This is a genomic window from Amycolatopsis sp. H20-H5 (assembly GCF_035828755.1).
GTDB lineage: Bacteria > Actinomycetota > Actinomycetes > Mycobacteriales > Pseudonocardiaceae > Amycolatopsis.
On record NZ_JAYMZS010000070.1, the window covers coordinates 1 to 47,149 of the forward strand.

Here is a 47,149-nt window from a genome sequence, read left to right on the forward strand (position 1 = left end):
TTTGCTTGTAGGGGGGCGACCTACCGTCGCGAGTTGGGGCGGCCTGGCGGCCGCGAAAGAGGGCGCGCGGCGGTGAAGTCTCCCCTCGCAGGGCTCGGGGAGACGCTGTGGTTGGGGCGGGCTGCTGGGGTTGGGTTTTGTTGTTGGTGTTGTGGTGGGGCGGGCTGCTGGGGTTGGGTTGGGTTTTGTTGTTGTTGTTGGTGGTGTTGTTGTTGGGGTGGACGCTGGGTTGGGTGGTGGTTTTTAGTGCCAGCCGGTGGGGTGTACGCCGCCGGGGATGGGGGCTTGGGGGTCGTAGGGGGTTCGGGTGAAGATGAATGTTGCCAGGTCCAGGTGGTTGGGCTTGCCGTCTGGTGTTCGGCCTACCGTCAGGGTTTCGCCGTGGTAGTAGGCGTCCAGGCCTGTCCAGGTGTCTTCGCCTGTGGGCTTGAAGCGGGATGCTCGGCCGGGGCCTTCGGCGGGGGCCAGGGAGAACAGGCCGTCTGGTAGCAGGCGCAGGTGGTAGGGGGTTGGGCCCCAGTGCCAGATTCCGGTCAGGTCCAGGTGGGTGGTGTCCACTGTGGACGGTTGCCACTCGGTGGGTAGTGACGGCTCGTGTTCTTCGGTGAGAGTGATGAGGTCTATGCAGAGTTGCAGGATTCCGACGCCTGAGGTCGAGTTCGCCAGTGTCAGCGCGCCGGTTCCGGTGGCCGGGTCGATCAGGGAACAGGCCAGGAAGCCCGGCATCGAGCCGGTGTGCCCGGCGAGCCTGCGTCCCTGGTGGCGCACCAGTTGCAGGCCGAGGCCGTAGCCGACGGTCCAGGTGTCCGCGTCGTCCACGGTGATCATGTCGCGCATCTCGGCGATCGTCTCGGAGCTGAGCACGTCCCCGCCGTCACCGCCGACGAACGTCGTCCAGCGGGCGAGGTCGGTGATCGTCGACCACAGCTGACCGGCCGGGGCCATCGCACCGGCGTCGGGTGAGGGCTCGGGCAGGAGCAGGTCCGCGAATGGGTGCACCGCGAAGCCGTCCGCGTGCTCGCCCTCGGGGGCCGGGCTGGTGCGGGACATCCCGAGCGGGCCGAGCACCTCGGTGCGGACGACGTCGAGCCAGCTCGTGCCCCGGTGACGGGCCAGTACCTCGCCGAGCACGCCGAAACCGACGTTGGAGTAGTGGAAACGGCTGCCGGGGCGGTTCTTGAGCGCGCCGGTGGCGAGGCTGCCGTCGAGGGCGGCCCAGTCCGCGCCGGGGGTGCGCTCCCACCAGAGGCCGGGGGATTCGGCGGTGAGCCCCGCCGTGTGCGAGAGCAGCTGCCCGATCGTCGACGAACCGAACGACGTGCCCTGGACGTGCTTTTCGAGCGGGTCGTTCAGGTCGAGCAGGCCCTCGTCGCGCAGCCGCAGCACCCCGGCCGCGACGATCGACTTGGTGATCGACCCGAGCCGATACTGGGTGTCGGCGCCGGGTGTCTCGCCCGCCACCCGCCCCCGGCCGCCGGACCAGGCGATTTCGCCGTCACGGACAACGGCGGCGACGATGGACGGCACCCGGCACTTGGTCTGCTCGTGCGCCAGCCGGCGGAGCAGGGTCAGCTCGGTCGAAGGAAGCATGCCGGTCATTCTGCCTGGCCCCTCCAGACGTGCCATGAACGGTCTGTTCATCTCACGTGAAGAGGTTGAGGGACATCGCTGTGGTGACCGCGGCGGTCCGGTCGGACACGCCGAGTTTGGTGAACACCCGCAACAGGTGCGTTTTGACCGTCGCCTCGCTGATGTGCAGCGCCCGCCCGATGTCGGCGTTGGTGCTGCCCGTGCCCACCAGCCGCAGCACCTCGATCTCCCGCGCGGACAACGGCTGTGGCGCCGGATTGCGCACCCGATCCACCAGCCGCCCGGCCACCGACGGTGCCAGCACGGTCTCCCCGCGTGACGCCGCCCTGATCGCCCCGGCCAGCTCCGCGCGCGAAGCGTCCTTCAGCAGGTACCCCGACGCGCCCGCTTCGACGGCGCGCAGGATGTCGGCGTCCGTTTCGTATGTCGTCAGGACGACCACGCGCTGCTCCGGCGTCTCGCCGAGGATCTTCCTGGTCGCGCCGACGCCGTCCAGGCCGGGCATCCGCAGGTCCATCAGGATCACGTCCGGCTTCCTGGCCCGGCTCAGCGCGACGGCCTCGTCGCCGGATCCGGCCTCGCCGATCACCGTGAGGTCCGCCTCCGCCTCCAGCATGCCGCGCAGTCCCTCGCGCACCACCGGATGGTCGTCCACCAGCAGGATGGTGATCACGCGGGTACCTCCAGTTCGATCGTGGTGCCCACCGCGGGATCGCTGAGGACCTTCACCCTGCCACCCACCTGTTTCGCCCGCGCCCGCATCCCGGACAACCCGTACCCGCTCGAAGGCGACTCCGGGTCGAACCCCGCGCCGTCGTCGCTCACGCTGAGCCGGACCCCAGTGTCCACAACGGACAGACGGACGTTCACCGCCGACGCGGCCGCGTGCTTGCGGACGTTGGTCAGCGCTTCCTGCGCCCCGCGCAGCAGGACGACCTCGGTCGGTGTCCCCAGCGCGGGCAGCGGGCCCTCGATCTCGCAGCTCACCACGATCGCGGTCTCCTCGCCCAGCCGCTCGGCCTGGCGGCGCAAGGCGTCGACCAGCGAACCGGCGGCCAGCGCGGACGGCGACATCGCGGCGACCATCGCCCGCGCCTCGGCCAGGTTCTCGCGGGCGGTGCGCCGGGCGAGGTCCAGATGCCGCCGGGCCGCGTCGGGCGCGGTGTCCATTTCGGACTCGATGGCCTGGGTGAGCGCGACGATGCTGGTGAACCCCTGGGCGAGGGTGTCGTGGATCTCCCTGGCGAGCCGCTCCCGCTCAGCGGCCGTGCCCGCTTCCCTTGACAGCCTGGAAACCTCCGCCTGACTCGCTTCCAGCTGCTCGATCAGTTCCGCGCGTTCCTTGCTCTGCTCGATGATCTGCGAAGACCAGCGGCCCATGAGCAGGCTGAAGACGATCAGCAGCACGGTCATCGGCAGCAGCACGAGGAACACGCCGCTGTCGGCACCGTCGTGGATCAGCGAGGAGAGCGGACTCACCAGGATCGCGCAGGTGACGAGGACCGACGCCGGTTTCAGCTCCAGCGTCATGAACATCAGCGGGCAGACGGCGAACAGGATGAAGCTGGCCGTGCCGTCGGCCAGCGTGGCGATCAGGAACAGCGCCAGGATGACGAAGACGAACGACTGCCTCGGGTTTTCGGCTCTGGTGGCGAAACGACGGCCCAGCGCCAGGTAGGCGATCGGGAGCCCGACCACCGCGGCCAGGCTGATCCACTTCGCCGGTCCGCTCCCGTCGTCGGCGAGGATCAGCCCGGCGGTCGAGAGGAAGGCGATCGCGAACAAGACCTCCCAGAGCCAGAACCAGCGCTCCCAGGCGTTCACTTGCCCGTGTTCGTCCACCTGAAGGACAGCTTCGCGAGCACGAGCCCGGCGACGCACCAGGCGCCGAGCACCAGTGCCACCCTCGGAAGTTCCCATGTCCCCGCCATCTCCATCGCGCTCGCCCCGTCCGGCAGGAACACCGAGCGGAAGCCCTGGCAGATCCATTTCACCGGGAAGAACGAGGCGATGTCGACCATAACCTTCGGCAGCGCGGTGATGGGCGTGACGAACACGCCGGAGATGAACTGCAGCGAGATGTAGATCAGGTTCATCACCGCGACCGCGGCGCTGACCGACTTCGTCGCCGAGCTCAGTGCGATGCCGAGGAACGTGCAGGAGATGATGCCGAGCGCGAACACCCACAGCGCGGTCAGCCACTTCATCGGGTCCGTCGGCAGGGTGAGGCCGAACAGCAGGGCGCCGACGGCGACCATCAGCACGACCTGCGCCAGGCTCGACACCGCGACCATGACGATCTTCCCGATGAAGTACGACGCCGCGGGCATCGGCGTGCCCCGCAGGCGTTTCAGCGTGCCGTCCTCGCGGTCGCCCGCCAGGCCGATCCCCATGCTGTTGAACGACGTCGAGACGATGCCGGAGCCGATCATCCCGGCGGCCAGCACCTGCCCCGAGGTGACCGCGATGCCCGGGATCGGGTTGTTGAGCATCGAGCCGAGCAGGATCATCAGCAACGCGGGCAGCGCGAAGGTGAAGACCACCTGCTGCCGGTTGCGGAAGAACAGCCGCAGCTCCGCCCCTCCCCGCATGAGGCCAACCGAAAGCGTGCTGGGCAGGGTGAGGGTGGCAGTCACAGCTGCTCTCCGATCAGGTCGAGGTAGACGTCTTCGAGGCTCGGCCGGGTGACGGTCAGTTCCGCGAGTTCCCGGCCCCCGGCGGAGAGTTCGTGGATGAGCTTCGTGGGGAAGTTGGTGCGTTCGCTGTGCGGCCCGCGCTCGTCGGCCCAGGTCACGGTGGCCTCGGCGTGGGCACGGCCGCCCAGGGTCTGCGGCGAGCCCTCGGCGACGATGCGGCCCCGCGCGATCACCGCGACCCGGTCGGCGAGCGCCTCGGCCTCGTCGAGGTAGTGGGTGGTGAGCAGGATGGTGGTGCCCTCTTCGGCGAGGTCGGAGAGGAGCGTCCAGAACTGGCGCCTGGCCTCGGGGTCGAAGCCGGTGGTCGGCTCGTCGAGGAACACCAGCTCGGGGCGGCCGATGATGCCCAGCGCGACGTCCACGCGCCGCCGCTGCCCGCCCGAGAGCGTCTTGACCCTGGCGTTCGCTTTCTCGGCGAGGCCGACCTTGTCGATCACCTCGGCCGGGTCGCGCGGGTCGGCGTAGTACCGGGCGAAGTGCCGGAGGGTCTCGGCGACGGTCAGCTCGGCGGCGTCGTTGGCGGTCTGCAGCACGATGCCGAGGCGTGAACGCCATTGCCGCCCGGCGCGGCCGGGGTCCTCCCCGAGCACGCTGGCCTCACCGGCGGTCCGGTCGCGGTGACCTTCGAGGATTTCGACGGTGGTGGTCTTCCCGGCGCCGTTGGGCCCCAGCAACGCGAAGACCTCGCCCTGGGCGATGTCGAGGTCGATCCCGGCCACGGCCGTGTGGCCGGGGTACTCCTTGCGCAGTCCGCGCGCTGTCACTGCTGAGGTCATGTCCTGATCGTGCTGCTCGCGAGCGGCCCGCGGGACGCCCGGCAAGTGGAACCGGCTGTCCACCGATCGATGGACACGGGCGGTGCGCCGTTTCCCGTGGAACAAGCAAAAACGCTGTCATAGAAGGCAAAACGGGTGTTCTGACCGTGCTGGGCGGGGCCGCAAGCGGCCAACACGGTGACGCGGGTGGGAACACACGGGTGAACACTTGCTCTTATTGACAAAGTGTCTAACATGACAGAATGCCTCATACTTGGGTGACGGCCAGCGACGGTGTCCGCCTCTCGGTCCGGGTGACCGGCCGGCAGGACGCGCCCACCGTGGTGCTCGTGCACGGCTATCCGGACAACGGCTCGATGTGGGACGGCGTCGCCGCCGAGCTCGAGGACCGCTACCGGGTCGTCGTCTACGACGTGCGCGGAGCGGGTCAGTCGGACAAGCCATCAGGACGCACGTCCTACAAGCTGGACCAGTTGTCCCGAGACCTGGCCGCGGTGATCGGGGAGGTCCGGCCAGAGGGCAAGGTGCACCTGCTCGCCCACGACTGGGGCTCCATCCAGACCTGGCATGCGGTGACCGGGGACGACCTGCGCGGCCGCGTCGCCTCGTTCACCTCGATCTCCGGGCCGAGCCTCGACCACGCGGGCGCCTGGTTCCGGGCGAACCTGCGGCCGAGCCCGCGTCGGCTGAAGAACGCGCTCACCCAGTTCCTGCACTCCGGCTACATCCTGTTCTTCCAGCTCCCGCTGCTGCCGCAGCTGATGTGGCGCACCGGGGCGATGCGCGCGATCATGGCGAAGGTCGACCCCGCCGAAACCCCACCGTCTACTCTGGACGGCGTCAAGGGCCTCGCGCTCTACCGCGCCAACATGATGACGCGGCTCAGCCGCCCGGCGCCGCGCCCCGCCGACGTCCCGATCCAGGTGCTCGCGCCGACCGGCGACTCGTTCGTCACCACGCCGCTGCAGACCGAGGTCGAACGCTGGGCGCCCGATCTGCGGGTCCGGCGGCTCACCGGCTCGCACTGGATCACCCGTGCGAAGCCCGCGGTGATCGCGAACGCCGCCGCCGAGCTGATCGACCACGTCGAGGGCGGTGAGGAGAGCCGCGCGCTCAAACGGTCCCGTGTGGACGGTGCGCGTCGCGGCCGGTTCGCGCACAAACTGGTGGTGATCACCGGCGCGGGCAGCGGCATCGGCCGGGCGACCGCGCTCGCGTTCGCAGGCGAAGGGGCCGACCTCGTCATCACCGACATCAACCCCAGCGCCGCCGCGGACACCGCGAAGCTCTTGCGGGACAAGGGCGCCGGTGTCGGGGAGTACACAGTGGACTCCTCGGACGCGGCGGCGGTGAACGCCTTCGCCGAGCAGGTCAAGGCCGAACACGGCGTGCCGGACATCGTGATCAACAACGCCGGGATCGGCATGTCCGGGCCGTTCCTCGACACTTCCGTCGAGGACTGGGAACGCGTCATCGACATCAACCTGTGGGGCGTGATCCACGGCTGCCGCGCGTTCGCCCCGATGATGGCCGAACGTTCCGAGGGCGGCCAGATCGTCAACCTCGCTTCGGCGGCCGCGTACCTGCCCTCGAAGATCCTGTCCGCCTACGCCACGACCAAGGCCGCGGTGCTGACGCTGAGCGTGTGCCTGCGCGCCGAGCTCGCCGCCGACCGGATCGGCGTGACGGCGATCTGCCCCGGCATCGTGAACACGAACATCACCAGCACCACCAAGTTCGTCGGCGTCGACGAGATCGAGCAGAAACGCCGTCAGAAATCGAGCAGCGGCCTGTACGCCAAGCGCGGGTTCGGGCCGGAGAAGGTGGCGAAGGACATTCTGCGCGCTGTGGAGAAGGACAAGGCGATCGCGCCGTCGACGCCGGAGGCCAAGGTCGCGCTGGTGCTTTCGCGCCTGACGCCGGGCCTGCTGCGCGCGGTGGCCAAGCTGGACCCGACGCCTTGACCCCAGCTTTGACCCCGCCCAGGCGTCCTCGCCGGATGTCGCCGCAGGCGCGCCGCGAGGACCTGATCCGCGCCGCACTCGACCTCTTCGGCAGCCGGGCGCCCGAGCTGGTCACCGTCGACGACATCGTGGCCAACGCGGACGTGTCGCGGCCGCTGTTCTACCGGTACTTCTCGAGCCTGCGGGAGCTGCAGGTCGAGGCGTTGCGAACGGTCACCGACGGGCTGATCGACCGGCTCGCGACGCTGGAAGAGGGGTCACCGGCCGAGCGCCTGCGGGCCGCCGTGCGTGGGCTGGTCGCGGTGGCCGACGAGTACCAGGCCGGGTACATCGCGCTGCTGCGCGGCGGTTCGGTGATCGCGACCTCGGAGACCGACGCGATGGTCGACCGGGTCCGCGACCGGTCCGTCGCGCTGATCCTGGAGGCCGTCGGCATCGCCGAACCGTCCCCGATGCTGCGGCTGACGCTGCGCTGCTGGACGGCCGTGGTCGAAGGCACGCTGCTCAGCTGGCTCCAGGAGCGCACGGTGCCCCGCGAGCAGCTCGACGGCTGGCTCGTCGACCAGCTCGGCGCGATGCTCTCGGCCACCGCCGCGCACGACCCGACCTTCACCCTGGACGACGTGACCACCCGCTGACCCCCCGCAACTCGTCGACGACTCGTGGTCGTTGCACACGCCGACTACCGGCGTCCGGCCCTAAGTCAACGTGCCGCTGAAGGTCGCCCTTGGTGCGTTAGACCTGCTGAAGGTCGCCTTTGGTGCGTTCAACGCACTGAAGGCGACCTTCAGCTGCGCTCGGCTCAGACCCAGCCTTCGACCTCTTCGGGCTTGCGCGGGCCGGGGCCGACGTACTTGGCCGACGGACGCACCAGGCGTCCGGTCCGCTTCTGCTCCAGGATGTGCGCGGCCCAGCCCGCGGTGCGCGCCGAGCTGAACATCGCGGGCATCATGTGCGGCGGGACCTCGGCGAAGTCGAGGATGACGGCGGCCCAGAACTCGACGTTGGTCTCGATGGGGTGGTCCGGGCGGCGCTCACGCAGTTCGGCCAGCGCGGCCTGCTCCAGCTCGGCGGCGACCTCGTAACGCTGGGCGTTGAGCTCGCGGCAGGTCCGGCGCAGCACCCTGGCCCGCGGGTCCTCCGCGCGGTACACGCGGTGCCCGAAGCCCATCATCCGCTCCTTGCGGTCGAGGATGCCCTTGACCAGCCCGCGCGCGTCGCCGTTGCGCTCGACGGCCTCGATCATCGGGAGCACGCGAGCCGGGGCGCCGCCGTGCAGCGGGCCGGACATCGCGCCGATCGCGCCGGACATCGCCGCCGCCACGTCCGCCCCGGTGGAGGCGATGACGCGGGCGGTGAAGGTGGAGGCGTTGAGACCGTGCTCGGCGGCCGACACCCAGTAGGCGTCGATGGCCTTGACGTGAGCCGGGTCCGGCTCGCCACGCCAGCGGACCATGAAACGCTCGGTGATCGAGGCCGCTTCGTCGACCCGCGCCTGCGGGACGGCGGGCTGCCCGATGCCGCGGGCGGACTGCGCCACGTAGGAAAGCGCCATCACCGAGGCGCGGGCGAGCTGGTCGCGAGCCTCCTCGTCGGTGATGTCGAGCAGCGGACGGTAACCCCAGATCGGGGCGAGCATGGCGAGCGCGGCCTGGACGTCGACCCGCACGTCACCGGTGTGCACCGGGAGCGGGAACGGCTCGGCCGGGGGCAGGCCCTGACCGAAGCGGCCATCGACCAGCAGGCCCCATACGTCACCGAAAGTCACCTTTCCGGCAAGGTCCTCGATGTCCACACCGCGGTAGCGGAGTGCGCCGCCGTCACGGTCTGGTTCGGCTATCTCGGTGCGGAAGGCGATCACGCCCTCCAGCCCCGGTCGGAAGCCGTCGTCCGGTTGTTCGGACGGCTGCGTCTGGCTGATCGTGGAGGTAGTCACTATCGCGAGACCTTTCGATGCGCGTTCCCCGGCTTGTGTGCACGCGCGGAAACACGCCAGGTAGAGCGCGCCTCATCGCACGGATGGATAGACCTTGCTCCTTTCGCCCCGCTCGGGCAATCGAAAGATGTGGTGCTTTCGGTCACGATTCCGAGAACGATTCAGGCCAACCGGCATTTGACCGCGAAGCGTTACAGCGGATTAACCCTGGGGCCACCACGACCGGGTGGTCTCCCGGAGGTAAAACCTAGGTTTCCAGAAGCGGCGTGAGCGCCTTCGCGGTGATAGACCTTGCTCATGCACCTCAGCCCTCAGGAGCGGGACAAACTGCTCATCCACGTGGCGGCCGACGTGGCCCGCAAGCGGCTGGAGCGCGGCGTCCTCTTGAACTACCCGGAGTCCGTCGCGCTGATCACCGACTTCGTGCTCGAAGGCGCGCGGGACGGCCGCACGGTCAGCGAGCTGGTGTCGAGCGGCCGGAGCGTGCTGAGTCGTGCGCAGGTGCTCGACGGCATCCCCGAGATGGTCGACTCCGTCCAGGTGGAAGCCACTTTCCCGGACGGCACCAAGCTGGTCACCGTGCACGACCCGATCGTTTAGGAGCCGCCGTGCACCCCGGCGAGATCATCCCCGGACCCGACCCCGTCGAGCTGAACCCCGGCCGGGCCCGCGTCCGGCTGCTCGTGCGCAACCTCGGCGACCGGCCCGTGCAGGTCGGCTCCCACTACCACTTCGCCGCGGTCAACCCCGGCCTAGACTTCGACCGCGACGCCGCGCGCGGCCACCGGCTCGACATCCCGGCGGGCACGTCCGTGCGGTTCGAGCCGGGCATCGAGCGCGAGGTCGACCTCGTCCCGCTCACCGGAAACCGGCGCGTACCCGGCCTGCGACCCGAACACGCTGGAGAGTTCTGATGCCCCAGATCGACCGCGCGCGGTACGCGGAACTGTTCGGCCCGACGACCGGCGACCGCGTCCGCCTCGCCGACACCGACCTGCTCATTGAGGTCACCGAGGACCGCAGCATGGGCCCCGGCGGCAGCGGCGACGAAGTCCTGTTCGGCGGCGGCAAGGTGATCCGCGAGTCCATGGGCCAGGGCATGGCGACCCGCGCCGAGGGCGCGCCCGACCTGGTCATCACCGGCGCGGTGATCCTCGACCACTGGGGCGTCATCAAGGCCGACGTCGGCGTGCGCGACGGCCGGATCGTCGGGATCGGCAAGGCGGGCAACCCGGACACCATGGACGGCGTCGACCCCGCGCTGGTGATCGGCCCGTCCACCGAGGTGCTGTCCGGCAACGGCAAGATCCTCACCGCGGGCGGCATCGACTGCCACGTCCACTTCATCTGCCCGCAGCTGGTCGACACCGCGCTGGCCGCCGGGATGACGACGCTGGTCGGCGGCGGCACCGGGCCGAACGAGGGCAGCAAGGCCACCACGGTCACCCCCGGCGCTTGGAACCTCGGCCGGATGCTGTCCGCAATGGACGGCTACCCGGTCAACGTCCTGTTGCTGGGCAAGGGAAACACCGTCCGCCTCGAAGCGCTGCGGGAGCAGCTCACCGCCGGGGCGGGTGGGTTCAAACTGCACGAGGACTGGGGCACGACACCCGCCGCGATCGACGCCTGCCTGACCGTCGCCGACGAATCCGGCGTCCAGGTCGCCATCCACACCGACACGCTCAACGAGGCTGGGTTCCTGGAGTCCACTGTGGACGCCATCCGGGGCCGTTCGATCAACGCGTACCACACCGAGGGCGCCGGTGGCGGGCACGCGCCGGACATCATCGAAGTCGTCGGGCTGCCGAACATCCTGCCGTCCTCGACCAACCCGACCCGCCCGCACACCGCCAACACCCTCGACGAGCATCTCGACATGCTGATGGTGTGCCACCACCTCAACCCGTCGGTGCCGGAGGACCTCGCGTTCGCCGAGAGCCGCATCCGGCCGACGACGATCGCCGCCGAGGACGTGCTGCACGATCTCGGCGCGATCTCGATGATGAGCTCGGACTCGCAGGCGATGGGCCGGATCGGCGAGGTCATCATCCGGACGTGGCAGACCGCGCACGTGATGAAACGCCGTCGCGGCGCGCTGCCCGGCGACGGCGCGGCCGACAACCTGCGCGCGCGTCGCTATGTCGCCAAATACACGATCAACCCGGCCATCGCGCACGGGATGGAACGCGAGATCGGCTCGGTCGAGGTCGGCAAGCTCGCCGACCTCGTGCTGTGGGAGCCCAAGTTCTTCGGCGTCCGGCCGCATGTCGTGCTCAAGGGCGGGTTCGCCGCGTGGGCCGCGATGGGTGACGCGAACGCGTCCATCCCGACCCCGCAGCCGGTGCTCGCGCGGCCGATGTTCGGTGCGGCGCCGTCGGTCGCCGCGGCCAGCAGCCTGCACTTCGTCGCGCCGGAAGCGATGGACAACGGCATCGCGGAGAAGTTCGGGATCCAGCGTCAACTGGTGGCGGTGTCGAACGTGCGCTCGCGCACGAAGGCGGACATGGTGCTCAACGACGCGTTGCCGGACGTCCGGGTGGACCCGGACAGCTTCGCGGTGCACGTCGACGGCGACCTGATCGAGCCGCGGCCGGTGTCGGAACTGCCGATGGCACAACGGTACTTCTTATTTTAAGGCAGAGGCTGTTCTGATGGACCTTTCCGCGCTCATCCTCGCCGACTCCCGTTTCCCCGGGGGCGGCCACGTGCACTCCGGCGGCCTCGAAGAGGTCATCGCGCGCAAGCTCATCAAGCACGAGCGTGACCTGCCCGGATTCCTTTCCGGACGGTTGCGCACCGCGGGCTCCCTGGCCGCCGTGTTCGCGGCCGCCTCGGCGCACGCCGCTGCCCGAGGTGTCCTTAGTGGACATTGGAAGCTGCTGGACGCGGAGCTCGACGCGCGGACGCCCTCGCCCGCCCAACGGGAAGCCTCGCGTGCGCAGGGCCGTGGCACCGCGCGGGCGGGTCGTGCGGCCTGGCCTTCGCCGGTGCTGGAAACGCTGCTCGAAGTTACCCCGCGGCCGCACCATCCGGTGCTGCTCGGCGCGCTCGTCGGCATCGCCGGGGGATCGCCGCACGACGCGGCCGTCTCGGTCGCCTACCTCGCGGTGAGCGGTCCCGCCAGTGCAGCCGTGCGGCTGCTGGGCCTCGATCCGTTCGCCGTCAACGCCGTCGTCGCGCGACTCGCCGCCGAGTTGCGGGAGGTCGCTTCGGCGGCGGCGGACGTCGCCGGGCACGATCCGGCCGATCTCCCGGCGCCGGGTTCTCCGGCGCTGGATCTTTTCGCCGAGGCACACGCCCGGCAGCACAAGGAAGAGGTGCGTCTCTTTGCCTCCTGAGCACGGCCACGGGCATGTCCACGAGGTTAACTTCGACCCGACGGTCCCCGATCCCGACCATTACGACCCCGCGCCGACGGCCGGGCGCGCGTACCGGATCGGCATCGGCGGCCCGGTCGGCAGCGGCAAGACCGCGCTGACCGCCGCGCTGTGCCGCGCGCTCGGTGACGAGATCGACCTCGCCGTCGTCACCAACGACATCTACACCACCGAGGACGCCGACTTCCTGCGCAAGGCCGGAGTCCTGGACGTCGAGCGCATCGAGGCCGTGCAGACCGGCGCGTGCCCGCACACCGCTATCCGCGACGACATCACCGCGAACCTCGACGCCGTCGAGCGGCTCGAGGAGAAGTTCCCCGGGCTGGAACTGGTGATCATCGAGAGCGGCGGCGACAACCTGACCGCCGTGTTCAGCCGCGGGCTCGCCGACAGCCAGGTGTTCGTGGTCGACGTCGCCGGTGGCGACAAGGTGCCGCGCAAGGGCGGTCCCGGGGTGACCACCGCGGACCTGCTGGTGATCAACAAGGTCGACCTCGCGCACCTGGTCGGCGCGGACATGAACGTGATGACCTCGGACGCCCATCGGATGCGCGGCGAGCTGCCGGTCATCACCCAGTCCCTTGTGGATACTCCGGACGCACCGGCCGTGGCCGCCTGGGTCCGGTCGCTGATGCCGGTCCGCGCGGGGTGAAGGCGCACGCGCTGGTCGTCGCCGAGCTCGGTGGCGGCGGCCGCACGATCCTGCGTGAGCTGCGCTCGATGGCGCCGCTCACGCTGTTCCCCCAGCGGCGCACCGGCCGGGTCGCCGTGGTGCACCTGGTCAACTCGGCGACCGCGCCGCTGGGCGGCGACGAACTCGAGCTGACCGTGCGCGTCGGGCCGGGTGCGTCGCTGCGTCTTTCCGGCGTCGCCGCGACGCTGGCGTTGCCCGGCCTGCACGGCGAGGGCAGCTTTTCGACGGTCGACATCGACGTCGCCGAGGGCGGCTCCCTGGAATACCTGCCCGAGCCGACCGTCGTCACCGGGCGCGCCCGGCACACCGCCGTCCTGCGCGCGACCTTGACGGCCGATGCGTCACTGCACACGCGTGAAGTCCTGGTGCTCGGCCGAACGGGGGAAAGTCCCGGGCTGTTGTCGACCACTCAGCACCTCACCCGGGACAGGCTGCCCCTGCTGCGGCAGACCCTCACCATCGGTGACTCCACTTTGGACTCGAGTCTGGCGCAGCTGGCCGGACGCCGGGTGCTGGCCACGGATCTCGTCGTCGACGGCGAGGACCGGCCCGCGGCGAGCGGCGATTGGTGGTCGCGGACTCCGCTGGCCGCCGGTGGCACGTTGGTGACGGCTCTGGCGTTCGACGCCGTCACCGCCCTGCGTCAGCTGGAACTGCTCGAACTGCACTGCTCGAACTGCACTGCTCGAACTGCACTGCTCGAACTGCACTGCTCGAACTGCACTGCTCGAACTGCACTGCTCGAACTGCACTGCTCGAACTGCACTGCTCGAACTGAAAGCCGCTCGAACTGAAAGCCGCGCGAACGGGAACTCGCCCTTCATAAGGGTTGACGTCCGAAGATCACCAAGGTTGCTTTCCTGTCGCCAGCAACACTTTTGGTTTCCACCTGAACGAGTGATGGGCAGGCTTCTTTGTGACAACAGGTTTCGAAAATCCCTCACCAAGGGGTGATTGAAACACTTTCGGATGAGGAGTCACAGTATGAAGAGCGCCATCGTTCGCAGGGGTATCGCCACCGCCGCCGTTCTCGGCGCCGCCACGGTCGGCGTGGTCGTCGCGGCCGGTTCGGCGTCGGCGATGCCCGCCGAGGGCTGCAACGCGGACCAGGTGACCACCACGCTCGTGGCCGGGTCGCCGGGCGCGGGACAGCGCTACGCCGAGGTGGTGTTCACCGCCAAGGCGCACCAGTACTGCCAGCTCAAGGGCAGCATCCCGGTGTCGCTGAACGGCGCGCCCGCGATCACCGTCAGCCTCGACAACGCCTCCGAGGCCAAGGTCGTGCACCTGCGCCCTGGCACCTCGGCGCACGAGCTGCTGCACTGGACCGGGATCGAGGCGCGCGCCGACCAGGCCACCCCCGAAAGCATCACCGTGCGCACCCCGGGTGACCGCGGCCAGTCGGTCACGCTGCCGTGGAACCAGGGCCCGCTCGACGCCTCCGCCGACGCGCACACCCTTCGTGTCGGCGTCGTCGAAGCAGGTACCGGCCCCGCAGCCTGAGCCGCGCCGTCAGCCGCGCCGCCCGCGGGCGAGCTCGTCAGCCACGGTCGGGCACTGGACCGCGCACAGAGGTTATGATGTGCGGTCCAGCACCCGGCTTGGGAGGGCGAGTGACCCGCAGTTATGGCGGCGTCGCACCGGAGCAGCGTCGCGCCGAGCGGCGCGAACGGCTCCTGGTGGCCGCGCTCGACCTGTTCACCACCACCGGTTACCAGCAGGCGAAGATCGCCGACCTCTGCACCCGCGCCGGGGTGTCCACCCGAAACTTCTACCAGGAGTTCGCGAGCAAGGAGCAGGTGCTGCTCACGCTCCACGAGCAGATCAACAACCGGGCGATGGACCGCGTCGCCGAGACCCTCGCCGCCGTGCAGGGCTCCGACGCGGTCACCCGGATCGGCAAACTGCTGGACACCTTCGTCGCGACGATCACCGCCGACCCGCGGATACCCCGCCTCAACTACGTCGAGGCCGTCGGCGTCAGTGTCGAACTCGAGGCCCAGCACCAGAAGTGGGTCGCCAGGTGGGCGACGTTCATCGAGACCGAGGCCTGCCACGCCGCCAAAGCGGGCCTTTCACCGGAGCGGGACTACCGGCTCACCGCGATCGCGCTGGTCGGCGCGTCCACCGGCCTCATGCGCGAGTGGCAGGCGCACGTCCCGTCGCTGCCGGTCAAGGTCGTCGCCGCCGAACTCCGCGCGCTGATGCTCGCCGGAATCACCAGACCTGCGGTTCCCTGAGTTCCTCCTGGCTAGGGGCCATGCCGGGCGTAAGCCCGTAGCGGTTGATGCCCGCTTCGCCGCGCAGGCAGTAGAACACGATCAGCACGATCGCCCCCAGCGTCGGAATCAGGCCGAGCCAGAGCCACCAGCCACTCCGGCCGGTGTCGTGCAGCCGCCGGACGGACACCCCGATCTGCGCGGGAAGCACCGTGACGTAGAGGACGATCAGCTGGGTGACGCCGATGCTCACCGCCACCGCTATCAGCGCGATGTAGGCGACGATCACGAAGAGGAAGAAGTACCAGTATTCGCTTCGGGACGAGCGTCCCTGCCACTCGAATGACTGCTTGAAGCCCTGCGAGATCGCCGTGAAGAAACCCATGTCCGCCTCTCGAATCCCGGAGGACCAAGCTAAGGCGAGGCGCTGGTTTGGCGAGTTGCTTGGCCGCAACAGGCCAGCCAGGGCACGTTTCCGGTGGGCCGCCGCCATGCTGGGCGGGACGTGGAACCAGCCGAAGGGACCGACGATGCCGGCCGTCAGCGTCGCAGGACAATCCTTCCTGTACCTGGCCGGATGACACCGCGCACGAGTCCGTCGCCGTCTGGTGGCAACCGAAGGCCAGCATCGACGTCACCTACGCCGATCGTGCCCAGTACGAGTACTTCGAGCCGTTCGACATCGACGGCTACCCCGCCGTCGCGGGCTCTGTGCACGACGACCGTCCCGGCGGCATGAGGTGACGGTCGGCGTCGCGGACGGCGCGACCGTCTTGATCTTCTTCGCTGCGTTGAGGAATCCGGCGAAGGCGTGTGAACGGGCCAGTCAAGCCGGGCGGTAGACGGCGCTCGGTCAGGGCTCGGTCAGGCGCGGACTGTCGGCATCGGCAGGGCGACCGGGCCGGTGGTCTGGCACACGTCGTGACACGTCGAGTCGAGCGTGCAGCACAGTGAGCAGATCGGCCCCGACTGCTTCGCGCAGTCCGCGACGTCCGGGAGCTCGTAGTCGTCCCCGCACACCGAGCACTCGTGCGTGGCCTGCAGGTCCTCGGCGCCCGAATCCGGCCCGGAGACCGTGTTCGGCCGCGCGAGGTAGTACTTGCCCTTGGTGAGTTTCGCGAGCGTCGGCACCAGCACCAGCGCGATCACCAAGGCGAGCAGCGGGCTGAACGCGGCGAGGAGCTGCCCGAACGCGCCGAAGTACGCCGCGATCGAGACCGCCGACGCGACGAGCATCGAGCCGAACCCGACCGGGTTAATCTTGTGCAGGTACGCCCGCTTGAACTCGATGTAGCGCGGCGAGAGGCCCAGTGGCTTCGCGATCACCAGGTCCGCGCAGACCGCGCCGATCCACGCGATCGCGACGTTGGAGTAGAAACCGAGGATCTTGTTCAGGAAGGCGAACGCGCCGAACTCCATCAGCGCCAGCGCGATCCCGCAGTTGACCAGCACATACCAGACCCGGCCGGGGTGGCGGTGCAGCACGCGGGAGAAGAAGTTGGCGAACGACAGCGAGCCGGAGTACGCGTTGGTAGTGTTGATCTTGATCTGCGAGACGACCACGAACAGCGCCGCGAAGGTCAGCGCGGCCGGGCCCAGTGCCGGTTTGACGGCCTCCAGGTAGGGCGCGATCGGCTCCAGTGCGTGCGTCTTCCCGACGACGCCGAGCGCGAGGAACGCCAGCAGTGCCCCGCCGATCTGCTTGGCCGCGCCGAGGATCACCCAGCCGGGCCCGGCCGCGAGCACCGCCGCCCACCAGGACCGCTTGTTTTCGGCCGTTTTCTCCGGCATGAACCGCAGGTAGTCGGCTTGTTCGCCGATCTGCCCGATCAGCGACAGCGCGATGCCCATGCCGAAGCCGAACCCGACCGCCGAGAAGCCCGTGCCGGCGCCCTCGGTCCCGCCGAACGACGCGAATTCGGCGAACTTGCCCGGCTCGCGGATCGCGACGACCACGAACGGCAGCACCAGCCCAGCGATCCACAGCGGCTGCGTCCAGGTCTGCATCTTCGCGACCGCACCCATCCCGTACAGCGCGAACGGCAGCACGATCAGCGTCGCGAGCAGGTACCCGATGGGCAGCGGGATGCCGAGGGCCAGCTGGAAGGCCTGGCCCATGATCGAGCCCTCGAGCGAGAAGAAGATGACCGTGAAGCTCGCGTAGACGAGCGAAGTCAGCGTCGACCCGAAGTAGCCGAAGCCCGCTCCGCGCGTCAAGAGGTCCATGTCGACGCCGTACTTCGCGCAAGCCTGCGCGATCGGCACGCCCGTCACGAAGATGACGAAAGCCGCCGCGAGGATCGCGAGGACGCCCGAGGTGAAGCCGTACGACAGGACGATGCTGGCGCCGATCGCGAAGTCCGCGAGGTAGGCGATGCCGCCCAGCGCCGTGGTCGCCACCACGAAGGGCGACCACCGGCGGAACGAGTGGGCGGCGAACCGGAGGGAGTAGTCCTCGCGGTTCTCGTTCGCCGCGAGCGGCGCGTAAGTGCGTTTCGGCGGGGCCGGGGTTTCGGTGGTGGGGAGCGTTTCGGTCAAGGCCTGCCTCCGTGGCGGTGGGGGACGGCTCGGGAGCAGTCCGACGGTAGGTCTCGCCTTTATCGATCGAGGTCCGGCCGGTAACCGGGGCGTTACGGCTTGCGGCCCCGCGGTTACGGGCAGATGGCCACGCGGGGGTGGCACGAGTCACCGTTCAGTGGGTTTCGCCACAGCTCGCGAGGCAATACCGTCGGCGGATAGCCGAAGTCACAGATGCCCTACCGGGTGCGGAGGTTTGGCGATGATGCCGGAGATCGAGGACAGGGACGTCGTAACGGACGCCGTGGTGAGGCTGCCCGGGATGCGGGTGGCCTACGACGGTGGTTCGTTCGACGAGACCGCGCTGGCGGCGACCTGGACCGAGCAGCTACAGGCTTGGCTGAACCAGGCCGACGCGGCGGGGATCGCCGAGCCCAACGCGATGGTCCTCGCCACAGCGGACAGCGAGGGCCGTCCGTCGTCCCGCACGGTCCTCTGCAAGGGCCTGGACGAGCGGGGTGTCGTGTTCTACACGAACTACACCTCGACCAAGAGTCACGACCTCACCGCGACGCGGTACGCCTCCGTCACGTTCCCCTGGTACTCGCTGCAGCGCCAGGTGCATGTCCGCGGCGAGGTCGAGAAGGTCGACGTCAAGGAGACCGCCGCGTACTGGCACTCCCGCCCGCGCGGCTCGCAGCTCGGCGCCTGGGCCTCGCCCCAGTCCCGCCGCGTCGACGGCCGCCGCGCCCTCGACAACGCGCTTCACTCGATCGAGCGACGTTTTCGCGACGTCGAGCAGATCCCCTTCCCGCCTCACTGGGGTGGCTGGCGCATCCGCCCCGACACGGTCGAGTTCTGGCAGGGCCGCGAGGACCGCATGCACGACCGCCTCCAGTACGTCCGCACCCACGACGGCTGGCACAACGAGCGCATCGCTCCCTAGCCCTCAAGTGTCATGAAAGGGTCTTTCAGGACAAAAATTGCCCTGAAAGACCCTTTCATGACACTGGCGGCGAGGTAAATCACGCGACGAGGTTAGTTAGCGCCGCTAAAGTAATGTCACGTGAGTACTGAGCCGGAGACGGCGCCGCGCACGGGGGCACGCAAGATACTCGGCAAGATCGTCGTCGACACCCGGCCGCTCAAGATCCCGGCCTACCGGCGGCTCTGGATGTCCACCGCGGTCACCGCGGTCGGGACCCAGCTGACTGCTGTCGCCGTGCCCAAGCAGGTCTTCGACATCACCGGCTCGTCCGCGTACGTCGGCCTGACCGGCGCGGTCGCCCTTGTCCCGTTGCTCGTCTTCGGCCTCTGGGGCGGTGCGATCGCGGACGCGGTCGATCGTCGCAAGCTGCTGCTGTACACCAACATCGGCGTGGCGATCACCTCGGCGATGCTGTGGCTCCAGGCCTTCGTCGGCGCGAACTCGGTCTGGCTCGTGCTCGGCCTGCTCGCGGTCAACCAGGCGCTGTTCGCGATCAACATGCCGACCCGCGGCGCGGTCGTCGCGCGGCTGGTGCCGGGTGAGCTGCTGCCCTCGGCCAACGCGCTGAGCACCACGATGTCCACCTTCGGCGCGGTCTTCGGCCCGCTGTTCGCCGGTGCGCTGATCCCGGTCATCGGGCTTTCGACGTTGTACCTCGTCGACGTCATCGCGCTGACCGTCACCCTCATCGCGGTCTGGAAACTGCCCCCGCTGCCGCCGCTGAACGGTCCGTCCCGGCGTGCCGGGATCTCGGACATCGTCGACGGTTTCCGTTATCTGGCAACGCAGAAGGTGTTGCTGGCCTCGTTCCTCGTCGACATCATCGCGATGGTCGCGGGCATGCCGCGGGCGCTGATCCCGGAGATGGCCGAGCGCACCTTCGGCGACCCTCCCGGCGGCGGCCCCGCGCTCGGCTGGCTCTACGCCGCCCTCCCGGCGGGCGCGATGCTCATCGGCGTGTTCTCCGGCTGGTTCACGCGCGTTCGGCGTCAGGGCTTCGCCGTCGTTGTCGCGGTCTGCGCCTGGGGCGCCGCGATCGCCGCCTTCGGTCTCGCTCACTCGCTGTGGCTGGCCGTGGTCTTCATGGCGCTCGCGGGCGCCGCCGACATGGTGAGCGCGATCTACCGGATGTCGATCCTGCAGGTCGCGACCACCGACGAGATGCGCGGACGGCTCCAGGGCGTGTTCACCGTCGTGGTCGCGGGCGGGCCGCGCATCGCCGACGTCACCCACGGCTGGGCCGCGGCGGGCGTCGGCACCGCGGCGGCCGCGACCGGCGGCGGGCTGCTGGTGATCGTGCTGGCGCTGGCCTCGATGCTGCTGCTCCCGCAGTTCTGGCGTTACCGGTCGCCCAAGGATCCCGGCTGAGGGCAAGTACTGTGGGGGCATGCGTACTTCTAGGGCTTTTGTCCTGATTGCCGCCCTCGTGGCCGCCACCGCGGCCTGCTCCTCCAACGAACCGCAGGCCGCGGCCCCGTCGTCGAGCAAGGCCCCGGCACCCGCGCCGTCCAGCTCGAAGGCGCCCGTCGCCCCCGCGAAGGCGCCCTGCGAGCTGCTCCCCGCGGACGCCGTCGCCAAGGCGATCGCCGTTTCGCCGGTGACCTCGGCGCCGGGCCCAGTCCAGGAGAACGCGGCCAACAAGGGCAAGTCGAAGACCTGTGTGTACTCCGCCAACGGCAAGCAGGCCGGCGCGCTCGCGGTGACCCGTTACGAGGGACTCGCGACCAAGCCCGCCAAGATGATCCAGGACATCAAGGCGAAGAAGCCGGGCTCGCAGGACGTCGGCGGCATCGGCGAAGGCGCGGTCTACTACCTCGACGAGCAGAAGACCGCGACCCTGGTCGCCGCGAAGCTCGTCGGCGGAGTGCCGACGCTGGTCAGCTACGACGGCCCGGCGAAGATGACCGCCCAGATGATGACCCCGCTGGTCAAGGCCGCCATCGACGCGAGCTAGCTAGCGGCTCAGCGCGACGAGTTCGACGGGGCTGTGGGAGCTGAACACCGTCACGTCGTCGGTGTGCGAGCGCACCAGTTCCTGCAGCCGGGCGACGTTTTCCAGCCGTGCCTTGCGTTTCGTCTGGTTCAGGTTCTGGAACACGGTCATTCCGGGTGGGCAGTGCGGTTTCACGGGATCCAGCTGGCCGTGGAAGAAGTACGAGTCCCCGGCGTGCAGGAGCCAGCCTTCGCCGGTGTCGACAGCGACGCCGGAATGGCCGAGTGTGTGCCCGATGAGCGGCACGAGCAGGAGCTCCGGCGGCAGCCCCTTCAGCTCACGGACGGCCTCGAAGCCGAACCAGCTTTCGCCCGCCTCGTCGTAAGTGCTCCACAATGGACGGTGCTCGAACTGGATGGGCCGGTACCGGTTCTTCGCCGTCAAGCCGGACGGGTTCGTCGCGGTGCGGTGTTCCTCGGCGTGGACGTGCACCACGGCGTTCGGGAAGTCCGCGAGCCCGCCCGCGTGGTCGACGTCGAGATGTGTCATCACGATGTGCCGCACGTCCTCCGGTGCGAACCCGAGCGCCTTGACCTGCACGGCGGCGGCCTCCGCCATCGAAGGCCTCGCGCCGACCATGGCCACGAACCCCTTGCCGAGCCACTCACCCGGCCGCGCGGCGGCCTGGGTGCCGAGCCCGGTGTCGACCAGGACCAGCCCGTCGCCGCTCTCGATCAGCAGGCAGTGACACACCATCGAGGTGCGGCGCAGCAACCCGGGCTGCCCGTCGAGCAGCGAACCTCCCGCCGGGCTCATGCTGCCGCAGTTCAGGTGGTGCACCTTCATGCTTGCTCCTCTGTCCGGCCGCCGTTGTCCCCAAGCTGTCCCAAGCCGCCCGGCTTGTCCAGCCCGACGGTCCCTGAAGGCCACCTTGACGGCGTTAGACGCTGTGAAGGTGGCCTTCAGGGACTTGGGACTTGCGGGATGGGAAGGCTGGTCTTCGACCGGTTGCGTTCAGAAGCGTTGTCATCGGGCCGTCGCGCCCGATGCCGTCGGTATCCGGGACTCGAAGGCGCCCGCCGGGGAACTCGCCGTGGGCTCGGGTGCCTGGGCCGCTTTCCTCGCCCGCGTCCGCCGGTAATCTCGTCCGCATGGGCACCCCCACCGGAGAGCAGTTCGAGATCACCCGCGGCAGCGCGCGGGCCGTCATCACCGAGATCGGCGCAGGTCTGCGGGTCTTCGAGGTCGGCGGCGTGCCGTACGTCGAGGAGTTCGCGGCCGACGAGCCGTCGCCGAAGGGCCTCGGCCAGGTCCTCCTGCCGTGGCCGAACCGGACCAAGGCGGGCCAGTGGGTCCATGAGGGCGAGAAGCAGCAGCTGGAGATCACCGAGGAGGCGCGTGGCAACGCGATCCACGGGCTGACCCGGCACGAGGAGTGGGAGCTGCTGGAGCACGCGGAGTCGTCGATCACCCTCGCCGTCGACGTCCCGGCGCAGGCGGGCTGGCCGGTGCCGCTGCGCGCGACGATCACCTATGAACTCGCGCCGCGCGAGCTGACCATCACCCACGAGATCCGCAACGAGGGCGAGAGTCCCATCGGCGTCGGGGTCGGCACGCACCCGTACTTCCGCATCGGCGACACCCTCACCGACGAGCTGACGCTGACGATGTCCGCGACCCGCGTCCGGCCGTATCTCGCCGACGCGCAGCTGCCGTACGCCGAGGAGCAGGACGTCGACGGGACCGAGTACGACTTCCGCGGCGGGCAGCTGCTCGGCGGCGTCGACCTCGACACCGCGTTCGGCGGGCTCTCGCCGGCCGAGGACGGCACGCACCACCACGTTCTTTCGCATGGTGACCAGGAGCTGACGGTCTGGACCGGGCCGGACTTCAAGTGGGCGCAGGTGTTCACGCCCTCGGACCTGGTCGGGCGCGGGCGCGCGGTGGCGATCGAGCCGATGACCTGCCCGGCCGACGCGCTCAACACCGGCACCGACCTGATCGAGCTGGAGCCCGCCGCCTCGTGGACGGGCAGCTGGGGCATCCGGGTCCGTTAGTGGAGCTGTTGCGCCTTGGCCCTGGCGACGCGGGCGAGCTGTTCACCCTGCAGCGGGCTTCCTACATTTCCGAGGCCCGGCTTCACCAGGATTTCGACCTGCCGCCGCTGGTGGAGCCCCTCGAAGGAGTCCAGGCCGCGCTGATCGACCCGGCGTGCCTCGTCTGGGGCGTGCGCGAGTCCGGGCGGCTGCTGGCGAGCGTCCGGTTCGTGATCAGGGGCGAGGTCGCCGAGATCGGCAGGCTGGTCGTCGCGCCCGACCAGCAGGGGCGCGGGCTGGGGAGCTCGCTGCTGCTCGCCGCCGAGGACGCCGTACCGCCGTCGGTCTCGGTGTTCAGGCTGTTCACCGGTTCACTCAGCGTGGTGCCGCTGAAGCTGTACCCCCGGCTGGGTTACCGCGAGACGCATCGTTCGCCCGAGGCCGACCACGAGCTGGTGCACTTCGAGAAGGAGCGTTCGCCGAGATAGTGATCGGTTGTCAAAAAGGGTCCGTGCTCGCACGGCGGACGTAGTTCGTTAGCGTGTCAAACTATGTCAGTGCAAACAGGGTCATTGCGAACGAAGGCGATTGTTGGCGGCTACGTGGTCCCGATCGACGGTGACCCGATCGACGGCGGCACGGTCCTCATCGAAGACGGCAAGATCGTCGCGGTCGGCACGGACGCGGACGTCGACATCCCGGAGGACGCCGAGCTGATCGACGCCTCCGGTTCCTGGGTGCTGCCCGGGTTCATCGACGCCCACGCGCACCTCGGCGTGCACGAGGAGGGCGAAGGCTGGGCGGGCAACGACACCAACGAGATGACCGACCCGAACGGCGCCCGGTTCCGCGCGCTCGACGGTATCGACCCGTACGAGAGCGGTTTCGACGACGCGCTCTCCGGCGGTGTCACCAGCGTGGTCATCAAGCCCGGTTCGGGTAACCCGATCGGTGGACAGACGATCGGCGTGAAGACCTGGGGCCGGTCGATGTTCGACATGGTCTTCGCCGAGCACGTCAGCGTGAAGAGCGCGCTGGGCGAAAACCCCAAGCGGGTGTACGGCGACAAGGGCAAGACCCCGTCGACCCGGCTGGGCGTCGCGGCGATCCTGCGCGAGGCGTTCACGAAGGCGCGCAACTACGCGGCGCAGCGCGATCACGCGCAGAACGAGGGCAAGCCGTTCGACGTCGACCTGACGCACGAGGTGCTCGCCAAGGTGCTGGCCGGCGAGCTGTACTGGGACCAGCACGTCCACCGCGCCGACGACATCGCGACCGCGATCCGGCTCTCGGAGGAGTTCGGCTACAAGCTGGTCATCAACCACGGCACTGAGGGCCACCTCATCGCCGACCTGCTCGCCGACCGCGACGTGCCGGTGATCCTCGGCCCGCTGTTCACCACGAAGTCCAAGGTCGAGGTCCGCAACCGCACCCTGCGCTCGGCGGGCATCCTGGCGCGCGCCGGGGTGAAGATCGCGATCACCACCGACCACCCGGTCATCCCGATCAACTTCCTGGTCTACCAGGCGGCCCTGTCGGTCAAGGACGGCCTCGACCCGGAGACGGCGCTCAGGTCGCTGACCATCAACCCGGCCGAGATGCTGGGCCTCGACGACCACGTCGGCTCCCTCAAACCCGGCCTCGACGCCGACGTCGTCCTCTGGTCGGGCGACCCCCTCGACGTGATGAACCGCGCGACCCGCGTCTTCATCCGCGGCGTCGACGTCTACCACTTCGACGAGGCCAAGGGCGTCGGCGTCTCCGCCCAGCGCCAGTACCGCGAGGCCTGAGTTCTAGGCGCGGAGCCGTTCCAGGTCCAGTTCGATCGGGAACGGCTCCGTGGTGCTGAACTTGCCGGTCGCCGCCGGGGCGTTCTGGTAGCCGAGTTCGCCGGCCTGATGGCACGAAACCAGGGAAATGGGATCGGCGAGATCGATGATCCAGTAGTGCGGAATGCCCGCGTCGGCGTACTCGCCGTGCTTGGTCACGTAGTCGGTGCGTTTCGACCCCGGCGACACGATTTCGACGACGATGAGCACCTCGTCGGCGCGGAACAGGTTGTTCTCTTCGTCCACGCGTTCGATCGCGTCGCGTCGGACGACGATCAGGTCAGGACGCCGCGACCAGCCTGGCTCTGGCACCGGTGCGAGACTCAGGTCGACATCGATGTCCTGGATGGCTTTGAGCTCGGGCGGCAGTTGCTGCCCGAGCTGGAGGAACAGATTGCCGGAGGCGATGTTATGTCTCGCCTTGGGGCTGGGTGACATCAAGAGGCGACCCTCCACGAGTTCGGTGAAGCCGGATTCGGTTTCACCGAGCGCCGCGTACTCCGCGATCGACAGCAGGTGATCCGGGAACGAGATGTCCCATAGCAGACCTGACTGCGTTTCGAGGTTCGGCTCAGGAAGGGCTGTCACAGCGTCTCCTCACGTCACCGGCCATTGTCGCACGATCCGAATGTGACCTTAAGTGATATTACGCTACCTTAAGTCACGTTAAGTGGCGGGTCGAATCCGCGGGTCGCTGAGGCTCAGGCGTTGCGGAGCTCCCGTGCGATGACCAGGCGCTGGATCTGGTTGGTGCCCTCGAAGATCTGGGGCACCTTCGCCTCGCGCATGTACCGCTCCACCGGGAAGTCCTTGGTGTAGCCCGCGCCGCCGAGCACCTGGACGGCGTCGGTGGTCACCCGCATCGCGCCGTCGGTCGCGACGAGTTTCGCGATCGACGCCTGGCGCTGGAACGGCATCCCGCGGTCGCGGCGGCGGGCCGCGTCGAGGTAGGTCGCGCGGGACGACTCGACTGTCGCGGCCATGTCGGCGAGCAGGAACTCCAGCCCCTGGAACTCGATGATCGGCCGCCCGAACTGGGTGCGGCCCTTGGCATACGCGACCGCCTCGTCCAGCGCGGCCTGCGCGAGCCCGACGGCGCACGCGGCGATGCCGAGCCGTCCCGAACTCAGTGACGACAGCGCGATCTTGAGGCCTTCGCCCTCGGCGCCGATCCGGCGGTCGACGTCGACGCGCGCGCCCTCGAACAGCAGCTGCGCGGTGGTCGAGCCGGTGAGGCCCATCTTGCGTTCGGGGGTGGCCGCGGACAGGCCCGGCGTCTCGGCGTCGACGAGCAGGCAGGAGATGCCGTGGCCGCCTTCGTCACTCGTCCGGACCATTGTCGTGTAGAAATCGGCTTCACCCGCATGGGTGATCCACGCCTTCGTGCCGTCGACCACGTACTGGTCGCCGTCGGCTCGTGCCCTGGTGGACAGGGCGGCCGCGTCGGAGCCCGCCTGCGTCTCCGACAGGGCGTACGCGCCGAGCAGGTCGCCCTCGAGCATCCCCGGCAGCCAGCGGTCCTGCTGCGCCTCCGTGCCGTGATGCGCGAGCGCATAACAGGACATCGTGTGCACCGAAAGGCCTACGCCGACCGACATCCACGCGGTCGCGATCTCCTCCAGCACCTGCAGATAGACCTCGTACGGCACCTCGCCGCCGCCCCAGTGCTCGCCGTAGGGCAGGCCGAGCAGGCCGGACTTGCCCAGCAGCCGGAACTGCTCACGGGGGAACTGCGCCGCCTCTTCGTACTTGCTCGCGAGCGGCGCCAGCTCGTCGCGGGCGATCTCGGCGGCCAGTGCGACCAGGTCGTGGGCTTCCGTGGTGGGGAGCAGTCGTTCCGCCGGCATGGTTCCTCCGTGGACGGTACTGAAAACAGTACTGTGGGCTCATTGAGAGTACAGTAAAGCTGTGTGGAGGCATAGCTGCGCCGGTAGGGGATAGTTGTGTGATGGCCGAAAGCGACGCACGGGGTCTTCGGCGCCCCCGGGAGACCAGACGCCAGCTCGCCCTGCTGGCCGAGCTGGAGGAACTTTTCCTCGCCGAGGGCTTCGCCGGGTTCACTCTGGACGACCTCGCGGCCCGCCTGCGCTGTTCGAAGTCGACGCTCTACGCCCTCGCGCCGAGTAAGGAGCAGCTCGCGGTCAAGGTCGTCGGCCGCTACTTCAAAGGCGCCGCCGAGCTGCTGGACGAGCGCATCGAGGGCATCGACGACGCGCGCAAGATCATCGGCGAGTACCTCGCCGGGATCTCGGAGTACCTCGATCGGGCGTCCGCCGCCTTCATGACCGACATCGCCGAATTCGGCCCGGCTCGCGACACCTATCAGCTCAACAGCCGGGTCGCCGCCGGACGGATCCGCTCGTTCATCGCGAAGGGCGTCGCCGACGGCGTGTTCCGTGACGTGCACGCGAGGCTCATCGCCGAGATGGCAGGGCTGATCATCGAGGGCATCCAGACCGGCGTCATCGGGCACAGGACCCGGGTTTCCGACGCCGAGGCGTTCACGGCGCTATCGGAGCTGCTCCTGGGTGGGCTAGCATCGCGCCCGTGATCGTGGTGGGTGGAGAGGCGCTGGTCGACCTCGTTCCTGGTGAACCGTTGGATTCCACTGTGGACGGTGGGCTGCGCGCGTTGCTGCCCCGGCTCGGCGGTGGCCCGTACAACGTGGCCCTCGCGGCCGGGCGGCTCGGCGTGCCGTCGGCGTTCCTGTCGAGGCTGTCGACCGACCGCTTCGGCGGGGCGATGATCGACCGCCTGCACGCGTCCGCTGTGGACACCTCGCTGGTGCAGCGCGGCGACGAGCCGACCACGTTGGCCGTCGTGGCGCTCGACGAAAAGGGCTCCGCGCACTACACGTTCTACACGGACGGCACCGCCGACAGGCTGGTCGAAGACCCCGGCCCACTGCCCGAAAACGTGACCGCGCTCTCACTGGGCACCCTCGGCATGGTCCTCGAGCCCGGCGTCAGCGCGTACGAAGCGGTGCTGCGGCGCGAGTCCGCGCGCGGCGTGCTGACCGTGCTGGACCCCAACATCCGCGAGGCCCTGATCGCCGATCCCGCCGCCTATCGTGCGCGGTTCGCGTCCTGGCTTCCGCACGTCCGGCTGCTGAAGATCTCCGACGATGACACGGAATGGCTTGCCGAGGGCACCGACCCGGTGGCGGCGGCCAAGGGCTGGGTCGAGTCCGGTGTGGACGCCGTCGTGCTGACCCGCGGCGCGGCCGGACTGGCCGTGATCACCGCTGCCGGGGAGCTCGCACAGGCGCCTTCGCGGCGGGTCGAGGTCGTCGACACGATCGGCGCCGGGGACACCGTCCAGGGCGCGCTGCTCGCGTGGCTGCACCTGCACGACGTGACGGACCTGACGTCGCTGGACGCGCCCGGCTGGCAGGACGCGCTGGAGTTCGCGGCGAAAGCGGCTTCGATCACGGTGTCCCGCAGCGGCGCCGAGCCGCCCACCGCGGCCGAGATGGCATCCACCGTGTGAACCTTGTCCCAAAGCAGTGGTCAGGAACAACCCCGACGCTGCGCGATGGCCCCTTTTTCGACTAGCGTGGTGGAGAATTCATACCCCAGCGGGGCGGTGTGCAGCGGGGCCATGGCCTCTCGCGTGAACACACATGGCTACCTGTGGAAACTTACAGGCGCCGCCGGCCCGTGCAATGTGAGAGGGACTTGCATGTCCGACGCGACGACTGCGGGGCAGTCCGGCGGCGAAACCGCGAAGCTCAGCCTCCCGAACGGCGAGCACGAGTTCAAGGTGATCCGGCCGGTCGAGGGGGCGCCGGGGATCGAGCTGGGGAAGCTGCTGGCGTCGACGGGGTACATCACCTACGACCCCGGGTTCGTGAACACCGGCGCGGCCTCGTCGGCCATCACCTACATCGACGGTGACGCCGGCATCCTGCGCTACCGCGGGTACCCGATCGAGCAGCTGGCCGGGAAGTCGACCTTCATCGAGGTCTCCTACCTGCTGATCTACGGCGAGTTGCCGACCACCGCGCAGCTCGAGGACTTCACCCAGAAGATTCAGCGCCACACGCTGCTGCACGAGGACCTGAAGGCCTTCTTCAGCGGCTTCCCGCGTGACGCGCACCCCATGCCGGTGCTGTCCAGCGCGGTTTCCGCGCTGTCGACCTTCTACCAGGATTCGCTCAACCCGTTCGACGAACCGAACGTCGAGCTGTCGACCATCCGCCTGCTGGCGAAGGTCCCGACGCTGGCGGCGTACGCGTACAAGAAGTCCGTCGGGCAGCCGCTGCTGTACCCGGACAACTCGCTCGGCCTGGTCGAGAACTTCCTGCGGATGACGTTCGGCTTCCCGGCCGAGCCCTACGAGGTCGACCCCGAGGTCGCCAAGGCCCTCGACCTGCTGTTCATCCTGCACGCCGACCACGAGCAGAACTGCTCGACCTCGACGGTGCGGCTCGTCGGCTCGTCCGAGGCGAACCTGTTCGCCAGCATCTCGGCGGGCATCAACGCGCTGTTCGGCCCGCTGCACGGCGGCGCGAACGCGGCGGTGCTCGACATGCTCGAGGGCATCCGCGACGACGGCGGCGACGTCGCCAAGTTCGTCGAGCGGGTGAAGAACAAGGAAAAGGGCGTGAAGCTGATGGGCTTCGGGCACCGGGTCTACAAGAACTACGACCCGCGCGCGAAGATCATCAAGGGCACCGCCGACGAGATCCTGTCGAAGCTCAAGGGCGGCGACGAGCTGCTCGACATCGCCAAGAAGCTCGAAGAGACGGCGCTTTCGGACGACTACTTCGTCTCCCGCAAGCTGTACCCGAACGTCGACTTCTACACCGGCCTCATCTACCGGGCGCTGGGCTTCCCGACCAAGTACTTCACCGTGCTGTTCGCGCTCGGCCGTCTCCCCGGCTGGATCGCGCACTGGCGCGAGATGATCCAGGACCCGGCCACCAAGATCGGCCGCCCGCGCCAGATCTACACCGGCGACGCGGAGCGCGACTACCGCCCGATCTCGGAGCGCTGAGCCTCTCGAGTGTCATGAAAGGGTCTTTCAGGGCAAAAATTGCCCTGAAAGACCCTTTCATGACACCTGGGGACCCTCGCTCTGCGCGACGCTCGGGTACCGCATAGTCTCGGTCGCCGTGACCAAAGAAGCCCCGGTGGTGTTGTGGTTCCGTCGTGACCTGCGGCTCGGTGATCACGCCGCGCTGCTGGCCGCGTCGAAGCGCAGCAAGCACGTCCTCGCGCTGTACGTCCTCGACGACGCGCTCCTCGCGCCCGCGGGTAACCCGCGGATCGCCTTCCTGCACGGCTGCCTGCGCGCGCTTGACGAGCAGCTCGGCGGCAGGCTGAAGCTCGTCAAGGGCGAGCCCGCCGAGGAGGTCGTCAAGGCCGCGCGCGCGGTCGGGGCCGCTGCCGTGTACGTCACCGCCGACACCGGGCCGTACGGCCGCCGCCGGGATGGCGAGGTGGCGAAAGTGCTGGCCGAGCATGACATCGCCTGGGAAGAGGCCGGGTCGCCCTACGCGATCACGCCCGGCCGGATCACCAAGCCCGACGGCGATCCGTACCGGGTGTTCACCCCGTTTTTCCGGGCGTGGACCCGGCACGGCTGGCCGCGGCCCGCCGACACTGGTGCGTCCATTGTGGACTGGGTGGAGCCGGGGAAGTCTTTGAAGATCCCGAAATCCCCGTCGCTTGGTGAGATGGAGTTGCCGGAGCCGGGTGAGCAGGCCGCGCTGGACGTCTGGCGTGAGTTCCACGAGAGTGCCGTCGCCGGGTATTCGGCGGGCCGGGACCGGCCGGACAAGCCTGCCACGACGAAGATTTCGCCCTATCTGCGCTGGGGTTGTATCCACCCGCGCACCCTCCTCGCCGACCTCGCGGGTGACGAAAGTGAAGGCGCGGCGGCACTTCGCGGCGAGTTCGCCTGGCGCGAGTTCCACGCCGACGTGCTGTGGAACCGGCCGGAGACCGCGCGGCAGAACTACGACGAGCGGTTCGACGCCATGCAGCACGAGACCGGGGCGGCCGCGCGGGCGGCGTTCGGGCAGTGGTGCGAGGGGCGGACGGGGTATCCGATCGTCGACGCCGGGATGCGGCAGCTGCTCGCCGAGGGCTGGATGCACAACCGGGTGCGGATGGTCGTGGCGAGTTTCCTGGTCAAGGATCTGCACATCCCGTGGTGGTGGGGCGCGCGGCACTTCATGCAGTACCTCGTCGACGGCGATCTCGCGTCGAACCAGCTGAACTGGCAGTGGGTGGCCGGGTCGGGGACCGACGCCGCGCCGTACTTCCGGGTGTTCAACCCGACGACCCAGGGCGAGAAGTTCGACCCGAACGGCGACTACGTCCGCAAGTACGTCCCGGAACTGCGTGAAGTGCCGGGCAAAGCCGTGCACCAGCCGTGGAAGCTCAACGCGGGACAGCCCGAGGGGTACCCGGAGCCGATGGTGGACCATGCGCACGAGCGGCAGGTCGCGTTGCGGCGGTACGAGGACATCAAGGGCCAGTGAGTGCCTGCGCGGTGCTGAGGTCGGGCTGGTCCCTGAGCTGCCGCCGGGAGGTGATGCCGAGTTTGCGGAAGATGTTGCGCAGGTGGGCGTCGACCGTGCGGGGGCTGATGAACAGCCGGGCGGCGACCTCGTTGGAGGTCGCGCCGGTGGCGACCAGCCGGGCGATGTGGACCTCCTGCATGGTGAGCTCGTCGTAGGGGTGCCCGGACCGGCCGCGAGCCGTTTCGCCGGTGGCGCCCAGTTCGATGGCGGCTCGCCGGGCGAACGCCTCGAACCCCGCCCCGGACAGCAGTTCGTGGGCGGTGCGCAGGTGCACGCGGCAGTCCTTCCGGCGGCCTTCACGGCGCAGCCATTCCCCGTAGAGGAGATGCGCCCTGGCCCGGTAATACAGGGGCGAGCTTTTCTCGAGGTGGTCGACGGCTTCCCGGTAGTGGTCCTCGACCCCGGTCACCAGCCCTCGCGCGTACGCCGCGATCCCCAGGCCCATGGCCGATCCGCTGGCGTCGGTGCGCTCGGTCAACGATTCCAGCGCGGTGGCGGCGACTTCGTGCTCGCCGCAGCGGACGGCCGCTTCCACCAGTTCGGGCAGCACCAGGCCGGCGAAGCCGAGGCCGCCCTGGTCGGTCGCCTGCCTGGCCGCGGCCAGCGCGGCCGGGTAGTCGCCAAGGCCGTTGTACAGCACGGCACCCGACCAGTGGACGTTGAGAGCCGCCTGTCCGGAGCCGTCCGCGGCCCTGGCCAGCTCGAACAGTTCGTGCGCTTCCTCGCGGCGGCCACGCAGGGCGGCGACGTGCATGCGCGGGTAGGGGGCCGCGAACCCGCCGATCGCGTCGACGATCGCCTCCTCCTCGGCGATCGCCGCCATGGCCTCGCCGAGGTCACCGGCCAGCACGGCACTGGTCGACATGAGGCCGAGACCGAGGCTGAGCACCAGCGGTGAGCCCGACGCGCGGCCGGTCTTCAGCAGCCAGGTGCTGACGGCCGGCTGGGTGTGCGGGTCCCACAGTTCGGACGCCAGGATCACGGTGAGAACGGGTCGCCCGGCCCACATCGGGCCGTCGATGTCGTCGAGTGCGTCCCGGATCAGCGGGACGGCCGCGCGGTGCCCGCCTGTGCTCAACAGGGTGACCGCGTCGAGCAGGTCCGGCGAGCGGGAAGGCGGCGCCGAAGACTTCGCCGCGACCAAGACCATGTCCATCGCCTCGGTGGCCCGGCCGACGACCAGGCTCATCTCGAGCGCGTCCAGGAAGTAGTCGCGGGACTTGGCCGGGTCCAGTGCCGAAAGCCGTTGACCGGCGCGGACCAGGAACGCCGGGCCGCTGTCGTCGCGGTGTCGCTGAAAGGCGATCTGCCCTCGCAGCACATCGACGTGCGCACGTTGCCGTTCGTCGGTGCCCGAGCTGTTCTCGACGGTGCCCAGCAGGTGCGCCGCGGCGTCGGGCGCACCCGCGTCGAGCTGGGCCTGCACCGCGGCTAGGGTCCGCTCGATCCGCTTGCCGGGTACCAGCGACAGTTCCGCCGAGCGCTTGATGAAGGTGGCCGCGGCCACCACCCCGCCTCGGGCCAGTGCGCGGGAGGCGGAGCGTTCCAGTTCGGTGGCGACGTCTTCGTCGGGCCCGGTGCTGGCCTGTGCGCGGTGCCAGACTTGCCGGTCGGGGTCCACGTTCGCGTCGGTGACCTCCGCCAGCACCCGATGGACCACGCGGCGCTGGTCGTCGTCGGCGGCCAGGTAGACCGCCGAGCGGGCCAGCGGGTGGCAGAAGCGGACGCGGGTGGCGAACTCGACGAGTCCGGTGGCGGTCGCGGCGGCGCTGGCGGTCGTCACGTCGATGTCCAAGCGCTGGGCGGCGGGCCACAGCAGGCCGGGGTCGCCGGTCGGGTCGGCGCTCGCGATGGTCAACAGCAGCCGTGCCTCGGCGGTCAGGTCGGCCAGCCTCGACTGGAAGTTCCGCTCGATCCGGGTCGGCACCGAGGAGGTGTCCGGCAGGGCGAACCGGTCGGCCCTTGGCAGTTGCAGCAACGCCAACGGGTTTCCCCGGGCCTCGGCCAGGATCCGGTGGCGCACCTGTTCGTCGAGTGTCACCTGGCTCTTGGCCGTCAGCAATGTTCGTGCGTCGCGGTCGCTCAAGCTGCCGATGTCCAGGCCGGGGAGTTCGTCCAGTTCGCTCGCCGCGCAGGGCTGCCGGACCGCCAGCACCATGGCGACGGGTTCGGCGGTGACGCGCCGGGCGAGGAAGGTCAGCGCCTTCGCCGACGCCGAGTCCATCCACTGGGCGTCGTCGATCACGCACAGTAGCGGCCGTTGCCGGGCCGCGGCCGCCAGCAGTTCCAGCGTCGCCAGTCCGACGCGGAAGAAGTCCGGTGGGCCGGTGGCAAGGCCGAACGCGACTTCGAGAGCTTCTCGGTGCTGGGCGGGCAGTTCGGCGAGATAGCCGGGCGACGGCGCGCACAAGGGCTGGCACAGTTGGTGCAGAGCGGCGAAGGGCAGTTCCGACTCGAATTCCGACCCGGACGCGTGGATCACCTGGAATCCCGACGCCGCCGACCTGGCGTGTTCCAGCAGGGCGCTCTTACCGATGCCCGCTTCACCGCGCAGGACCAGTGCGCCGCCCCGGCTCTCGCGCGCGGCGGCGATCAGCTCGTCGATGGACCGGATCTCCTCTCGCCTGCCGACGAGCGAACCGGGTGAGTGGGTCGAAGATCGCATAGGACCACGTTAGCCGGATTTCTTTGTCAGCAGGATGAGCGAGACGCGGTGCGGGCGTTTCGCTGGTCCGAGCCCGCCGCGCACTCCGGTCCTACCCTCGCAGCGCGTCGGCCAGCTTGATGCGACTGCCGATGCGAAGCACGCTGTTCTGGTAGATCCGGCCGCCGATCCACGTCACCGCCGCGATCGTCGCCAGGGTGAGCAGCACGGACAGGCCGATCTCCCAGCCGGCCGCGCTGCCGGTGGCGATCCGGGCGGGCATCAGGATCGGTGACATCAGCGGGATCAGGGAGACGATTTTCGTCACCGATCCGTCCGGCGACTGGCCGACCAGGCTGAACCCGGCGACGAAAGCCAGGATCAGCACGATGTTCACCGGCCCGACGACGGCCTGGGTGTCCTCCTGCCGCGAGACCAGCGAACCCAGCGCGCCGTAGATCGTGGCGTAGAGGAAGAAACCCAGCAGGAACCACAGGAGTCCCCACAGCAGCGCACTCACCGCCACGCCCGAGATCGTCAGCACGCCGGTCAGCGAGGCGGCGACCAGCCCGACGCCGCCGAGGATCGCGAGCTGTGTCAGCCCCACCAGGCCGAGCCCGATCACCTTGCCCAGCAACAACTGCCACGGCCGCACGGTCGAGAGCAGGATCTCCACCACCCGGCTCGACTTCTCTTCGACGACACCTTGTGCCACCAGCGTTCCGTACGTGATCAGTCCGATGTAGAGCAACATCCCGATCACCAGTGCGAGCACCTGCCGCTGGCCGCTCTCGGCGTCCGCGGGCTTGATCGTCTCGGTGGTCACGTGCGCGGCCGACACCGTTCGGGCCACCTGCGCCGGGTCAAGGCCTGCTTCGGACAGCTGGGCGTTGAGCACCTCCTGGCGCGAGATCCCGTTCAGCACCAGTAGCAGCTTACTGTCCAATTCGGACTTGGAGAGCACGGTGAGATCCGCCGCGGTGCCGGAAAGCAGCGCGTCGATGTCCCCGTTGTCGACTTTCGCACGGCCTTCCGCGGGGCCCGCGATGGTCACCGTCTCGATCTGCTGGCCGGATTGCGTGCCCGCGGTGCGCAATTGCTCGGCGATCCCGGTCGCCTGCCCGGTCAGTCCCACGGTGCTCTTGCCGGACGTGCTCGCCAGCGACATCTGCAGCAGCAGATATCCCACCAGCAACACCAGCATGACCGCGGTCCCGACGACGAACGACCGCGTGCGCAGCCGGGTGTTCAGTTCGCGTTTCGTGACGAGCCAGACCGCGCGCCTCGAAGTGATCGTCTTCATGTCGTTGCCCCCTGGCCCACCGGCTTCTCCGCCACCGCGTCACGGAAGAGCTCGGTCAGCGAACGTCGTCGCCTGCTGAATTCGGTCACCGGGCCGGTCGCGAGCGCGGCGGCCAGCACGGTCTGGTCGTCGCTGCCGGAAGTCAGGCCCAGCACCGTGGTCGCGCCGTGGGTCTCCAGCACCTGGACCCCGGGCAGCCCGGCCGTCCAGCCCGGCGGCGCGGCAGGCGCGGTCACGACGAGCTTGCTGCCAGCCCGCGCCGTCAGGTCGCCGACGCTGCCGGTGGCCACCATCTGTCCACTTCGGATGATGCCGACACGGTCACACAGCCGCTCGACGAGATCGAGCTGGTGACTCGAGAACACCACCGGGACACCGGTGGAAGCCTTCTCCCGCAACACTTCGCTCATCACGTCGACGGCCAGCGGGTCGAGCCCGGAGAATGGCTCGTCGAGCACGAGCACGCTCGGGTCGTGCACCAGTGCGGCGGCCAGCTGGACACGCTGCTGGTTGCCGAGGCTGAGTTTCTGCACCTCGTCGTCCCGTCGCTGTGCCAGCCCGAGCCGCGCGATCCAGTTCTCCGCGCTGCGGTGGGCGTCGTTCGCCGAGAGCCCGTGCAGCTCTGCCAGGTAGACGAGCTGTTCGAGCACTTTCATCTTCGGGTACAGGCCGCGTTCTTCCGGCATGTACCCGATGTGGGTGCGGGTCTCGTGTGTGATCGGCCTGCCGTCGAAGCGGACTTCCCCCGAATCCGCCCGCAGCACCCCCAGTGCGATCCGCATCGTCGTGGTCTTGCCCGCGCCGTTGCTGCCGACGAAACCGAACAGCTCGCCGGCGCGGACGTCGAAGGTGACCTCGTCCAGCACCGTCCGTGTGCCGTAGCGCTTGGAGATGTGGTCGATCTGCAGTGTGCCCTCTGTCATGGTGCTTCCCCCTCTGCGATGAAGTCCTCTGGGTCGTCGTCCGGCAGTGACCAGCCGAGCACCCCGGTCGGCACGGTGGCCCCGCCGATCAGCAGCGCGGTGATCATGATCGCCCCGCGGTAGGCGCTGTCGGCCTGCTTCGCGATCACCAGCAGATAGATCACCCCGGCGATCATCAGATAGGCCAGGGTCTGGTAGCCGACGTAGGTGACCCGGTGCCGCCACTCCCGTTCCCGCTCGTCGAGCTGCCGCGAGAAGCTGCTGCTCATCTTGCCGGTCAGGATCCGCAGCAGGTGGTGCGGCACCCCACCGAGCACGCAGCCGCCGAACCACAACACGGCGAACACCCACTGCTCCTGAGCGCGGAGCACCGCCGCACCCGCGATCAGGAGCAGATCGCCGACCATCACCAGCGCGACCAGCTGACGACGGCGTTTCCTGGTCCGCCAGGTGGGCAGTTTCTTCGCCCGCTTGGCTTCCAGCTGCTCTATCCTGCCCAGTTGCGCCTCCCAGTAGGCGGCGAAGCGGCCTGGTTTCGCTGTCATTTTCCCCCCTCGCGATAGACCTGAGTGGACAGTGGCGTGAACGGTTCGCGGCTGAACACCGCTTCGACCGGCAGGTCGAACACCGCGCAGATCCGGAACGCCAGATCCAGGCTCGGGTAGTGGTCCCCGCGCTCCAGCGCGCCGATGGTCTGTGGATTGACCTCGACGGCCGCCGCGAGTGCGGCCCTGCTCAGCCCGCGCTCCGCCCGGAGCACGGGGAGCCGGTTGTGGATCGGCAGTTCTTCGCCGCGTCGTACCGGGCTCATAGAACATACTGTTGCAAAAACCCAACGACTCGTCAAGTCTTGCGAACGCTGCCGCACGATTCGTCGACGAGTCGCGGTCCGACGTTCGCGGACACGTGTGGGTGGGTCAGGTGAGGCCGGTGAGGGATTTGGCGACGAGTTCGCGGACGCGGGGTTCGGCGGCCGCGGCGTCGGCCGCGATGAGGGACAGGCGGGTGCGGCGCTCCAGGACGTCTTCGACGTCGAGCGCGCCCTCGTGCCGTACCGCCCAGACGACCTCCGCCGCCGTGATCTCGGTGCCCGCGTGCAGCGGCCTGCCGAGCTCCTTGTCGACCTCGCCCAGCGCGGCGACGCGGGGTGCTTCCGTGCCGTACTTGGCGATCAGCCGCGCCGGTGCATCCACAGTGGACAGACGCACTCGCGGCGCCGCGCCCAGCAGCGGCAGCCGCGTCGTCCTGGACGGCCCCGCGTGCAGGCCGGACGCCTCGAGCGCGGCGTCCACCGCGTCCTGCGCCATCTTGCGGTACGTGGTCAGCTTGCCGCCGACGATGGTCAGCACGCCGTTCGAGCTGGTCAGCACCGCGTGCTTGCGGGAAAGGTCGGCGCTGCGCCCGTCCGGGCCCGCGACCAGCGGCCGCAGCCCGGCGTACGAGCCCGCGACGTCCGCGCGGGTGAGCTGCCGGGCGAGCACCGTCGACGCCACTTCGAGCAGGAAGTCCACATCGGACTCGGGCACCGAAGGCACGCTGGGGAGCGGGCCGTCGAGCGGCTCGTCGGTGAGGCCGAGGTACACCCGGCCGTCGGGCTGCGGGAGCAGGAACACGAACCGGTTCCGCTCGCCGGGCACCGGGATGTTCACCGAGGTCTCGCCCACCCGGACGGTCCCGGGCGCGAGCACCAGGTGCGAGCCGAGCGACGGCCGCAGGCGCACCGAATCGACCAGTTCGCCAGCCCAGACCCCGGCCGCGTTGAGCACGCGCCGGGCGCTGATGTCCAGGGTGGCGCCGGTGAGCGTGTCGCGCGCCCGGACGTGTTCACCGTCGAGCTCCAGTGCCTCGACCCTGGTCAGGATCTTCGCGCCGAACGACGCCGCCGTCCTGGCGAGCGTCACCACCAGGCGCGCGTCGTCGATCAGCGCCCCGTCATAGGCGAGCAGCGCGCCGCGCAGCCCCGTCCGCGAGAGTCCTGGCGACAGCGCGAGCGCCTCGGCGACCGGGATCGTCCGTGGCGGCGGCAGCACCGACGACGGCGTGCGCGCCGCGCGCCGGAGCCCGTCCCCGGCTCGCAGACCGGCCATGATGAAGGCCTGCTGGCCGCGGGAAGTCTTGGCGTACATGGGAAACAGCTGCGGGAGCGCGCGGGTGAGGTGCGGGGCCGTCCTGGTCATCAGGATGCCGCGTTCCACGGCGCTCTCGTGGGCCAGTGCGAGGTCGCCCTTCGCCAGGTAGCGAAGGCCGCCGTGGACGAGCTTGCTGGACCAGCGCGAGGTGCCGAACCCCAGGTCGTGCGACTCGATCAGCGCGACGGACAGGCCGCGGGCCGCCGCGTCGAGCGCTATGCCCGCGCCGGTCACCCCGCCGCCGACGACGACGAGATCGACCTGCTCACCCGAGGCGAGCTGGTCGAGCTCGCGCTCGCGGCGCGGCGCGTTGAGCGAGCCGTTGATCACGGGCGCAGCATCGCGTCGAGCACGTGCGTGAACTCTTCCAGCAGTGCGGCCTCTTCGAGACCGGCCGAGGCGGGTCGCAACGAGAAGGCGAAGGACTGGAGCACGAGCAGCACGGACCTTGCCTGCGCGAGCAGGTTCCGCGCCTGGCGGATGGAGCCGTCGTCGTGCCCGGACTGCAGCAGCTGCAGGATGACCTGCTCGGCGAAGTGCTGGGTGGCGCCCAGCCGCTCGACGATGTACGGCAGGAGCAGCTCGGCGTCGACGTCGAGCAGCGTGCGGAACAACGGATCGACCGAGAGGGCGCCGACACCGGCCGACGCGATGAGGACCAGCCTGTCGCGGCTGGTCGCGGCGTCCATGCCCTGCGAGCTTGCGCGCTGCAGGAGGCCGCCGAACTCGCGGGTCATCAGTGCGGCGAGCACGCTGCGGACGTCGGGGAAACGCCGGTACACCGTCATCCGGCTGACCTTGGCCGTGCGGGCTATCTCGGCGAGGGTGGTCCGGCGGACGCCGACGGCCAGCACGCATTGCCGCGCGGCGTCGAGGAGTACGTCGTCGGACACGCGTGTCGAGGCCTGGCGGCTCCGGGTGTCGGCGAGCGCGCTGGCGGTGTTTTCTGGGGCTCCCGGAGAGATGGAGTGACGTTTGACGTCCATATGTAACACTGTAGTCGTGAACGAGCTCATTGACCACCGAATTAGGCGCTCTTGGGCGGCCGAAGGCAGCGGTTCCGCTCCTTTGCCCGCGAAAGCGTTGAAGTGGCTCCGTCAGCGTATCGGGCCGGTGACTCCTGGTGTGAACGTCAGGCCCGATTCGGCGCTCGAAGTGCCCCCTTCGCGGCTCGAGGAAACGGTCAAACAGCAGCTTTTCGACCTTGTCGGCACGAAGTATGTGCTGCTCGACGGCAGTGAGCGGCTGGCCAGGGCGGGTGGACTGTCCTATCTGGACCTCCTGCGCCGTCGGCTGGCGGAGGAGCTCCCGGTGCCGGACGCGGTGGTGCTGCCCGCGGATCCGGACGAGGTGCAGGCCGTGGTCGACGCCTGCGTGCGCCACGACGTCGGCCTGGTGCCGTTCGGCGGCGGGACCTCGGTGGTCGGCGGGGTCGCCGCGCTGCGGGGCGAAAAGAAGGCGGTCATCGCGCTCGACCTGGCCCGGCTGGACACCCTGGTTTCGGTCGACCCCCTGTCACGGATCGCGGTCCTGCGGGCCGGGGTCCGTGGGCCCGAGGCCGAACGGCTGCTCGGCGAGCACGGGTTCACGCTGGGCCACGTGCCGCAGTCCTTCGAACGGGCGACGATCGGCGGGTTCGCGGCCACCCGTTCGGCTGGTCAGGCGTCGTCCGGTTACGGGCGGTTCGAGGACATGGTGAGCGGGGTGCGGCTGGCCACCCCCCGCGGTGAATGGCGCCTCGGCGTCGCGCCCGCGTCGGCGGCGGGGCCCGACCTGCGGCAGCTCGCGGTCGGCAGCGAGGGAGCGCTCGGCGTGATCACCGAGGTCGCCCTGCGGGTGCGGCCGAAGCCGTCGGCGAGCCGGTACGAGGGCTGGGTGCTCGACGGCTGGGAGGCGGGTTCGGCGGCCGTGCGGCGGCTCGCCCAGCGGCACGTGCTGGCCGACGTCACCCGGCTGTCCGATGTGGATGAAACCGAGGTCTCGCTGGCGCTCAACTCGGGCTGGAAGACGTCGGCGCTGCGCGGGTATCTCAAGGCGCGCGGGGTGAAACAGCCCTGTCTGCTGATCGTCGGCTGGGAGGACGGCTCCGAGGCCGAGGTCCGGGCGCGCCGAAGGCGGACGGTGGCGGCGCTGCGCTGTGCCGGGGCGCTGCGCATCGGCCGGGTGCTCGGCGATTCCTGGCGGCGGGGGCGGTTTTCCGGGCCGCGCCAGCGTGACGTCCTGATGGACCATGGCGTGTGCGTGGAGACGCTGGAAACCGCGGCGCACTGGTCGAAGCTGAGCGAACTCCGGGACGTGGTGCGGGCCGCGCTCACCGCGTCACTCGGCCCGGTGATCGTGATGTGCCACGTCTCGCACGCCTACGAAACGGGCGCCTCGCTGTACTTCACCGTGCTCGCCGCACGTGACGACGTCGATCCGATCGGGCAGTGGCGGCGCGCCAAAGCCGCGGCTTCGGAAGCGATCACCGGCCTCGGCACGATCTCGCACCACCACGCCGTCGGCGTCGACCACGCGCCCTACCTGGCCGCCGAGATCGGTTCCCTGGGCGTCGAGGTCCTTCGCGCGGCGAAGGCCGCCGTCGACCCGACCGGCATCCTCAACCCCGGCAAGCTCATTTAACTGATCAGGGGTAGGTGCGGCCGTCCGGGTGGGGGAGGTGCGTGCAGTCGAGGCCGTGGGAGGGGGCCGGGACGCCGTCGAGTGCGGCGGCTTCGGCCTGCGCGACGTCGGCGACGCGCACCATCTGGCCGTCGACCAGCAGCGGGAGGCGGATGTCCGCGGCCGCGACGTACGCCAGGACGTCGTCGACGCGCATGCCGTCGTCGTCGAGGGCGATCTCCGTGTTGTGCAGCCGCGCCAGGTGGTAGCGCCCGCCGCGGCCTTCGCACACGTCGAGCACGGCGAGCTGCTCCGGCGTGGCGAACCAGACGGCGTGGTACTCGACCACGTCCGGCATCGCGGCCAGCGTCGCCGGACGCTGGTTGTCGCGGTACCGCAGCCCGGCCGCCCAGACCGCGGCGAGCCCGGTGCAGCGCACCCTGGCCACCACGACCGGCTCGGCCAGGCCGAGCTCTTCGCGTAGCCAGGTGATCTTCGACGGGCACGCGTTCGAGCCGTACGCCAGCACGGCCTGGCGCTCGCGCCAGCCCTCTGGGGCCTCTTCGAGCGGGTGGCCCGCCTTTTCGAAATGGACGTACGAGCACTCCGGCCGAATTCCTGGGTAGGGCTCGGCCGGGTACTCGTCGTCGGTGAAGAGAATCAGAACGTCACCACGCTGCGGAGGACGTCACCCTGGTGTATGCGCTCGAAAGCCTGCTCCACGCCGTCCAGCGCGATCCGCTCGGTGACGAACTTGTCCAGCGGCAGCTTGCCCTGCAGGTACAGGTCGATGAGCACCGGGAAGTCGCGCGAAGGCAGGCAGTCGCCGTACCAGGACGACTTGAGTGAACCGCCGCGCGAGAAGAAGTCGATCAGCGGCATGTCGTCGAGCCGCATCTCCGGCGTCGGCACGCCGACGAGCACCACGGTGCCCGCCAGGTCGCGGCCGTAGAACGCCTGCTTCCAGGTTTCCGGGCGGCCGACGGCGTCGATCACCACGTCGGCGCCGAACGAGTTCGTGCACGACTGGATGCCCTCGACGACCTCGTCCTGGCTCAGCCCCTTGCTGTTGAGCGTGTGCGTGGCGCCGAAACCCTTGGCCCACTCCAGTTTCCGGTCGTCGGTGTCGATCGCGACGATCGTGGTCGCGCCCGCCAGCCGCGCGCCGGCGATGGCCGCGTCACCGACGCCGCCGCAGCCGATCACCGCGACCGAGTCGCCCCTGGTGACCGCGCCGGTGTTGATCGCCGCGCCGAGCCCGGCCATCACGCCGCAGCCGAGCAGCCCGGCCACCGCCGGCTCGGCCTCGGGGTTGACCTTTGTGCACTGTCCACTGTGGACGAGCGTCTTCTCGAGGAATGCGCCGACACCCAATGCGGGGCTCAGCTTAGTGCCGTCAGTCAGCGTCATCGGCTGCGTGGCGTTGAAGGTGGAGAAGCAGTACCAGGGCTTTCCGCGCTTACAGGCGCGGCACGTGCCGCAGACCGCGCGCCAGTTGAGGATCACGTAGTCGCCGGGCGCGATGTCCGTGACGCCCTCGCCGACCGCCTCGACGTGCCCGGCCGCCTCATGCCCGAGCAGGAACGGGAACTCGTCGTTGATGCCGCCCTGGCGGTAGTGCAGGTCGGTGTGGCAGACCCCGCACGCCTTGACCGAGACCACCGCTTCGCCGGGGCCCGGATCCGGCACGAGGACGGTCTGCAGGGAGACCGGCTCACCCTTGGCCCCTGAAACGACACCCTGGACCTCGTACGGCATGTCCGACCACCTTCCCGCGGCGTTGCTGACCCCCGCAGCTAACCACGGATCATGCGGCTATCGCGACACCCGCATGAGTTACCGCGGCTGCTCCACGAGCGGGCGCGGCCGGTCGACCAGCTCCGTGTTCGGCGCGTTGATCACCACCTCGGGTTCTTGCCTGGGTGGTATTGGTACGCCTCCGGGCAGGTGATTGGACTTGCCGGTGAGGTCGAACCGGTCCAGCAGTGTCGCGGTGGCGGCCTCGTAGACCCGGTACGAGTTCGTGCCCGCGCGGATTTCCAACGTCGAAGGGGCCGTCGATGGGTCCGTCGCACACGCCCGGCGCAGGGCTCACCTCCCGATCGTCCGGCCGCTCACTGAGTGTGGGCGGCCGGGGTGGACCGGGTCCAACGCCTGGCCGTTGGCCGCCGGTCAGCGCGGAGTGATGATGTACACCACGCCGCCGGGGCCGCCCGCGACGCTGCCGCTGGCGGTGTGGCGCTTCGTGCGCTGCCAGATCTTCTCGAACTGGGCGCGCTTGTAGACGTTGCGGACGCGGTCGTTGCTGCTCGACGCGGGGTCGTTCGCGATCACGTCGCCGTCCTTGGTGAAGCCGACGACCACCATGATGTGGCCGGACGTGCCGTACCCGGCGCCGTCGAGCTCGCTGGAGAGGAACGACTGCGAGGTGATCACCGGGATGCCCCGCGCGATGTAGTTCTCGAGCTCGTTGAGCGAGTGCAGCCGCGTGATGTGGCCCTTCAGTCCGAGCGAGGCGGCGTACGCCGTGTTGAACGGCCAGTTGCCGGTGCCGTCGTAGGCGTAGTCGAAGGTGTATCTGGCCGCGTAGGCGACCGACGGGTCGACGTAGTCCTTCGGGATCCACGTCAGGTCCGCGGGCTTCGGGCCCTTGCCCCAGTACTCGGCGACCATCTCGGTCGACGTCGGGCTGCACCAGTTCTCGCCGCCGCCGCCGTACTCTGGGAACTGTCCTTTGTGGAGGTTCTGGGCGTAGGCGGGCACCTTCAGCTCGATGCCGGTCGCGCGGCCGGGCTTGGTCGCGGCGACGTCGAACCGGTCGGGCACCTGGGAGGTCATCGCGCCGAGCGCGGTCACGGTCGGCGTCGCGCGCGAGCCCACTTCGCGGTACAGGCTGATGCGCAGCTTGTACGAGCGCAGCGTGACACCCGTCTTCGTGCTCAGGGTGTCGACGTCGACGGACGCGTTGGCGTCATCCTGGCCGTCGACGCTGGTGCGCTGGATGTCGGCGTCGCCGCTGGCCCACCGGCCCAGCACGTACCAGGTCGTCTCCGCGCCGGCGGCCGTGCGGCCCTGCGCCTCGACCTGCAGCCAGGTCCCGGCCGGGGTCTTCGCGTTCCACGACGCGATCAGCTGCGTGGCGTCGAAGCCCTGCCGGTGACTCGGCGAGGTCCAGCGGCCGTATTCGTACTTCCTCGTGCTGCCCAGCTTCGTTTCCGTGTGCTCGACGGTGCCCGCGGGCCGCGCTATCCGCAGCCCGTCGTGGTCCGCGGCCAGGCCTTCGAGCTTGCCGTCGTGGAAGTCCCTGCTGTCGGACCACTCGTGGTAGTCGACCTGTTCGTCGTCGCCGGGACGGCCCGGCTGGGCCTGCGCGACCTGCGCCGTCACCGCGGCCATCAGCGCGATGGTGAGCAACGTGACCAACCGGCGTATCCGCATTCTGGCTCCAACCCTCGTCCACCCAGTAGCCAGAGATTTTCGCTGTTCGGGCCGGGTATGTAAACAGTTCCCTAGAGGACAGCCTGAGTCTGTGTCACTTTCGCGACCAACTGGCCTTCGACGTCGTGAATCTCCGTCTCCACCACGATGACCCCGCGCCCGGCGTGCAGTGGTCTAGACGTCGCAACGGCATAGCCCGATCGGACGCCGCGCAGGAAGTTCGTCTTCGATTCGATGGTCGTGGTGCCCTGTCCGCCTTCGGGCAGGTTGAGGAACGCGCAGACGGCGCCGGTCGCGTCGGCGAGCGACATCAGGACGCCGCCGTGCAGCGCCCCGCCGAGGGTGCACAGCGTTTCGTCCCAGGCGAGGCGGCTTCTGACCAGCGCGGGGGTGTGTTCGAGTACCTCGACGCCGAGTCGTTCGGTGAAGGGCATGGACCGGTGGAACAGCTGGGTGCCCGCGATGTCGGTCATGCCGCCCAGCGTGCCGGAGCCCGTGCGCGACGTCGATTACGCCGGAGGTAATAGTCGAAGGTCAGCTCAGGGGGTTCGGCAGGAGCAGTTCGGTGTTCTGGTCCGTCGCCTTGCCCAGTCGGCCGAGGTCGGTGTGGATGTCGTTGTAGGACAGCTCGCGATACAGGGACGCAAACGCTTGCGGGGTGCTCTCCGCGTAGTCAACGGCGTACGGCGCCTCGGCCTCGATCAGGGTGGTGAACAGCGACAACGTGCCGTCCGCGTTGTCGGCGATCTCGAGGACGCGGGCGTGCTGGGGGAAGTCGACGTGCGAGGCGGTGTTGATCTCCCAGAAGCCCTGTTTCGGTGTCTTGCCGGGGTGCGGGGTGATCTTGTTCAGGTGGGTGTGGCCGTTCACCCAGGCGAGGACGTTGGGGAAGCGGTTGAGCAGGCCCACGAACGTGTCGCCGTTGAGCCGCGGTTCCAGCAGATGGCGCGAGTCCGGCAGCAGGTTGCCCATGGTGTCGCTGGTGTGGTGGCTGAACAGGACGAACAGCTCATCGGTGACCTGCTGGGTGACCTTGCGGCCGAAGAAGTCGTAGTACGCCGAGCTGCCGCGTTTGAGCGTGTTCTCCACCCAGCCGAACTGGCCGAGCCCGATCGAGCCGTCCGCGAAGCCGCCGAGCGTGGTCGTGTCGAGGCTGATGCCGGTGATCCCCGGCGCGATGCGGAAGGTGTAGTAGACGTTGCGGCCGTCGGCGTTGTCGCCGGTGAAGCCGTGGCCCTCCGGGCCGGGGCCGGTGCGCGCGGTGTCGAGGTGCGCCTGGACGAACTCGGCGGTGGTGAACGGGCGGCGGCGCGCGTCGGGGGTGACTTCGCGGATCGTGCCGGAGCCGCCGAACAGCTCGCCGATGGGCAGGCCGGAGCCCGGTTTGGCGATCGCGGCGGCGAGTTTCCTGGTCGTCGTCTCGTCCTTGCCGATCACCTTGAACCGGCCGGTGTAGAGCGCGTCCATGCCGGGGATGCCGTCCGGCAGCGTGCCGACGACGCTGTCGTCGTGGTTGCCGAAGGTGCAGAACCACGGGACGTCCAGTCCCGGCGCGGTGAAGGTCGCGGTACCGGCGGTGAGCAGGTCCGGGATCTGCGGGAAGCCCTTCGCCGTGTACGCGTCGTTCAGCGGTTTGCCGGGGTTCCAGTACGTCGATGAGCCCGACGACTGGACGCCTTCGTAGCGGTTCGAGTCGCCGGAGTTCGGGGTGATCGTGGCGCCGTTGAGCACGCCGAGGAACCAGTCGAGTTCGAGGTGCTCGTGATTGTCGGTGTTGTCGCCGGTGGTGACCATGAAGTCGAACGGGCGGCCGGTGAACGGGCCCTGCCGCAGGCTGTTGACGCGCTGCACCAGCGCGCTGGTGGCGACTGTGCCGAGCGCCTCCTGCGGCCGGTGCGCGGAGCCGAGGTACGGGTGGAGGTACTCGAAACGGGCAGGGCTCTCGGTGTCGGTGATGTGCAGGTCGGTGAACTGGACGAACGACGCGAGCGCGCGGCGGCGGTCGTCGCGCCCGGCGCTCGGCGCGGCGAGGTCGCCGCGGACGGCCAGCGGCCAGCCGGGACCGGCCGTGAGGCGGCTGTACTTCGGGCCGGAGACGAGCGGGGTGGCGACGGATTCCAGTGTCGTCCCGGTGGTCGAGACCGTGCGCGACGCGGTGCGCCGCAGGGCGCGGTCCAGTGCGTTGGCGGTCGGGGTGCACAGCAGCAGGCCCAGCCCGGCGGTGCTCGCGGTGACGACGGTCCGTCGGGTCAGCTCGGCCATGTTCTCCCCAGTCGCTCGTGGTCAACGGCCTGCATGGTGCCGGACGAGGTTAGCCGGGCGGTGAACTGCGGGGAAGCGTAACGCGAAAGTTAGTCACGTTTGGCCCAGGCTGCGACGCGTGGCCTCCGTTCGGTCGCGTGGGTCTTTGTTGTCGGTGGTCGTGGTTAGCCTGGGGCGACGTTCGAAGGGGAGGTGGCCCGTGGGGGCTTCATGCTGGGCGTATCGCGGTGCGTACGGGGGTGATCCGATGGCGACGTTGCGGGAGATCCGGGACCGGATCTTCGCTGCGGGCGATTACCTCTGGGAGGAGGACGAACCGCGTCCTGGCTCGGTCGAGGAGCTGTTCGAGAACCCTGACGTGCAGGAGGAAGGTACGCATTCGGCGTTGGATGTCTACCGGTTCATCGGTCAGAGTGACCAGGATGATTTCGGTACCGTCAAGCATCTCACCGCGGACGAGCTGACCGCCGCGTTCGGCACACAGAAGCCGTCTCCCGCCGACTATGAGCGGTTGGTGGCAGCCAACGGTCTCCCGTACGACAAGCCGCGATGGAGTGCGGGCTGCGCTTTCCTCTACCAGGATGGCAAAGCGGTCGAGCTGGCGATTTGGGGGCATACCGGTGATTAGGAAACGGCCTAGTGTCCTGCGTCGGAAATTCGTGAGATATACCGGGCGAGGGAGTGGAGGATCTCCTCGGCGGTCTTGACCCATACGAATGGTTGGGGGTTCTCGTTCCAGTTCTTGATCCAGTCGCGGATGTC

The 47,149-nt window shown here is 69.3% G+C and carries 46 protein-coding genes and 1 pseudogene; 23 read left to right on the forward strand and 24 right to left on the reverse strand.

Going from position 1 to position 47,149, the window contains the following annotated elements; genetic code table 11:
- Window positions 1-243: 243 nt before the first annotated feature.
- Genes QMK34_RS30345 through QMK34_RS30365 form a run of 5 tightly spaced genes read right to left on the reverse strand, consistent with a single transcriptional unit; the run spans window position 244 to window position 5,062 of the window.
- On the reverse strand, window positions 244-1,590 hold the full coding sequence (locus QMK34_RS30345) for a serine hydrolase domain-containing protein (RefSeq protein WP_326417944.1): 1,347 nt from the start codon (window positions 1,588-1,590) through the stop codon (window positions 244-246).
- A 52-nt stretch (window positions 1,591-1,642) separates the two neighbouring features.
- Entirely contained in the window at window positions 1,643-2,263 is a 621-nt protein-coding gene (locus QMK34_RS30350; RefSeq protein WP_326417945.1) for a response regulator transcription factor, read from the reverse strand.
- Window positions 2,260-3,414 carry a sensor histidine kinase gene (locus tag QMK34_RS30355; protein ID WP_326417985.1) on the reverse strand — a complete coding sequence of 385 codons (1,155 nt, stop codon included), beginning with the start codon at window positions 3,412-3,414 and terminating at the stop codon, window positions 2,260-2,262. Before QMK34_RS30355 ends, QMK34_RS30350 begins: the two co-directional genes overlap by 4 nt.
- Entirely contained in the window at window positions 3,411-4,181 is a 771-nt protein-coding gene (locus tag QMK34_RS30360; RefSeq protein ID WP_326417986.1) for an ABC transporter permease, read from the reverse strand. Before QMK34_RS30360 ends, QMK34_RS30355 begins: the two co-directional genes overlap by 4 nt.
- A 41-nt stretch (window positions 4,182-4,222) precedes the next feature.
- Window positions 4,223-5,062 carry an ABC transporter ATP-binding protein gene (locus QMK34_RS30365; RefSeq protein WP_326417946.1) on the reverse strand — a complete coding sequence of 280 codons (840 nt, stop codon included), beginning with the start codon at window positions 5,060-5,062 and terminating at the stop codon, window positions 4,223-4,225.
- Window positions 5,063-5,319: 257 nt separating this feature from the next.
- On the opposite strand from QMK34_RS30365, the gene QMK34_RS30370 reads away from it, so the two are divergent.
- Window positions 5,320-7,026, forward strand: coding sequence for an SDR family oxidoreductase (locus QMK34_RS30370; protein WP_326417987.1), 1,707 nt, complete (start codon window positions 5,320-5,322; stop codon window positions 7,024-7,026).
- A 35-nt stretch (window positions 7,027-7,061) separates the two neighbouring features.
- On the forward strand, window positions 7,062-7,664 hold the full coding sequence (locus QMK34_RS30375) for a TetR/AcrR family transcriptional regulator (RefSeq protein ID WP_326417947.1): 603 nt from the start codon (window positions 7,062-7,064) through the stop codon (window positions 7,662-7,664).
- Between the two features lie 164 nt (window positions 7,665-7,828).
- Here the strand turns inward: QMK34_RS30375 and QMK34_RS30380 are convergent, their stop codons facing one another.
- Window positions 7,829-8,962: a citrate synthase 2 gene (locus QMK34_RS30380; RefSeq protein WP_326417948.1), complete on the reverse strand. Its 1,134-nt coding sequence runs from the start codon at window positions 8,960-8,962 to the stop codon at window positions 7,829-7,831.
- Window positions 8,963-9,259: 297 nt separating this feature from the next.
- Here QMK34_RS30380 and QMK34_RS30385 point away from each other — a divergent pair, with 297 nt between their 5' ends.
- From QMK34_RS30385 to QMK34_RS30420, 8 genes and pseudogenes are all read left to right on the forward strand, one after another.
- On the forward strand, window positions 9,260-9,562 hold the full coding sequence (locus QMK34_RS30385) for an urease subunit gamma (RefSeq protein WP_326417949.1): 303 nt from the start codon (window positions 9,260-9,262) through the stop codon (window positions 9,560-9,562).
- Window positions 9,563-9,570: 8 nt separating this feature from the next.
- Window positions 9,571-9,876: an urease subunit beta gene (locus QMK34_RS30390; protein WP_326417950.1), complete on the forward strand. Its 306-nt coding sequence runs from the start codon at window positions 9,571-9,573 to the stop codon at window positions 9,874-9,876.
- Window positions 9,876-11,597 (forward strand): urease subunit alpha, encoded by a 1,722-nt coding sequence (locus QMK34_RS30395; RefSeq protein WP_326417951.1) that lies wholly within the window; start codon window positions 9,876-9,878, stop codon window positions 11,595-11,597. The genes QMK34_RS30390 and QMK34_RS30395 overlap by 1 nt, the downstream gene beginning before the upstream one ends.
- A 16-nt stretch (window positions 11,598-11,613) precedes the next feature.
- A complete protein-coding gene (locus QMK34_RS30400) occupies window positions 11,614-12,300 on the forward strand; it encodes an urease accessory protein UreF (protein WP_326417952.1) in 687 nt (228 codons plus the stop codon).
- Window positions 12,290-12,991 carry an urease accessory protein UreG gene (gene ureG, locus QMK34_RS30405; protein ID WP_326417953.1) on the forward strand — a complete coding sequence of 234 codons (702 nt, stop codon included), beginning with the start codon at window positions 12,290-12,292 and terminating at the stop codon, window positions 12,989-12,991. The genes QMK34_RS30400 and ureG overlap by 11 nt, the downstream gene beginning before the upstream one ends.
- A pseudogene (locus QMK34_RS30410) lies at window positions 12,988-13,683 on the forward strand (urease accessory protein UreD); the annotation flags it as partial. The gene ureG and the pseudogene QMK34_RS30410, both read left to right, overlap by 4 nt.
- Before the next feature lie 334 nt (window positions 13,684-14,017).
- Window positions 14,018-14,536 (forward strand): DUF4232 domain-containing protein, encoded by a 519-nt coding sequence (locus tag QMK34_RS30415; RefSeq protein ID WP_326417954.1) that lies wholly within the window; start codon window positions 14,018-14,020, stop codon window positions 14,534-14,536.
- Window positions 14,537-14,646: 110 nt separating this feature from the next.
- Complete coding sequence (locus tag QMK34_RS30420) at window positions 14,647-15,273, forward strand: TetR/AcrR family transcriptional regulator (RefSeq protein WP_326417955.1); 627 nt, start codon at window positions 14,647-14,649, stop codon at window positions 15,271-15,273.
- Here QMK34_RS30420 and QMK34_RS30425 read toward each other — a convergent pair.
- Entirely contained in the window at window positions 15,251-15,637 is a 387-nt protein-coding gene (locus tag QMK34_RS30425; protein ID WP_326417956.1) for a DUF805 domain-containing protein, read from the reverse strand. The two genes, QMK34_RS30420 and QMK34_RS30425, sit on opposite strands and share 23 nt — an antisense overlap.
- Window positions 15,638-16,116: 479 nt before the next feature.
- Window positions 16,117-17,790 (reverse strand): purine-cytosine permease family protein, encoded by a 1,674-nt coding sequence (locus QMK34_RS30430; RefSeq protein ID WP_326417957.1) that lies wholly within the window; start codon window positions 17,788-17,790, stop codon window positions 16,117-16,119.
- A 241-nt stretch (window positions 17,791-18,031) separates the two neighbouring features.
- On the opposite strand from QMK34_RS30430, the gene pdxH reads away from it, so the two are divergent.
- From pdxH to QMK34_RS30445, 3 genes are all read left to right on the forward strand, one after another.
- Complete coding sequence (gene pdxH / locus QMK34_RS30435) at window positions 18,032-18,715, forward strand: pyridoxamine 5'-phosphate oxidase (protein WP_326417958.1); 684 nt, start codon at window positions 18,032-18,034, stop codon at window positions 18,713-18,715.
- A 120-nt stretch (window positions 18,716-18,835) separates the two neighbouring features.
- Window positions 18,836-20,125 (forward strand): MFS transporter, encoded by a 1,290-nt coding sequence (locus tag QMK34_RS30440; RefSeq protein ID WP_326417959.1) that lies wholly within the window; start codon window positions 18,836-18,838, stop codon window positions 20,123-20,125.
- 19 nt (window positions 20,126-20,144) lie between these two features.
- Window positions 20,145-20,711, forward strand: a complete 567-nt coding sequence (locus QMK34_RS30445; protein ID WP_326417960.1) for a DUF3558 family protein — start codon at window positions 20,145-20,147, stop codon at window positions 20,709-20,711.
- Here QMK34_RS30445 and QMK34_RS30450 read toward each other — a convergent pair whose 3' ends face one another.
- A complete protein-coding gene (locus tag QMK34_RS30450; protein WP_326417961.1) occupies window positions 20,712-21,536 on the reverse strand; it encodes an MBL fold metallo-hydrolase in 825 nt (274 codons plus the stop codon).
- Between QMK34_RS30450 and QMK34_RS30455 the strand changes: the two genes are divergently transcribed.
- From QMK34_RS30455 to QMK34_RS30470, 4 genes are all read left to right on the forward strand, one after another.
- Window positions 21,535-21,831 carry a DUF397 domain-containing protein gene (locus QMK34_RS30455; protein ID WP_326417962.1) on the forward strand — a complete coding sequence of 99 codons (297 nt, stop codon included), beginning with the start codon at window positions 21,535-21,537 and terminating at the stop codon, window positions 21,829-21,831. The genes QMK34_RS30450 and QMK34_RS30455 overlap by 2 nt on opposite strands.
- Window positions 21,832-21,841: 10 nt before the next feature.
- Window positions 21,842-22,747 (forward strand): aldose 1-epimerase family protein, encoded by a 906-nt coding sequence (locus tag QMK34_RS30460; RefSeq protein WP_326417963.1) that lies wholly within the window; start codon window positions 21,842-21,844, stop codon window positions 22,745-22,747.
- Window positions 22,714-23,214 (forward strand): GNAT family N-acetyltransferase, encoded by a 501-nt coding sequence (locus QMK34_RS30465; RefSeq protein WP_326417964.1) that lies wholly within the window; start codon window positions 22,714-22,716, stop codon window positions 23,212-23,214. Before QMK34_RS30460 ends, QMK34_RS30465 begins: the two co-directional genes overlap by 34 nt.
- Before the next feature lie 84 nt (window positions 23,215-23,298).
- Window positions 23,299-24,516, forward strand: a complete 1,218-nt coding sequence (locus tag QMK34_RS30470) for an amidohydrolase (protein ID WP_326417965.1) — start codon at window positions 23,299-23,301, stop codon at window positions 24,514-24,516.
- Window positions 24,517-24,519: 3 nt separating this feature from the next.
- Here QMK34_RS30470 and QMK34_RS30475 read toward each other — a convergent pair whose 3' ends face one another.
- Both QMK34_RS30475 and QMK34_RS30480 read right to left on the reverse strand, forming a co-directional pair.
- The gene (locus QMK34_RS30475; protein WP_326417966.1) at window positions 24,520-25,143 is read right to left on the reverse strand and encodes a Uma2 family endonuclease; all 624 of its coding nucleotides are present in this window, start codon (window positions 25,141-25,143) and stop codon (window positions 24,520-24,522) included.
- A 113-nt stretch (window positions 25,144-25,256) separates the two neighbouring features.
- Window positions 25,257-26,402, reverse strand: a complete 1,146-nt coding sequence (locus QMK34_RS30480; RefSeq protein WP_326417967.1) for an acyl-CoA dehydrogenase family protein — start codon at window positions 26,400-26,402, stop codon at window positions 25,257-25,259.
- A gap of 101 nt (window positions 26,403-26,503) precedes the next feature.
- On the opposite strand from QMK34_RS30480, the gene QMK34_RS30485 reads away from it, so the two are divergent.
- The 4 genes from QMK34_RS30485 to QMK34_RS30500 all read left to right on the forward strand — a co-directional run bounded on the left by QMK34_RS30485 (window position 26,504) and on the right by QMK34_RS30500 (window position 31,045).
- Window positions 26,504-27,106: a TetR/AcrR family transcriptional regulator gene (locus tag QMK34_RS30485; protein WP_326417968.1), complete on the forward strand. Its 603-nt coding sequence runs from the start codon at window positions 26,504-26,506 to the stop codon at window positions 27,104-27,106.
- The gene (locus QMK34_RS30490) at window positions 27,103-28,044 is read left to right on the forward strand and encodes a carbohydrate kinase family protein (protein ID WP_326417969.1); all 942 of its coding nucleotides are present in this window, start codon (window positions 27,103-27,105) and stop codon (window positions 28,042-28,044) included. Before QMK34_RS30485 ends, QMK34_RS30490 begins: the two co-directional genes overlap by 4 nt.
- Window positions 28,045-28,236: 192 nt before the next feature.
- Window positions 28,237-29,553, forward strand: coding sequence for a citrate synthase (locus QMK34_RS30495; RefSeq protein ID WP_326417970.1), 1,317 nt, complete (start codon window positions 28,237-28,239; stop codon window positions 29,551-29,553).
- Between the two features lie 118 nt (window positions 29,554-29,671).
- The gene (locus QMK34_RS30500) at window positions 29,672-31,045 is read left to right on the forward strand and encodes a cryptochrome/photolyase family protein (protein ID WP_326417971.1); all 1,374 of its coding nucleotides are present in this window, start codon (window positions 29,672-29,674) and stop codon (window positions 31,043-31,045) included.
- Here QMK34_RS30500 and QMK34_RS30505 read toward each other — a convergent pair.
- From QMK34_RS30505 to QMK34_RS30535, 7 genes are all read right to left on the reverse strand, one after another.
- Window positions 31,032-33,752 (reverse strand): ATP-binding protein, encoded by a 2,721-nt coding sequence (locus QMK34_RS30505; protein WP_326417972.1) that lies wholly within the window; start codon window positions 33,750-33,752, stop codon window positions 31,032-31,034. The two genes, QMK34_RS30500 and QMK34_RS30505, sit on opposite strands and share 14 nt — an antisense overlap.
- 91 nt (window positions 33,753-33,843) lie before the next feature.
- A complete protein-coding gene (locus QMK34_RS30510; protein ID WP_326417973.1) occupies window positions 33,844-35,034 on the reverse strand; it encodes an ABC transporter permease in 1,191 nt (396 codons plus the stop codon).
- A complete protein-coding gene (locus tag QMK34_RS30515; RefSeq protein WP_326417974.1) occupies window positions 35,031-35,957 on the reverse strand; it encodes an ABC transporter ATP-binding protein in 927 nt (308 codons plus the stop codon). The genes QMK34_RS30510 and QMK34_RS30515 overlap by 4 nt, the downstream gene beginning before the upstream one ends.
- Window positions 35,954-36,502, reverse strand: a complete 549-nt coding sequence (locus tag QMK34_RS30520; RefSeq protein ID WP_326417975.1) for a hypothetical protein — start codon at window positions 36,500-36,502, stop codon at window positions 35,954-35,956. The genes QMK34_RS30515 and QMK34_RS30520 overlap by 4 nt, the downstream gene beginning before the upstream one ends.
- On the reverse strand, window positions 36,499-36,768 hold the full coding sequence (locus QMK34_RS30525; protein ID WP_326417976.1) for a helix-turn-helix transcriptional regulator: 270 nt from the start codon (window positions 36,766-36,768) through the stop codon (window positions 36,499-36,501). The genes QMK34_RS30520 and QMK34_RS30525 overlap by 4 nt, the downstream gene beginning before the upstream one ends.
- A gap of 106 nt (window positions 36,769-36,874) precedes the next feature.
- Window positions 36,875-38,416: a glycerol-3-phosphate dehydrogenase/oxidase gene (locus QMK34_RS30530; protein WP_326417977.1), complete on the reverse strand. Its 1,542-nt coding sequence runs from the start codon at window positions 38,414-38,416 to the stop codon at window positions 36,875-36,877.
- The gene (locus QMK34_RS30535; RefSeq protein WP_326417988.1) at window positions 38,413-38,979 is read right to left on the reverse strand and encodes a TetR/AcrR family transcriptional regulator; all 567 of its coding nucleotides are present in this window, start codon (window positions 38,977-38,979) and stop codon (window positions 38,413-38,415) included. Before QMK34_RS30535 ends, QMK34_RS30530 begins: the two co-directional genes overlap by 4 nt.
- A 109-nt stretch (window positions 38,980-39,088) precedes the next feature.
- Between QMK34_RS30535 and QMK34_RS30540 the strand changes: the two genes are divergently transcribed.
- Window positions 39,089-40,708 (forward strand): FAD-binding oxidoreductase, encoded by a 1,620-nt coding sequence (locus QMK34_RS30540; RefSeq protein WP_326417978.1) that lies wholly within the window; start codon window positions 39,089-39,091, stop codon window positions 40,706-40,708.
- A 4-nt stretch (window positions 40,709-40,712) separates the two neighbouring features.
- Here the strand turns inward: QMK34_RS30540 and QMK34_RS30545 are convergent, their stop codons facing one another.
- The 6 genes from QMK34_RS30545 to QMK34_RS30570 form a co-directional block, all read right to left on the reverse strand.
- Window positions 40,713-41,303, reverse strand: a complete 591-nt coding sequence (locus QMK34_RS30545; protein WP_326417989.1) for a gamma-glutamylcyclotransferase — start codon at window positions 41,301-41,303, stop codon at window positions 40,713-40,715.
- A 44-nt stretch (window positions 41,304-41,347) separates the two neighbouring features.
- Window positions 41,348-42,445 (reverse strand): S-(hydroxymethyl)mycothiol dehydrogenase, encoded by a 1,098-nt coding sequence (locus tag QMK34_RS30550; protein WP_326417979.1) that lies wholly within the window; start codon window positions 42,443-42,445, stop codon window positions 41,348-41,350.
- A 78-nt stretch (window positions 42,446-42,523) separates the two neighbouring features.
- Complete coding sequence (locus QMK34_RS30555; protein WP_326417980.1) at window positions 42,524-42,730, reverse strand: hypothetical protein; 207 nt, start codon at window positions 42,728-42,730, stop codon at window positions 42,524-42,526.
- A 129-nt stretch (window positions 42,731-42,859) separates the two neighbouring features.
- A complete protein-coding gene (locus QMK34_RS30560) occupies window positions 42,860-44,125 on the reverse strand; it encodes a peptidase C39 family protein (RefSeq protein WP_326417981.1) in 1,266 nt (421 codons plus the stop codon).
- A 71-nt stretch (window positions 44,126-44,196) separates the two neighbouring features.
- Complete coding sequence (locus tag QMK34_RS30565; RefSeq protein WP_326417982.1) at window positions 44,197-44,598, reverse strand: PaaI family thioesterase; 402 nt, start codon at window positions 44,596-44,598, stop codon at window positions 44,197-44,199.
- Window positions 44,599-44,659: 61 nt separating this feature from the next.
- Entirely contained in the window at window positions 44,660-46,387 is a 1,728-nt protein-coding gene (locus tag QMK34_RS30570; RefSeq protein WP_326417983.1) for a TIGR03767 family metallophosphoesterase, read from the reverse strand.
- A 247-nt stretch (window positions 46,388-46,634) separates the two neighbouring features.
- On the opposite strand from QMK34_RS30570, the gene QMK34_RS30575 reads away from it, so the two are divergent.
- Window positions 46,635-47,015, forward strand: a complete 381-nt coding sequence (locus QMK34_RS30575) for a hypothetical protein (protein WP_326417984.1) — start codon at window positions 46,635-46,637, stop codon at window positions 47,013-47,015.
- Window positions 47,016-47,149 lie beyond the last annotated feature (134 nt).

Excerpts from the sequence above, each read along its gene's own strand:
- QMK34_RS30525 (WP_326417976.1), bottom strand. The coding sequence starts at position 36,768 with ATGAGCCCGGTACGACGCGGCGAAGAACTGCCGATCCACAACCGGCTC.
- QMK34_RS30365 (WP_326417946.1), bottom strand. The coding sequence starts at position 5,062 with ATGACCTCAGCAGTGACAGCGCGCGGACTGCGCAAGGAGTACCCCGGC.
- QMK34_RS30400 (WP_326417952.1), top strand. The coding sequence starts at position 11,614 with ATGGACCTTTCCGCGCTCATCCTCGCCGACTCCCGTTTCCCCGGGGGC.
- QMK34_RS30575 (WP_326417984.1), top strand. The coding sequence starts at position 46,635 with ATGGCGACGTTGCGGGAGATCCGGGACCGGATCTTCGCTGCGGGCGAT.
- QMK34_RS30455 (WP_326417962.1), top strand. The coding sequence starts at position 21,535 with ATGCTTGCTCCTCTGTCCGGCCGCCGTTGTCCCCAAGCTGTCCCAAGC.
- QMK34_RS30565 (WP_326417982.1), bottom strand. The coding sequence starts at position 44,598 with ATGACCGACATCGCGGGCACCCAGCTGTTCCACCGGTCCATGCCCTTC.
- QMK34_RS30480 (WP_326417967.1), bottom strand. The coding sequence starts at position 26,402 with ATGCCGGCGGAACGACTGCTCCCCACCACGGAAGCCCACGACCTGGTC.
- QMK34_RS30460 (WP_326417963.1), top strand. The coding sequence starts at position 21,842 with ATGGGCACCCCCACCGGAGAGCAGTTCGAGATCACCCGCGGCAGCGCG.
- QMK34_RS30550 (WP_326417979.1), bottom strand. The coding sequence starts at position 42,445 with ATGCCGTACGAGGTCCAGGGTGTCGTTTCAGGGGCCAAGGGTGAGCCG.
- QMK34_RS30450 (WP_326417961.1), bottom strand. The coding sequence starts at position 21,536 with ATGAAGGTGCACCACCTGAACTGCGGCAGCATGAGCCCGGCGGGAGGT.
- QMK34_RS30560 (WP_326417981.1), bottom strand. The coding sequence starts at position 44,125 with ATGCGGATACGCCGGTTGGTCACGTTGCTCACCATCGCGCTGATGGCC.
- QMK34_RS30345 (WP_326417944.1), bottom strand. The coding sequence starts at position 1,590 with ATGCTTCCTTCGACCGAGCTGACCCTGCTCCGCCGGCTGGCGCACGAG.
- QMK34_RS30505 (WP_326417972.1), bottom strand. The coding sequence starts at position 33,752 with ATGCGATCTTCGACCCACTCACCCGGTTCGCTCGTCGGCAGGCGAGAG.
- QMK34_RS30360 (WP_326417986.1), bottom strand. The coding sequence starts at position 4,181 with ATGCGGGGAGGGGCGGAGCTGCGGCTGTTCTTCCGCAACCGGCAGCAG.
- QMK34_RS30495 (WP_326417970.1), top strand. The coding sequence starts at position 28,237 with ATGTCCGACGCGACGACTGCGGGGCAGTCCGGCGGCGAAACCGCGAAG.
- QMK34_RS30570 (WP_326417983.1), bottom strand. The coding sequence starts at position 46,387 with ATGGCCGAGCTGACCCGACGGACCGTCGTCACCGCGAGCACCGCCGGG.
- QMK34_RS30415 (WP_326417954.1), top strand. The coding sequence starts at position 14,018 with ATGAAGAGCGCCATCGTTCGCAGGGGTATCGCCACCGCCGCCGTTCTC.
- QMK34_RS30520 (WP_326417975.1), bottom strand. The coding sequence starts at position 36,502 with ATGACAGCGAAACCAGGCCGCTTCGCCGCCTACTGGGAGGCGCAACTG.
- QMK34_RS30375 (WP_326417947.1), top strand. The coding sequence starts at position 7,062 with ATGTCGCCGCAGGCGCGCCGCGAGGACCTGATCCGCGCCGCACTCGAC.
- QMK34_RS30510 (WP_326417973.1), bottom strand. The coding sequence starts at position 35,034 with ATGAAGACGATCACTTCGAGGCGCGCGGTCTGGCTCGTCACGAAACGC.
- QMK34_RS30485 (WP_326417968.1), top strand. The coding sequence starts at position 26,504 with ATGGCCGAAAGCGACGCACGGGGTCTTCGGCGCCCCCGGGAGACCAGA.
- QMK34_RS30515 (WP_326417974.1), bottom strand. The coding sequence starts at position 35,957 with ATGACAGAGGGCACACTGCAGATCGACCACATCTCCAAGCGCTACGGC.
- QMK34_RS30425 (WP_326417956.1), bottom strand. The coding sequence starts at position 15,637 with ATGGGTTTCTTCACGGCGATCTCGCAGGGCTTCAAGCAGTCATTCGAG.
- QMK34_RS30395 (WP_326417951.1), top strand. The coding sequence starts at position 9,876 with ATGCCCCAGATCGACCGCGCGCGGTACGCGGAACTGTTCGGCCCGACG.
- pdxH (WP_326417958.1), top strand. The coding sequence starts at position 18,032 with ATGATGCCGGAGATCGAGGACAGGGACGTCGTAACGGACGCCGTGGTG.
- QMK34_RS30445 (WP_326417960.1), top strand. The coding sequence starts at position 20,145 with ATGCGTACTTCTAGGGCTTTTGTCCTGATTGCCGCCCTCGTGGCCGCC.
- QMK34_RS30385 (WP_326417949.1), top strand. The coding sequence starts at position 9,260 with ATGCACCTCAGCCCTCAGGAGCGGGACAAACTGCTCATCCACGTGGCG.